This window comes from Eubacterium sp. AF19-12LB, assembly GCF_003479125.1.
GTDB classification, from domain to species: Bacteria; Bacillota; Clostridia; order Lachnospirales; family Lachnospiraceae; genus Eubacterium_U; species Eubacterium_U album.
Window position 1 is genome coordinate 233 of the sequence record NZ_QUGP01000012.1, and the last position, 47,467, is coordinate 47,699.

General features: G+C 31.7%; 39 protein-coding genes and 1 riboswitch. Of the genes, 1 reads left to right on the forward strand and 38 read right to left on the reverse strand.

The genetic code is table 11. The features are described 5' to 3' along the window. Window positions 1-1,050: 1,050 nt before the first annotated feature. The 12 genes from DWX29_RS10950 to manA form a co-directional block, all read right to left on the reverse strand. Window positions 1,051-1,728: a transaldolase family protein gene (locus DWX29_RS10950; RefSeq protein WP_022089167.1), complete on the reverse strand. Its 678-nt coding sequence runs from the start codon at window positions 1,726-1,728 to the stop codon at window positions 1,051-1,053. A gap of 131 nt (window positions 1,729-1,859) precedes the next feature. Next, complete coding sequence (locus DWX29_RS10955) at window positions 1,860-2,771, reverse strand: glycyl-radical enzyme activating protein (RefSeq protein WP_118565849.1); 912 nt, start codon at window positions 2,769-2,771, stop codon at window positions 1,860-1,862. A 149-nt stretch (window positions 2,772-2,920) separates the two neighbouring features. After that, a complete protein-coding gene (locus DWX29_RS10960) occupies window positions 2,921-5,275 on the reverse strand; it encodes a formate C-acetyltransferase/glycerol dehydratase family glycyl radical enzyme (protein WP_118565850.1) in 2,355 nt (784 codons plus the stop codon). Between the two features lie 385 nt (window positions 5,276-5,660). After that, a complete protein-coding gene (locus DWX29_RS10965) occupies window positions 5,661-6,425 on the reverse strand; it encodes a DeoR/GlpR family DNA-binding transcription regulator (RefSeq protein WP_117910703.1) in 765 nt (254 codons plus the stop codon). 58 nt (window positions 6,426-6,483) lie between these two features. Next, window positions 6,484-7,320, reverse strand: coding sequence for a Cof-type HAD-IIB family hydrolase (locus tag DWX29_RS10970; protein WP_118565851.1), 837 nt, complete (start codon window positions 7,318-7,320; stop codon window positions 6,484-6,486). A gap of 272 nt (window positions 7,321-7,592) precedes the next feature. Beyond that, window positions 7,593-9,287, reverse strand: coding sequence for a phosphoenolpyruvate--protein phosphotransferase (ptsP, locus tag DWX29_RS10975; RefSeq protein ID WP_118565852.1), 1,695 nt, complete (start codon window positions 9,285-9,287; stop codon window positions 7,593-7,595). 22 nt (window positions 9,288-9,309) lie between these two features. After that, the gene (locus tag DWX29_RS10980) at window positions 9,310-9,573 is read right to left on the reverse strand and encodes an HPr family phosphocarrier protein (RefSeq protein ID WP_117910700.1); all 264 of its coding nucleotides are present in this window, start codon (window positions 9,571-9,573) and stop codon (window positions 9,310-9,312) included. A gap of 275 nt (window positions 9,574-9,848) precedes the next feature. Beyond that, window positions 9,849-10,157: a PTS fructose-like transporter subunit IIB gene (locus tag DWX29_RS10985; RefSeq protein WP_117910699.1), complete on the reverse strand. Its 309-nt coding sequence runs from the start codon at window positions 10,155-10,157 to the stop codon at window positions 9,849-9,851. Window positions 10,158-10,247: 90 nt separating this feature from the next. After that, a complete protein-coding gene (locus DWX29_RS10990; RefSeq protein WP_118565853.1) occupies window positions 10,248-11,381 on the reverse strand; it encodes a fructose-specific PTS transporter subunit EIIC in 1,134 nt (377 codons plus the stop codon). A 29-nt stretch (window positions 11,382-11,410) separates the two neighbouring features. Continuing rightward, window positions 11,411-11,854 carry a PTS sugar transporter subunit IIA gene (locus tag DWX29_RS10995; RefSeq protein WP_243003082.1) on the reverse strand — a complete coding sequence of 148 codons (444 nt, stop codon included), beginning with the start codon at window positions 11,852-11,854 and terminating at the stop codon, window positions 11,411-11,413. Window positions 11,855-12,068: 214 nt separating this feature from the next. Then, window positions 12,069-14,027: a PTS sugar transporter subunit IIA gene (locus DWX29_RS11000; protein ID WP_118565854.1), complete on the reverse strand. Its 1,959-nt coding sequence runs from the start codon at window positions 14,025-14,027 to the stop codon at window positions 12,069-12,071. Window positions 14,028-14,052: 25 nt separating this feature from the next. Further along, a complete protein-coding gene (manA, locus tag DWX29_RS11005; RefSeq protein WP_118565855.1) occupies window positions 14,053-14,979 on the reverse strand; it encodes a mannose-6-phosphate isomerase, class I in 927 nt (308 codons plus the stop codon). 199 nt (window positions 14,980-15,178) lie between these two features. On the opposite strand from manA, the gene DWX29_RS11010 reads away from it, so the two are divergent. Continuing rightward, window positions 15,179-16,981: a DUF885 domain-containing protein gene (locus tag DWX29_RS11010; RefSeq protein ID WP_118565856.1), complete on the forward strand. Its 1,803-nt coding sequence runs from the start codon at window positions 15,179-15,181 to the stop codon at window positions 16,979-16,981. A 307-nt stretch (window positions 16,982-17,288) separates the two neighbouring features. Here the strand turns inward: DWX29_RS11010 and pfkB are convergent, their stop codons facing one another. The 26 genes from pfkB to DWX29_RS11140 all read right to left on the reverse strand — a co-directional run bounded on the left by pfkB (window position 17,289) and on the right by DWX29_RS11140 (window position 47,130). Next, window positions 17,289-18,197, reverse strand: a complete 909-nt coding sequence (gene pfkB / locus DWX29_RS11015; protein ID WP_118565857.1) for a 1-phosphofructokinase — start codon at window positions 18,195-18,197, stop codon at window positions 17,289-17,291. A gap of 147 nt (window positions 18,198-18,344) precedes the next feature. Next, window positions 18,345-18,866 (reverse strand): nucleoside recognition domain-containing protein, encoded by a 522-nt coding sequence (locus DWX29_RS11020; RefSeq protein ID WP_022089153.1) that lies wholly within the window; start codon window positions 18,864-18,866, stop codon window positions 18,345-18,347. A gap of 117 nt (window positions 18,867-18,983) precedes the next feature. Then, window positions 18,984-20,249 (reverse strand): cation:proton antiporter, encoded by a 1,266-nt coding sequence (locus DWX29_RS11025; RefSeq protein WP_117910694.1) that lies wholly within the window; start codon window positions 20,247-20,249, stop codon window positions 18,984-18,986. 179 nt (window positions 20,250-20,428) lie between these two features. Then, window positions 20,429-21,070, reverse strand: a complete 642-nt coding sequence (locus tag DWX29_RS11030; protein ID WP_022089151.1) for an ECF transporter S component — start codon at window positions 21,068-21,070, stop codon at window positions 20,429-20,431. Then, window positions 21,037-22,662, reverse strand: a complete 1,626-nt coding sequence (locus tag DWX29_RS11035; RefSeq protein ID WP_117910693.1) for an ABC transporter ATP-binding protein — start codon at window positions 22,660-22,662, stop codon at window positions 21,037-21,039. Before DWX29_RS11035 ends, DWX29_RS11030 begins: the two co-directional genes overlap by 34 nt. Then, complete coding sequence (locus tag DWX29_RS11040) at window positions 22,635-23,531, reverse strand: energy-coupling factor transporter transmembrane component T (RefSeq protein ID WP_117910692.1); 897 nt, start codon at window positions 23,529-23,531, stop codon at window positions 22,635-22,637. Before DWX29_RS11040 ends, DWX29_RS11035 begins: the two co-directional genes overlap by 28 nt. Continuing rightward, a complete protein-coding gene (locus DWX29_RS11045) occupies window positions 23,528-24,031 on the reverse strand; it encodes a DUF4430 domain-containing protein (protein WP_117910691.1) in 504 nt (167 codons plus the stop codon). Before DWX29_RS11045 ends, DWX29_RS11040 begins: the two co-directional genes overlap by 4 nt. Continuing rightward, entirely contained in the window at window positions 24,018-25,526 is a 1,509-nt protein-coding gene (locus DWX29_RS11050) for a prenyltransferase/squalene oxidase repeat-containing protein (protein ID WP_117910690.1), read from the reverse strand. Before DWX29_RS11050 ends, DWX29_RS11045 begins: the two co-directional genes overlap by 14 nt. A 30-nt stretch (window positions 25,527-25,556) precedes the next feature. After that, entirely contained in the window at window positions 25,557-26,762 is a 1,206-nt protein-coding gene (locus DWX29_RS11055) for a hypothetical protein (RefSeq protein ID WP_118565858.1), read from the reverse strand. A 71-nt stretch (window positions 26,763-26,833) separates the two neighbouring features. Then, entirely contained in the window at window positions 26,834-27,478 is a 645-nt protein-coding gene (locus tag DWX29_RS11060; RefSeq protein ID WP_118565859.1) for a nucleoside recognition domain-containing protein, read from the reverse strand. A 62-nt stretch (window positions 27,479-27,540) separates the two neighbouring features. After that, window positions 27,541-28,002 carry a 6,7-dimethyl-8-ribityllumazine synthase gene (ribE, locus tag DWX29_RS11065; RefSeq protein WP_022089144.1) on the reverse strand — a complete coding sequence of 154 codons (462 nt, stop codon included), beginning with the start codon at window positions 28,000-28,002 and terminating at the stop codon, window positions 27,541-27,543. Window positions 28,003-28,290: 288 nt separating this feature from the next. After that, complete coding sequence (locus DWX29_RS11070) at window positions 28,291-29,493, reverse strand: bifunctional 3,4-dihydroxy-2-butanone-4-phosphate synthase/GTP cyclohydrolase II (RefSeq protein WP_118565860.1); 1,203 nt, start codon at window positions 29,491-29,493, stop codon at window positions 28,291-28,293. Window positions 29,494-29,511: 18 nt separating this feature from the next. Next, window positions 29,512-30,162 carry a riboflavin synthase gene (ribE, locus tag DWX29_RS11075; protein WP_022089142.1) on the reverse strand — a complete coding sequence of 217 codons (651 nt, stop codon included), beginning with the start codon at window positions 30,160-30,162 and terminating at the stop codon, window positions 29,512-29,514. A 72-nt stretch (window positions 30,163-30,234) separates the two neighbouring features. After that, window positions 30,235-31,302 carry a bifunctional diaminohydroxyphosphoribosylaminopyrimidine deaminase/5-amino-6-(5-phosphoribosylamino)uracil reductase RibD gene (gene ribD / locus DWX29_RS11080; RefSeq protein ID WP_118565866.1) on the reverse strand — a complete coding sequence of 356 codons (1,068 nt, stop codon included), beginning with the start codon at window positions 31,300-31,302 and terminating at the stop codon, window positions 30,235-30,237. Window positions 31,303-31,523: 221 nt separating this feature from the next. Next, window positions 31,524-31,680: riboswitch (FMN riboswitch) on the reverse strand. Window positions 31,681-31,891: 211 nt separating this feature from the next. After that, window positions 31,892-33,589: a DUF4886 domain-containing protein gene (locus DWX29_RS11085; RefSeq protein WP_118565861.1), complete on the reverse strand. Its 1,698-nt coding sequence runs from the start codon at window positions 33,587-33,589 to the stop codon at window positions 31,892-31,894. 120 nt (window positions 33,590-33,709) lie between these two features. Beyond that, window positions 33,710-35,131 carry an SLC13 family permease gene (locus DWX29_RS11090; RefSeq protein ID WP_118565862.1) on the reverse strand — a complete coding sequence of 474 codons (1,422 nt, stop codon included), beginning with the start codon at window positions 35,129-35,131 and terminating at the stop codon, window positions 33,710-33,712. A gap of 55 nt (window positions 35,132-35,186) precedes the next feature. Then, a complete protein-coding gene (locus tag DWX29_RS11095) occupies window positions 35,187-36,671 on the reverse strand; it encodes a class I adenylate-forming enzyme family protein (protein ID WP_118565863.1) in 1,485 nt (494 codons plus the stop codon). A gap of 137 nt (window positions 36,672-36,808) precedes the next feature. Then, window positions 36,809-38,422, reverse strand: coding sequence for an MBOAT family O-acyltransferase (locus DWX29_RS11100; RefSeq protein WP_022089137.1), 1,614 nt, complete (start codon window positions 38,420-38,422; stop codon window positions 36,809-36,811). Between the two features lie 5 nt (window positions 38,423-38,427). Then, window positions 38,428-39,990: a hypothetical protein gene (locus DWX29_RS11105; RefSeq protein WP_022089136.1), complete on the reverse strand. Its 1,563-nt coding sequence runs from the start codon at window positions 39,988-39,990 to the stop codon at window positions 38,428-38,430. A gap of 441 nt (window positions 39,991-40,431) precedes the next feature. After that, the gene (rsmI, locus tag DWX29_RS11110; protein ID WP_022089135.1) at window positions 40,432-41,289 is read right to left on the reverse strand and encodes a 16S rRNA (cytidine(1402)-2'-O)-methyltransferase; all 858 of its coding nucleotides are present in this window, start codon (window positions 41,287-41,289) and stop codon (window positions 40,432-40,434) included. A gap of 44 nt (window positions 41,290-41,333) precedes the next feature. Next, the gene (locus DWX29_RS11115) at window positions 41,334-42,080 is read right to left on the reverse strand and encodes a tRNA1(Val) (adenine(37)-N6)-methyltransferase (protein ID WP_118565864.1); all 747 of its coding nucleotides are present in this window, start codon (window positions 42,078-42,080) and stop codon (window positions 41,334-41,336) included. Next, the gene (locus DWX29_RS11120) at window positions 42,073-42,969 is read right to left on the reverse strand and encodes a stage 0 sporulation family protein (protein WP_022089133.1); all 897 of its coding nucleotides are present in this window, start codon (window positions 42,967-42,969) and stop codon (window positions 42,073-42,075) included. The genes DWX29_RS11115 and DWX29_RS11120 overlap by 8 nt, the downstream gene beginning before the upstream one ends. Beyond that, window positions 42,966-43,979, reverse strand: a complete 1,014-nt coding sequence (locus DWX29_RS11125; RefSeq protein WP_022089132.1) for a DNA polymerase III subunit — start codon at window positions 43,977-43,979, stop codon at window positions 42,966-42,968. The genes DWX29_RS11120 and DWX29_RS11125 overlap by 4 nt, the downstream gene beginning before the upstream one ends. Window positions 43,980-44,022: 43 nt before the next feature. Continuing rightward, window positions 44,023-44,613 carry a hypothetical protein gene (locus DWX29_RS11130; protein ID WP_022089131.1) on the reverse strand — a complete coding sequence of 197 codons (591 nt, stop codon included), beginning with the start codon at window positions 44,611-44,613 and terminating at the stop codon, window positions 44,023-44,025. A 139-nt stretch (window positions 44,614-44,752) separates the two neighbouring features. After that, window positions 44,753-46,177, reverse strand: coding sequence for an aminotransferase class V-fold PLP-dependent enzyme (locus DWX29_RS11135; protein ID WP_118565865.1), 1,425 nt, complete (start codon window positions 46,175-46,177; stop codon window positions 44,753-44,755). 2 nt (window positions 46,178-46,179) lie between these two features. Continuing rightward, window positions 46,180-47,130 (reverse strand): restriction endonuclease, encoded by a 951-nt coding sequence (locus DWX29_RS11140; protein ID WP_022089129.1) that lies wholly within the window; start codon window positions 47,128-47,130, stop codon window positions 46,180-46,182. Window positions 47,131-47,467: the final 337 nt, after the last annotated feature.

Consider the following 47,467-nt stretch of genomic DNA (forward strand, 5'->3'; position numbering starts at 1 on the left):
CAAATAATCGTTACCTATTGTGACAGATGCATTTCCATTTCCGTTCCATGTCCCAAACATTAAATATCCATCTTGATATGTAACCTTTGTAGTATTTCCATATACATTAAGACACATCATTGTCAAAACAGATACCATTAATAATATTAAAGCCTTACCTCTTACCTTCTTTGACATAATTATTGTCTCCTCTCTCTATTATTATTTCACATTATTAATTCCAATTATTATAAGTATTTATTCTACTTCTGATTATTATTTATACTATTACATCACCTCCAGCTACTCTTTCTGTAAAATCCAACAATACACATTTAATATCCATCAAATTTACTTCTTATTATTTGTCATCGTCTATTTAGCATATATACTACACCAATTTACTGTTAATTTTTTCTGTTATCTTATTTATAGTTGGAATTAATAAAATTATTTAGTTACTTAAAAATATCATATAAATCTTTTATAGTTTTATTAGGATTTTTGTTAAGAATTGTGTTAGATATGTCTAATCCCCCATATAAAACTAGCCACAAAGTATCTTTATTGTATATACACTAGTTATATAATCATTATATTGTTTTATAAAGTATGTGTCAACATCTTTTCTATTTTATTACGCATCAATTTATTTTACCATTATTAACCAACACCAATCTATCATTACTTTGAAAAAACAATTATATTTATTTGTTTTTTCACTAGTAAAATTTCTCCCCTATATTATAAACGATATTAGAACACAAAACCGAACACATTTTAATGAAATTTTTAAAATATTTAAAGCTTTTTTTCTTGTAACTTCTATATTACGGATTATAATTCATATTTCTAAAATATCCGTATTCGCATAATTCTAAATAACTAAATATAATATACCCATTCGCATAACTATAAATAGCCTAATATAACATACTGCCATTTATTCTAAAAAAGCCTAATATAACATCCCCATCCGCATGATTTTAATAAATCCAAATAAAAAAAAGCGAAGGCACATATGCTTTCGCATATATGCCTCCTAATAGTGATGTATATTATTATGAAATTCTAGCAATCCATCATTGTTTTTCCTTCGCCAACTAATCCGGCAAAGTCATCTACGAACGCGTCAATTGCTGATGTAATTGCTGCATTCTTAATTAATCCTTCAATAACTGCTGTTCCAACTGTTGCAGCACCGATTCCGTATTTTGTAAGTTCAAGAACCTGCTGTGAATTCTTAAAGCTTGCTGCTAATACTTCTGTGTTTAAACCATTGTTTTCAAAAATGTCATGGATATCCATAGCTGTCTTAATTCCATCATATCCCATGTTATCAATTCTGTTTACATAAGGTGCAGCGTATTTTGCTCCTGCCTTTGCAGCTAAAAATCCCTGCATTGGTGTGTAAATAGCTGTTGCTGTAATATTTACACCCTGTGCACTTAAAATCTTCATTGCCTTAAGTCCCTGTGGAGTTGTAGGAATCTTAACAAATGTATTTTCTCCAAGTCTTTCTCTAATTACTGCTGCTTCTTTAACCATGCCTTCAGCATCCTTAGAAACAACCTGAACATGAAGTTCACCGTCTTTTCCAACGATTTCTCTAAGTTCAGTTAATACTTCGTATGGATTTCTTCCACTCTTAGCTAAAATTGATGGGTTTGTTGTTACACCATCACATGGATATAAATCCCAAATCTCTCTTACTTTTTCAATGTCTGCATCGTCAATAATAAATTTCATCTTAATTTCCTCCTAGAATATTGGATTGTATAATTTAGGGTATTTGCTTTCGCAAATATCATAGTTGCCTTATTTAAATTCACAAATACTTTTTTTGTTTTTTTCCAAATCATTAAATTTATATTTATAATTTAAATCTCCAGAATCAGATTTTTGATTCCATTATCAGTTGCTATCTTTCCAAATGCTCTCATTTCGCTGTCTTTATACATTGGTGGATTATCTTCATAGCAAAACTTCATGTCAACCATATCATATTTTGCTTCCGCTAATGGATTATAATTCAGTAATTCATAATGCACATCCGGATAAATACCACTAATAAACTTTGCTATTCTGGAAATATTTTCTTCATTAGTGGTAATTCCCGGAATTAATGGAGTTCTGATAACTACTTCATCTTTCAAATCGGAGGTAAGCAGAATTTCAAGATTTTTCTTAATCAATTCATTGCTTACTCCTGTATATTTTTTATGTTGCTCTTCATCTATAATTTTGCAATCTGCAAATACATGGTCTAAATACTTTATTGCTTCTCTTACAACTTCCGACTTTACATTTAACGCTGTCTCAATTGATGTTGCAATTTTCTTTTCCTTCAACCCTTTAAGTATTCCTATTGCAAATTCATGTTGGAATAATGGTTCTCCGCCTGACAGCGTAACTCCACCTCCGTATTTGAAAAAAGGTTCATCTTTACTTGCTTCCTCAATTACCTCTTCAACTGTCATCTCTCTCGAGTCCATTGTTAATGCAACTGCCGGGCATGCATCTATGATTTCTTCCCAATTTTCATCTTTAGAAATATCCAATTTAATATTTCCGTCATGTTCGTATACACCACCATTCTTTGCTGTGTGTACACATGTGTTGCAATGAATACATTTATTAGGGAAATACAATGGTCTTTGCTTTATTGAAATTCCCTCAGGATTCTGACACCATACGCATTTTAAAGTACATCCTTTTAAAAATATGGTTGTTCGAATTCCTTTTCCATCGTGTGTCGAGAATCTTTTAAAATCAAATACATATCCTTTCATAGATTCCACCTTTTTTCATTTGTCCTAAGAATACATGATGCATTTTTAGGATATCAAATTATATTCTAACAGGCAGTCTAACCTGTCTGCTTTACGTTTTCCTGATATTTATATTTTACCTTTTTATTGTTTATTTTTAAACATCTATTTTAAATATCATTGTAACTTGTTCTTGCAATTATTTCATTCTGAAGTTCATCAGCTAATTCTACAAAATATGCTGTATAACCTGCTACACGAACTGTTAATCCTCTGTATGCTTCAGGATTTTTCTGAGCTGCCTGTAAGTCTTCTTTTCTAACTACGTTAAACTGAATATGTGGTATTTCCAAATCAACAAATGTACGAAGCATTTTTGCAAATTTGTCTATTCCATTCTCTGTCTTAAAGAATTCAGGAAGGAATTTCATATTTAATAATCCACCATTTGTTGTCCAGCTCTTATCTAATCTTGAAACTGATTTCAATACTGCTGTAGGTCCGTTTGTATCACGTCCGTATACAGGTGACATTCCTCCATCTGCTAAAGGTGTTCCTGCATATCTTCCATCAGGTGATGCACCTACATTTTCTCCCATTGGTACATGAGCTGAAACTGTATACATACCTGTGTGATATAAACCACCACGGTAGTTTTTGTAATTTTTTAATCTTTCTCTAAAGTATCCTGCCCATTTAGCACCTAATTCATCTACCCACTCAACATCGTTTCCGTATTTAGGAACTTTGTTGAGTAACATCGTTCTTAAAATTTCATCTTCTTCAAAGTTAGTTTCAAGCGCTTTAAGTAATCTTTCTTTTGATACTTTCTTTTCATCAAATACTAACTGTTTTACTGCTGCCAAACTGTCAGCTAAGTTAGCAACCTGAATCATCTGAATTCCTGAAAGGTTGTAATGCGCACCACCTCTTGTTACATCCATTCCTTTATCCATACAGTCATTAATTACTGCTGAAAGGAAAGGTGTTGGAAGTAAATCCATATGAGCTTTTTCAACCTGTTCGCATGCAAGAATCATCTTGTCCATATAGTAATCTACATGTGCCTTGAATGCATTTTCCAAATCTTCAAATGTTTCATATTCTGTAAGTTTTCCTCTATCAGGTGCAATCTGTTTTCCTGTAAGTAAATCAACACCACCTGTTAATGTTACTTCAAGAACTTTATTTAAGTTAAACATTGCTGCATCTGACCATCCAAGGTTATCTCCCTGTGTTGTAAGTTCAACACAACCTACGATTGCGTAATTTCTTGCATCTTTAGGTTCAACCTTCAAATCTTCAATCATTGCCGGAACAACTGCTTTATCATTAAAGAACTGTGGCATACCACTTCCAAGTGATACAACTTTGATTGCTGCCTTTAATAATTTATCACTAGTCTTTTCACACAATCTTACTGAAAGATTTGGCTGCGGAAGACCAATGTGTTCCTGCGCTTTTAAATAAATATATGAAAGTTCATTTTCAAATGGTTCTCCATTTTCATCCTGTCCACCAACTGCAATATTAAATCCAATTGGGAAGCCTGCAAAGAACTTAGCACTGTTTGAATTTCTCATATATACTATTTCATTAAATTTTAACCATAAGCATTCTGTTATTTCTAATGCATCCTGTTCTGTCATAACACCGTCGTCGATATCTTTCTTAAAATATGGATACATAAATGTGTCCATTCTTCCCGGTGAAAATGATGATGCATTTGATTCCATCTGAAGAATTACAAATAAGAACCAGATTGCCTGATTTGCTTCATGGAAATTTTGTGCCGGTCTTTCTGCAATATTCTTACAGTTTTCTGCAACCTTTTTCATGTTATCAGCATATTCAGGATATTCCTTCGCTTTCTCAAGGCATAAATCATGATATCTCATTATGAAATTAATAACACCTTCCATAACTGTGCTTACGCTCTTGTAAAATAATTTCTTCTCTTCATCCGTTTCTTTATTGTAATGATTATCAGCTTCTGCCTTTAATCCTGCCGGTCCTTTTTCAAGCCATCCTTTGCAGTCAGGATTGATGTGGCCCTGTGCATGGTCTTTCTGATTTATCTTTACAATCTTAGCAATTTCATCTATTTCTTTTCCATATCTTGCTCTTAAAACATCTTCGAGTGATTTTCCCTGCCAGTATGGATAAATAACTTCTCTAAAATATGAGATGTCTTCTTCATGTACATTAAATTTGTCCTGTGGTCGTGTAGGTAATGTTTCAAATTCCTTGTTTACCCATGTACTTCCGCTTTCCGGGAAAACTACTCCGTAACGAACTCCTGCTGTTCTGTTACCTACAATCATTTCTTCAGGTTCAACACTAATATTGATTTTCTCTAAACAATTCTTTAAAGAATAAGCTCTCTGCATGATTCTTGGTTCATCCTCATGCTGCTTATATGTGTCAGTAATTATCTTAGCCTGCTCAATTGACGCATATCTCTTTTCAGAAAGCATCTTATCTTTTAAAACTGAAATTCTTTCTTTCATAACCAACTCGCTCATAATTACTCCTTTCAAATATATGTTTTTCATTTATTATTTTTTCCCAGTTATTATTGTTTGTTATATTCTGTATTTCTTCCAGGATTATTCGTTATTCACTGTAATTTTATTCTATAATAACCCTTCTCGTATGTCAATGTATTTATTATTGTTTGTTATTGCTTTTTATTGTTTGTTATTGTTTTTTAATCCCTAATTTGCACTATCGATGATGAAATTTCTTCTGTACAAACTGCGATTTTATTATGAAACGTTTTTACATATTTTTTAATATAAAAAAACAGATAAAATCCATTATGATACTAAATTTTAACTAAAACATATTTTTATTAATACGTCTAAAACTTTTTATCAATTATAGATTTTATCTGTTTCAATTTTTTGTTTATGCAAACCACTGTATTCCATATCTCTCTATATTTTCTTTTATTTCTTTTTCAGGTTTGCTGTCTAAAATGAATCCTTCAAATTCACCAACTGTTGAATATCTGTAATTTCCATCTATGGAAAATTTTCTGTTCTCAAGCATCACATAACTTTTGTTACTTGCTTCCATGATTGCTTTTTTTGTCATTGCATCATCAACAGCATATGTATAAACACAATCTTTTTCCAAATCTACTCCTGCTGAACCCATAAACGCTTTATCAAATCTGAATTCCTTAATTTGATTATTTGTCAGTGTTCCAACAAAACCATCTCTACCTCTGCTTAATGTTCCTCCCAAAAATACAAGTTTAGTATCAACCGGAGATGTGAATGTAAGCATTACATCAATCATATTTGTAACTATTGTTATCTTAAGATTTGCCTGAACTATTAACTTAACTAATTCAATATTGGCTGTAGATATATCAAGAAATATTACATCTCCTTCTTCAATCAAACTTAATGCTTTTTCGGCAATTCTATTTTTTTCTTTTGTAAATTTTCCAATACGTTGCGAAACATACAAATCATGAATGTTGGTTCTTACCTTAACAGCACCACCATAAGTCTTTTTGAGAAGTCCTTTTCGCTCTAATATTGTCAAATCTTTTCTTATACTATCTTGTGTTACATCAAACTTTTTACTTAAGTCTTTTACTAACACTGAACCTTCTCTATTTAAAATTTCAACAATCTTTTCATGTCTTTCGGATGCTAACATATGTACCTCCTGTCATATGACCCTAAATCATTTTTCTTTTAATATACAATATTGTTGATTATTTTACATTTTTTGTCAAGTTTTCAAAAATTATCTCTCCAACTCCACCTGCATTATTGTCCGATTTTGTTATATGTTTTGCAGCTGATTTTGCTTTTTCATTTCCGCTTACAAGCGCATATGATTCTCCCGCCCATTTAAGCATTGTCACATCATTTCCTGAGTCTCCAAATGCCATTACTTCCTCTGCTTTTATTCCTAATTTGTCAGAAAGCCATGCAAGTCCGTTTCCTTTATCGGCACCCGTCCCTGTTATTTCGATGTTTCCTACAAATCCTGCAGTATATACAAGATTAGGTATTTTACTTAAGGCATCCATTATTTCCTGAACTACCTTTGTATCAACATAATCTACATTAAACTTTTCAATTGGAACATTATCAACTACTTCCTGTAAATCTTTTGTTAATTTCATTCTTTTTCTATATTCAACCAAAAATACTTCCGGTAATCCTTCAGTATTGAGGAAATTGTCATATGAATATTTATTAACATAAGCTTCCTGTCCTGCATAGATTTGAAATACTGCATTATGTTCAACCAATATTTTTAATATTTTCTTACCTGCTTCTTTACTAATATAGCTAGACTTTATAACTTCATTTGTTGTTTTATCAACTACAATAGCACCATTTGACAATACCATATAATCAACGCATCCAACATCATCTATTTCTTTTTGTGAAATTGATTGTGTTCTACCTGTCGACATAACAACTTTTATTCCCTGTTCATGTGCCATTTTCATAGCTTCGATATTTTTTTCATTAATCGTTAAATGATCATCTCCTACAAAAGTTCCATCAACATCAAATGCAATTAATTTAATACTCATTTCTTTCTCCTCTTGATTGATTTGTCCATTTTAATTAGAGACATACACTCGTCTCCAAATCCTGTATGCATCTTTTCCGACACATACAACCACATAATACTATATAAACTTATTATTTTCTACAATTAAATTTATGGTTATAACCGGCATTTAATTGTATACACTACCAATTTATCTTTTATTCTCTGTTATAAAAAACTCTCGAATGAATAATCAAACGAGAGTTTTTATAATTAATTCCGGCTATTTATTCATAGCCTTTTATTAAAATTTTATTTTAATAATTCTAATACTTCTTCTTCTGTTACACATTTCATTACTTTTTCAGCTAATGCTTTGCATTCATCTATGCTGCAATCTGAGATTGTCTTTCTTGTCTTCAATACGCTTGTAGCACTTACACTGAATTCATCTAAGCCAAATGCAAGTAATAATGGTATAAGTTTTGGATCAGCTGCTGCTTCACCGCACATTCCAACCATAATTCCTTCTGCTTTACCACATTCAATAATTCTCTTGATTGCACGAAGAACTGCCGGATTATATGTTGAGTAAAGGTATGCAACTTTCGCATTTCCTCTGTCAACAGCCATTGTATAACCTGTCAAATCATTTGTTCCAATACTAAAGAAATCTGCTTCCTTAGCAAGTGCATCTGCCATCATGCATGCTGCAGGTGTTTCCATCATTACTCCAACTTTAACATCTTTATTATAAGCAATTCCATCTTTATCTAACTGACGTTTAATGTCCTCAAGAATTACCTTAACTGCACGAAGTTCATCTACTCCTGTTACAAGTGGAACCATTATCTTAATATCTCCAAAAGCACTTGCTCTAAGAAGAGCTCTCAACTGTACTTCGTAGATATCTCTTCTCTTCAAGCAGAAACGAATTGCTCTAAATCCTAAGAATGGGTTTTCTTCTGTTTCTAATCCTAAGTAAGGGATTGCCTTATCTCCACCTATATCAAGCGTTCTAATAATTACAGGTTTTCCTTTCATTGTCTCAGCAACTTTCTTGTATGCTTCAAACTGTTCTTCTTCTGTTGGAACACTATCTCTATCCATAAATAAAAATTCTGTTCTGAAAAGACCAATTCCTTCGCCGTCGCATTCAACAACTTTATCTGCATCTTCAGGCTTACCAATATTTGAAACTAATTCAACCTTAACGCCGTCTTTTGTTTGAGATGGTTTACCCTTGTATGCTTTTAACAATTCTTTTTCTGCTGCATAATCAGCAAATTTCTTTTCAAATTCTTTAACTGTTGCTTCATCAGGATTAACAATTGCTTCTCCCTTGCTTCCATCAAGAACTACTGTATCTCCATTTTTAACAATTCCACAAATTCCTTCAATACTTAATACCGCAGGTATTTCCATTGCTCTTGCAAGAATTGCTGAGTGAGATGTTCTTCCACCTACTTCTGTTAAAATTCCTGCAATGTTAGCCGGATTAATTCCTGCTGTCATAGATGGTGTTAAATCTCTTGCAACTAATACAGTATTTTCAGGTACCTGTGAAATATCAACTTCTTCAATACCCATCAAAATCTTAAGCATACGTGACTTAATATCCATTAAATCTGTTGCTCTCTGCTGAATTAATTCATCAGGAACTGCTGCAAACATTTCTGCTGTCTGGTCAAGTACCTGTTCTAATGCCATTTCTGCTGAAATCTTCTCGCTTATCATCAATGCTGAAATCTGTTCTTCAATCATTGGATCCTGAAGCATAATAATATGACCTCTTAAAATATCAGCATCCTGTTCTCCAACCGTCTTTTCCATCTTGTCTGCCATTTCATTTGTTATTGAAACAAATTTTTCAATAGCATCCTGTAATCTTTTTAATTCAGCATCTGTATCAGTAACGCTTTTCTTTTCAACTGTTAAATCATGTTCTTCAATTAACACTACTTTTCCGATTCCGATTCCTTCAGAACCTGCAATACCTTTATACATAAGCATTCCTCACAATCTAATCTTATTCACCAAAGTTCTGTGATTCTAATTCTTCAATCTTAGCCATAGCTGCTGCTTCGTCTTCTCCATCACATTCAAATGTAACTTCTGAACCACATTTAATACATGCTGAAATAATGTTAATTAAACTCTTAGCATTAATTCTCTTATCTCCAAATACGATTGTCACGTCACATACAAATTTGCCCATTTCCTTTGCTACAACTCCTGCCGGTCTCATGTGTAATCCTTCTGCGTTTTCAATTTTAACTGTTCTACTTACCATTTCTTTTTCCTCCTTAATTTCTAAATAAATCTTAATATATACATCAATACAATCTTTTGTATTATTTCCAAATCCACATTGTTCTATTTAAATTTTATATTTTTCTTTCACAAATACTAATACTACTACTATTTTCAGTTTAAAACGGGCAGGCATTTTGCATGTCTGCCCATTTTGATTCTACGCTTACTGTGTACCCTTCAAATCTTCAATCCCCTATGGTAATAATTTATAAGGTTTTATTTTGACTAAATAATCCGTTCTTTTTCGGGAATTTATTTAAGCATTGATATCATTTTTTCTACAATTGCGTCTGCCTGCTTAATAGCCGGACCAACACCGATTTTAACCTTTTTAAGATTGTCAAAACGTTCTACGTTCTTAATTGGCATATCTGTTGTAAGAATAACTGCGTCTGCTGTTGCAATATCAGCTGCTGTTATTTCATTTTCAATCCCAATTGAGCCCTGTGTTTCAACTTTACATTCAACACCTGCTTTTTCACAAGCCTGCTGAATAGCTTCTGCTGCCATATAAGTATGTGCAACCCCTGAAGGGCATGCTGTAACTGCTAAAAATTTCATATCACTCACTCACTTTCTTAGATTTTATTTTATAGAAGCCACAACCAATTATCTTTGTGGCTTCTTATCATTCACTAATTAATTATTATATTATTCGAATGAAATATCGATATCTTCGACAACTTCTTCTTTTTCTACATAATCTTTCTTGAATATTGCACAAAGTGCTACATAAATCGCTACACCAATTAAGATACAAATAATGTAAAGTGGCCAACCAGCTAAGAAGCTTTCACCCTGAATAACAGGAGCTACGATCAAACCACCCCAGCAAGCTGACATCTTAGCGCCAACGCCAAGGAGTCCTGCGATACCACCGGCAATTGCTGATGAAATCATGTTAATAGGAATCATTCTTGTTGGATCTGCTGCTGTATATGAAATAGCACCTTCTGTGATACCACAGAAGCCCATTGCTATAGCACCGATACCTGCGTTCTGTTCTTCTTTTGAGAATTTCTTCTTTAAAATTAATGAAGCGACACCACAACCAATTGGAGGTACACAAATTGCGATACCAACTGGAGCTGCGAATGTATAGATGCCTGTACCTACGAAAGCTACCATTAAGATTGAGTAAGCAACTTTGTTTACAGGACCACCAAGGTCAAATGCGATCATAAGTGCTGCTAAAGCACTGATACCTGCAAGTGCTAAACTTCCATGATCTCCGTGAGCCATGTTTCTCATAACATCTTCTAACCATGTCATGAATGCTGCAATAGGTGTTCCGCATGCAAACATTATAATACCAACTGCCAATACACCAATTACTGGAATGATGATAATTGACTTAAGTGACTGCATTGACTTAGGAAGTGGAATCTTCTTTAAGTAATGAGCAATAATACCACCAAGTAAACCAGCAATAGCTGCTCCGATAAATCCTGCTGAAGCTGTTGTAACAGCGCCATCAGCAAAACCTGTAGGAATGTTTAAGGCCATGAATCCGCCTGCCATACCAACTGCAATACCAGGTCTGTCAGCGATTGAAAATGCAATGTATGCTGCAAATACAGGACACATTAATCCAAGAGCATCAACTCCGATTGTCCATAACCAGTAAGGAATTCCTGAACCCCATCCTGGGGCTGCTCCTTCACCTGTTAATAAAACGGCAATAGCCATTAAAATACCACCACCAACAACAACTGGAATCATGTAAGATACACCATTCATAAGATGTGTTTTAGTGTGTTTTAAAATATCAACTAATTCTTTCATAATATCGTCCTTTCTTATTATGTTTTCTCTTAAACTGCACCGATTAATTCAATTACTTCATCTGCAGTTTTTGCACTAAATAATTTTTCTCTGAAATCGTCATGCATTACTTTTCTAAATAAGCCTGCAAGAATTTCAAGATGTCTGTCTCCCTGTCCCGGAGACGGAACACCAATCTGGAACACTAACTCAACTTCTTCTGAGTCGTCCCATTTCATCGGATGACTAAGTCTTACAAATGCCAATGAAGGTTCTTTTACATGTACTGATTTAGAATGAGGTGTTGCAACAGAAAATCCAACTGCTGTACTTGAACCTGCTTCTCTTTTCATTACGTCTGCAACATATCCTTCCTTGTCAATAAGTCTTCCGTCCTTGTCCATTGCATCAGCGATTAAATTAATTACTTCGTCTCTGTCTTTCGCGTCTACGTCGAACATTACAATCTCTTTGCTCATTAAGTCTTTAGCCAACTTCTTGTACCTCCTTAAATAAAATTATTACCTTTCTTACAACATTAATTTTACTAATTTCGTTTCTTGTTTTCAACGCCCCACAAAACAGAAAATTGCACTATTCCTAGTGCAATTTTTCTGTATCTCTTATGTGAAACGTTTTTCTTGTAGCCCTTTATTTATAGGCATTACAACAATTTTACTTTTTATGATTCTCTAGTCATTTTTTGCCCTAACTCCAGTGCAAATCTGACATAATGCTCTTCTCAATTTCCATTTCATTATTGCTTTTTCTGATTCTCTGAATTTTACTTTCAGAGTTCAAAAATCTTGACAAATCTGCAAAGAACATTTTTGTTGTATTAATATTGTCAAAATTAAGTGCCAAAAGGAAAATAATATCTACATTATCCTCTCCCCAGTCAATCTCATAATTAACCTTAATAATATATACTATTGGTTTTAATACATTTTTAGATTTTCCATGCGGGATTGCTGTTTTGTTTCCAATGGCAGTAGAACTGATTTCTTCTCTCTGCATTACATCTGAATAAAAGTCCTCAGTAACATATCCATCTTCTACCAACTTGTCGCTTGCAGCTTTCAAAATTTCTGCCTTTGTCATTTTTTTACTTACAACACTTATATATTTTCTATCTATTACTGAATATAATTCATAATTGTCTGCAATTGAATTTGTCATATATTCAAAGCAGGCATCCTTGATTTTCTTTATATCATTATTACTTACAAGAGGTGATATATTTACAACCTTATCTTCATATTCAAATCCCGGAAGCATTGACAAAACAATGTCAAATTCGTATTCATCAATTTCTGCTATCTTTTCTGATGATAAAATCGAAACAATTTTTACTTCTTCTATTTTATCTTCTATTTTACCGGCAACAATGCTTGCAGCTGCCACGCCACTTGTTCCTATTAAGATAGCCTTTACATTTTTTTGATTTCTATGCATTGCTCCACCAAAATACAAAGCTAAGAATGACATTTCATGCTCCGTTGGTGATGCGTGACAATATTTTTCATAAAATTTAGATAATGTAAATGTTGTTGCAAATATTCCTGAATACATTTCTTTTACATCATATAAAAATGGATTTGCTATCTCTATTCCATATTTTGTTCTAATGAATGAAGCTGGAAGAAATGCCCTCAGGCTATTAACAAGCAAATCATTTTCCACAAAATTAATATTTAAAATTTCAGACATATATTCAAGCATTTCATCGCATACTTTATCGCTTAAATCATAAAAACCTTCATTATGAAACTGCTCAAATTCTACTTCTGCTCTTTGCATTGCTGCAGAAGCAAATATAATATCCACATAATGCTTTTCAACATCATTTAATTCGATTTTGCCTATTTTCTCTAATTCTTCAACAGCTTTATTTGTGATTTCTTCATTAATATATTCTTCATATTCATCTATATTTTCCTTTAGCAGATGTCCCATTCTTACTCTTAAAAGCTGAATGCACAAATATTTCACACACGCTTTGAATGAGTAATCCGTATAAACAATATTATATTCTTTTTCTATTGCCTCTACAGTTTGTATCGCTCTTTCAAAATTGTCTCGTCCAAAATTATTTACACAAATACTTTCATCAAGTACTGACAACCTGTAATCAATTGGTTTTATAATTTTATGATTTCCAATAGGAAATACGCAATATTTTTTTAATGCTTTTCTTATTGAAAATTCATCTCCCGTAACAAATACACCATGCCCTGCTACTCTGTTTACAGTTATGTTATGTTTCTGTAAACGTTCCGCAACACAGTCAATATCATCACTTATAACTTTTTTGCTTACGTTTAGCTCATCTGAAAAAAGTGCTAATGTATAAGTATCCCATCCGCTTAAAAGAATAAACATTATATAGCTCATTCTCTGATTCTTCGACAAGACTGTTCTCTTGTCCTTTTTCATATCTTCAATCTGAACTATCTGTTCGTCTGTGAAGTTTGCAACAAATCCTATTCCCGGTTTTCGTTCAAGTTTCATTCCATTTTCATCACAAAAATCTGAAACTTCTTTTATATAAGTTTTTACACTTCTCTCAGACACACCTAGGCCTAACGCTAAAACTTTTGATGTTACCGGCTTTGCATTGTTTTCAACTAGTTTTTCAACTATTTGCATTCCTCTTTCTGATAACATAATTACCCTCTCCTACATGGCAACATTACAAATATGAAGCCATTACTGTTAAGTCTCCTGATATTTTGCATTCGCCTATTCCTGAAGGAATAATAAAATGGTCACCTTTTGTAATTTTGCTTCCGTTTATTTCACCTTCACCGTTAATAACGCTGACATTCATAAACGGTTTGTCCATCGTAAATTTATATTTACCTGCAACATCCCACTTTTCAAGAGTATAAAAATCACATTTAACAAGAGTTGTCTTTGTCAAATCTCCTTCATTTTCAACTATAATCTTCCCATCATAATCATGATGTGGTGCCTCAATACAGTCAATACTCTGCTGTACGTGTAATTCTCTAGGCTTTCCATTACTTAATCTGTCATAATCGTAAACTCTGTAAGTAATATCACTGCTTTGCTGTGTTTCAATTAAAAGTGTTCCACCTTTAATAGCATGAAGGCATCCCGGATTTATCTGGAAAAAATCCCCTTTCTTAATAGGTATTGTTCTAATTAATTCATTCCATCTGCCCTCGTGAATCATGTCTGCAAGTTCTTTTTTGTCTTTTGCATGATGTCCGATAACGATATTTGCATCTTCTTTACAGTCTAAAATATACCAGCACTCTGTTTTTCCAAGTGAGCCATTTTCATGAACCGCTGCATATTCATCATTTGGATGAACCTGAATGCTTAAATCGTCTTCGGCACCTATTATTTTTACTAATAATGGAAATATGTTATCCTGAATGTTTCCAAATAATTCTCTGTGATTTTCATAAACCCATGATAAAGTTTTGCCTTCAAACTCACCATTTGCAATAGTACAATCACCTGACTTGTGTGCGCTAATTCCCCAACACTCACCCGTCTTATCTGTCGCCTGTTCGTAACCAAATTCTTTTAATAATTTGCCACCCCATATAGCTTCTTTGAATACCGGATTTAAAAATAATATTTCCATATTATGCTCCTTTCAATTTCCTATTTTTGTATACATACACTAATTAAGTGTTTATTTTATTAAGCCAGACATATAATTTTAACTAAATTTATTAAAAAATTTTGTCCCACTATTGAATTATTTTATCATATTTGCTTTTTTAATCATACCTATAAAATAAAAAATATATTCTATAATAATAACCACATAAGGATTTTTTATGTTTTTTAAAAATTTTTCAGGTAAAAAATGGCTTTTTATAATCGCTTTACCAATAATTTTATTTTTTTCTCTATTTGCAAAATTTAGATTTTTTACTTCCCCACAAACTCCGGATAATATGTCTGTTCAATCAGAATTTGACAATTATACAACCTCTCTTGTTACATCTTCCCTATCTTCCGACACTCTTAGTATGCACTTTTATATTGCCAACACAAATGAATTTTTTCAAACAGATTTTCCACAGTCATTGGGAACATTTTCTTTAAAAGATATGAAAAACAGTCAATCGGACTATATTGAACAAATAAATACATTACAAAAATTTGACTATAGATTACTTTCTAAATCACAACAGATTACATATGACATTTTACTTTCTCACTTTCGTACTGAATTAGATTTTGGAGATTTATGCAAATATTATGATTGCCTTAGTCCTACAACAGGAATTCAGGCACAACTTCCTATTTTATTATCTGAATACGAATTTTATTCCGAAAAAGACATAAAAAACTATTTTTTACTATTAAAAAGTGTTCCCGATTTTTTTGATAGCATTATAAATTTTGAATCTGAAAAAATTGATAACAAAACATTTATGTCTAAATCAAATTGCGAGTCCATCATTGCTCAATGCCTGTCATTAATTAACGACAGCTCCAATAAAAATAATTTATTAATAGAAACATTTAATTCCAGATTAAAAAAATGCAAATTCCTATCAGACAAAACAGTTACTGATTACTTAAATTTAAACGAAAATTATGTAAATAATTATGTTTTATATTCGTATAAAAAACTTGCTGACAAATTATCCGATTTTAATTCTTCTTATTATATAAACAAAGACTTAGAATACTATACTCTTGCAGATTCTAAACAAGGTAAAGCTTATTATGAATATCTTGTTTCCTCTAAAACCGGAAGTACCAAAACGGTTTCTGAATTAAAAGCACGTATTCAAAGTCAGATTGCCGCCGATATGACTCAGGTTTCTTCTTTATTTACTTCTAATCCTGAACTTGAATCACAATTTTATAATTCAACTTCAACTACTATTACAGAACCTACAAATATACTTAAGGATTTAAAAGACAAAATAAATAATCCTGACAGTTCATTTTATGAAATCTGCAAATTAGATTCCATTAAATATGATTTAAAATATGTTGAGCCTTCTCTTCAGAACTATTTAAGTCCGGCATTTTATCTTTCTCCACCGATTGATATGCCTGAGAAAAACACTATTTATGTCAACAAAAGTGACAAATTTAAAAATCAGGATTTATATACAACTTTAGCCCATGAAGGATTTCCCGGACATTTGTACCAAAACCATGTTTTCTCCACTACTAATCCTTCTGCAATTCGCTATATTTTAAGTTTTGGTGGATATACCGAAGGTTGGGCAACTTATGCCGAATTTTTGTCTTACAGTTATGAAGTAGCTGATCCATCTCTTGCAAAAGCATTAAGTTGTAGTGCTTCATTTTCTCTTGGACTGTATTCTCTTGTAGATATTGGGGTTAACTATGAAGGTTGGACACCGGAAGACACCGGAGCATTTTTAAAACATTATGGATTTTCCCAGCCTGATATACAGACTGAAATATATAATTCCGTTACTGAATCCCCGGCAAATTATCTGCAGTATTATGTTGGTTATTTGGAAATAACAGAACTCAAAAATTTGTACCTGCAAAACCATTCCCAAAAAAATGCTTTGCGCGACTTCCATAGCTTTCTTTTGAAGTTTGGTCCTGCACCATTTGACGTAATTCAAAAATGGATGTTATAAAATAATTGTTGATGCTACCAGCGACAAAATAACAATTCATATATTCTTAATTGTAGTGTATATTTTCATTTGCTTTAGTTTTTATTGATAAGAAATAAATATACGCCAAAAAATTCCGGCAGATTTTATGTTGCAAACGATAGGCAGATTTTTGAAATTTTGCGAGCATAGCTTAAATTAAAAAGTTATGTATGAGCCAAAAAGCGAGTTTAACTTTTTAATTTATAATAAGCGGCGTAGCAAAATAAAAAAATCAACGTGTTTGCGGCATAAAATCTGCCGGACTGTTTTGTAGGTTTATTTTAATTTAAAGTTGGAATGTCTTTCCTAATTTTTCTACTTCTTCTTTTGTTGCAAGATTATCAGAAAATGCACTTGCGCTTCCTGTTAACAATCCCTTTCTAAGAGCCTCTTTGTATTCGCCACTTTCCAAATAACCTGCGATAAATCCCGCTACCATTGAATCACCGGCTCCTACAGAATTCTTAACTTTTCCCTTTGGGCATTCACTCTTGTAAACCTGTCCATCTTCTGAAACTAATACTGCACCTTCGCCTGCCATTGAAATTAAAACATTTCTTGCTCCGGCTTCCTGCATTTTCTTTGCATAAGGCACAACTTCATCTCTTGTATTTAATGTAACTCCATATATTTCACCTAATTCATGATTGTTTGGCTTAATAAGAAATGGTTTGTATTTTAAAACATTAACAAGTAAATCTTTTGTTGCATCAACAACTATCTTAATATCTTTTCCCTGTAAGTGTTCCATAATATCACTGTACATTGTTTCAGGCATTACTGATGGTATACTTCCTGCTAAAACTAAAATATCCCCATCCTGAATTTTGTCTAATTTCTCATATAACGCATCAATATCGTCCTGTTTTATTCCAGGGCCCATACCATTTATTTCACTTTCTTTCTGAGCTCTGATTTTAACATTTATTCTTGTTATACCTTCATTAACTTTTATGAAGTCAGCATTTACACCATTTGCTGTAAGCATTCCCTGAACACTGTCGCCTGTAAATCCTGCCAAAAATCCTAAAGCTGTATTTTCAAATCCAAGATTACTAAGTACCATTGAAACATTAATTCCTTTTCCACCAGGGAACATTAACTCCTCAGATGTTCTGTTTACAAATCCCTCTTTGAAATCTTCTACTGTTACTATGTAATCAATAGAAGGATTAAATGTAACCGTATAAATCATAGATGCACCTCCGAATTTATTACTATATTTCACATACACAGACTATTCGTCCTAACACTATTTATTACATTATAATTTTATATTTTTTTCATTTCAACTTGTCTCTAATATTAATTTTGCACTAAGTTTAGTTAAATTATTTATCAGCTACATTAATTTAGCTACCATTACACTTGCAATTGTTCCGGCAAGAGTGGCAAATAATGCTCCTGGAAGAGTCCATCTTGTCTTTGTTACCTTTGCAGTCATAAAATAAACCGACATCGTGTAAAAAACCGTTTCTGTACTACTCAATATGATTGAAGCTACATTTGCAATATATGAATCTACTCCATATTTTTTATAAACATCAAGAAGCATTCCTGTTGCTGCCGAAGACGAAAATATTTTTACTATATTTAACGGCACTAACTCTCCCGGAAATCCAATATATTTTGTTACTTTTCCAATCTGTTTGCCACAAAAGTCCATTGCTCCTGACTCTCTAAGCATTCCTACCGCCACCATTAACCCTATTAAAGTCGGCATAACTTTTATTACTGTCGCAAATCCATCTTTTGCCCCATCTACAAAATCAATGTACACTTTCGTTTTTTTCTTTAATCCATATAAAACTATTATTAATATTAAAATGGGAATTATGTAATTAGACAATGTTGCAATATTCACTTAGCACCTGCCATTTTATTTTTATAAATAATATGAATTTTACATAAAAAAAATGCCATAGCCTAACCATTTGATTAAGCTATGACATTTCATGTATTAAAATCCATTATGTCAATTTTAATTATCCTGTTTTTCACCTGTTCTGTATTCATCAATCTTCTTGTAATTATCTGCAAGTGATACTTCTCCTTCAATAGGGATAATTTCCTTATTGAATACAGGTTTTAATAAAATAGGTGTAATGATTGTTGTAATAACAACGACTATAATAATTGGTCCCATAATATTGTTACTCATAAGACCTACTGCTGCACCTTTGCTGGCTACGATTAAGGCAACTTCACCTCTTGAAATCATACCAACACCAATTCTAAGTGCCTGATAATTCTTGTATCCACAAACCTTTGCGCCAAGACCACAACCGATAATCTTTGTTAACAATGCAACTATTGTTATTACTGCTGCAAATGCAATGATTGCAGGTCCCATCTTTGGAAGTTCAACCTTAAGACCAATACTTGCAAAGAAAATTGGGCTTAAAAGCAAATATGATAATACATCAAATTTTGATGCGATGAACTGATCTTTCTGAGTCATTGATATAATTAAGCCTGCGAAGAATGCACCTGTAATATCTGCAACTCCAAAGAAATGTTCTGCACAAAATGCCATTACAAGACAGATAACGAATGCAATAATTGCATGTCTGTGCATTCCTTTACCACTAATTTCACACCATTTCTTAAATGCATAATAAACAATAACTCCGACAACTCCGCAAAATACGAAGAATAATACTATCTTAAATAAAACAACTGCAATATTTACTGATGTGTCAGCTAAGCTTGTTACAATTGTAAGAGCTATGATACCTAAAATATCATCAATAATGGCAGCTCCAAGAATTGCATTTCCTGATTTAGTTTTTAATTTACCTAATTCTTTTAAAGTTTCAACTGTAATACTTACAGAAGTTGCTGTTAAAATTACACCAATAAATACTGACTGTAAAAATACTGAACTTGTAACATCTGATGTGTCAATATATCCATTATTAATGAATAAATATGCAACACCACCACCAACAACTAAAGGAACTATAACACCTAAAAGTGCTATTACAAATGAAGCTTTTCCACTTCGTTTAAGTTCTTCAATGTCAGTTTCCATACCTGCACAGAACATAAGAACAATTACACCTAATTCTGCCATATTCTGTATCATGTCTGTTTCTGTTAACACTCCTACACATGCAGGTCCTAAAATAACACCAGCCAAAAGAGCACCAACAACCTGTGGCATATTAACTTTCTTTGTGAAGAGACCAAGAATCTTTGTACTAGCTAGAATAATAGCTATGTCTAAAAGAAATTTGTAATCCATTTTTCCTACCTCTTTTCTCATTAGTTTCTTATATACGAAACAAAAATATAGTGCGAAGTATCACTATGTACATCTTCGCACCACGTTTATTTTAACACTTTGTTTACAAATGTCAATCATATTTATTTTACTTGTTTTTGTGTTATTTTTACTCGTTTTTTGTAAATACTTTTTGCTACTTATTTTACATACATTCCGTATTTAATGTTAACTCTATCAATCTTTTTTAGCATCGGAATTAACATAAACCATAAAAATATAAAAGTTGATATACCATGTATTACATTCATAATAAATCCTGCAGTATAAGCTGTTATAAAAGCCTGAACACTTGGACTGTCTGTAGACATAAGAACTGTTGCCGTATCCATAATAACACCATAAACAACTATTGTTGCAAGCATCCCCATAAAACAAATAAAATTTTTTTGCTTCTTAGGAATATAACTTCCCACATTCCTTTTACTGTATGCAATCCCAAAAATATATCCTAAAAGTCCAAAGGCTACCATTTGCCATGGTGTCCAGGGACCCTGACCCATAAAAAAATTTGACACAAATGCCGTCATGGCTCCTGTTAAAAATCCTGCCTTCTTACCTAATGCAATTCCTGTAATAATTATAATTGCAGCGCAAGGTTTTACCTGTGGAGTCATGTAAAAAATAACTCTTCCGATAACTGCAAAACTAATCATGCACACAAGCATTACTATTTCTCTTGCCCTCGGTTTTCTTTTTTCAAATCCTAACGCAAATACAACAAATGAAATAAGTATAATTAATAAACCTACTCCGTAATAGAACCGGCTGTCATTGACCATACCACTTCCTCCTTTGTAATTGCTTTTTCAATTAATTCTCCTGCCATTTTATGAGAAACTGTTGTGTAAAATCTGTTTGTGCAAATCATTTCTCTTATACTGCTTTCTGAAATAATTTTTCCTTGGAAAAACATAGCACATCTGTCTCCATATTCTGCACAAAATTCCACGTCATGACTTACTATTACAATCGTCTTTCCCTGTTTTTTTAAATCAAGAATTATTTTTCCCATTTCTTTTTTATAAATTACATCAATTCCTTTTGTTGGTTCATCTAAAAGTAAAATATCAGGATTACACAACAACACCTTTGCCATTGCAAGCTTTTGCTGCTCGCCTCCACTCAAATCATATGGATGTGTTTTTTCATATTTATCCAGATTTAGTTTTGTTAAAATATCTTTATTTCCATCAACCTCATCTATAACCGTGTCATGAAGGAACATTGTCTGGACATTCTGTGGCATGTACACAATTTTGCCATTTATTTTTACTTTTCCTCTATATTGCTTCAATATTCCACACAATATTTTGATTAATGTTGATTTTCCTGCACCGTTTCCTCCTAATATGCAGTAAATCTGCTCATTTTCTATATTAACACTAATCCCCTTAATTATATCTGCTCTATCACGTTCATATCTGAACCATATGTTTTTTCCACTGATTGCAATGTCTTTCGCAGATTTATTTTTATCTTTATTCTCATACTCTAAGTTGATTAATCTATTTTGTTTTGCTATATTTTCTTTTATTATCTGATTTTGGTTTACATAATTCTCAATCCATTTTCTTCCCTGACCTACTGTAAGTGGAATATTTTCAGATAATTCTCCAATCTCTTTATAAATTTGAGCCGGTATGGGCATAAATTGAAATTCTTCTGTATTATAAAGTTTATCTGCGACTTTATAACTATTGTCATCAGCTAAAATTTCTCCATTTTTCATAACTACGGCTTTACTGCAAACAGGTAACAACTGGTCTAATCTATGTTCAGAAATAATAACCGTAGTTCCAAGTTCATCATTTATTTTATGTAACATCTGAATAAATTTTTCTGCCGCTATAGGGTCTAACTGAGCTGTAGGTTCGTCTAAAATTATTACTTTAGGCTGCATTGTCATAACTGCCGCCAGATTAAGTAACTGTTTTTGTCCGCCTGAAAGGCTGTTTGTCGTCCTTTCATATAATTTTGCTATTCCAAAATATTCTGCTGTCTCGCCAATTCTTGCCCCTATTTCTTCTCTTGCCATTCCCATGTTTTCCAAACCAAATGCAAGCTCATGCCATACTTTGTCCGTTACAATCTGCTGTTGAGGATTCTGCATTACAAATCCAATTTTCATTGCCTGAGTTCTTTCATCAACTTCTTCAATTTTTTTATTTTCAAATAAGACTTCCCCAGCTTTGTCTCCATTTGGAGTAAGTACACTTTTTAAACATCTGAGCAATGTCGTCTTTCCACAGCCTGATTTTCCACATACAACAACAAAATCACCATTTTCTATATTTAATGAAACATTTTTTAAACATGAAGAATCTGCCATAGCATATTTAAATGTTAAATTTTTGATTTCAATCTGAGCCATCTTATCTCCTCCATAATATTTATTAAAATTGGTGTTGCGCAAAGTGCTGAATATGTTATGTAAACCAACGTTGCGTACTTATTTTCTTCTATATAGAACATCGGATAGTAGTGTGTTTTGACACATCCAAATATACACCCTAAAACTACAATTCCGCCCAAAAATATAATCCATATCAAGGCGATTATGTCCCTTAATGTTAATTTATAATTATTAAAATTTGTCCTTCTCTTTACTCCGTAGCCTCTTGATGCCATCGAATCAGCCGTATCCACTGAATTTTCCAATGCCCATGTTGCTGTAATTGAGAAATTTTTCACCTGCATTTTTACTTTTCGAATAAAATTCATTTTGTTAATATCACTTCCATTTGCAATTGCCATAACTCTATTTACATCCGAAGTTTCTTTTGCATGAGCCACAAATGCCGGTACAAATTTTAATACCATTGAAAAAATTAAAGCAAGCGTAGGTACTATCTTCCCAAATACAGCTATAATTTTATCTTCCGTTACTATTTTTTGAAATGTAAAAATCCAAATCATTACCGTAACTAAAATTCCTGCTGCAAACATTCCATATATAATAGATTCCAAAGTGACTGCATTTCCTGTTGGCAAAAAGAATAGCACCGTCATTCCTCTATGAGAAAAAAGAGGGTTTATCAGCCCTGCAAAAATAAACAAGCCTAATAACCCTGTTAACTTTTTTATTTTTTTGTTTTTGTATACAATTACAAAATAAACCGTGGCAAATAAAAAAGAAATGAATATCATAATCGGATGATTCACAAACATAGTAATTCCCAATATAAATGCGTAAAATAATATATTTACTACCGGGTGAAATCTTCCGAATTCTTCTCTCATTTCTTTTCTATATCCTCTCCTAAATTACATGTATATTGAAATTTTATTTCATCATTTTCTTTAATCTTGTACTCACTGCAACTTACATTTGGTACATCTCCATTTACAGTATACATCCAACCTGACTGTTTTCCACAGTCAAATTCGTATAAATTATTAATTCCTTCTATATATACGCTTTTTGTTGCCGGCGTTATGCTACTTTCAATCAGTATTCCTTCATTTTTCAATTCTCTCTCTAAAATATCAAAGCAGGATTCCCCTTCTGTAAATTTAACTTCCTTTGTCTCATATATCACGCCATCTTTTGGTTGTGCTTTTCGTATATTATCCTGTAATTTGTTACTATTTATTGCATTTATACAAGTCACATACAAAGTACATTTTTGTGTTGCCTTTTCAGATTTTACACTTTTACTATTTCCACAGCCCCACAAGGAAAATGTCATAAGTATTGTAATTATACATATGCTTAATTTTCTCAAATTAGTTTTGTTCATCTTTATTTGTCACTCTTTTCTTCTTATATTTATAAACATCAAATCCAAATTTCCCGGCTATACCACAACATATTCCAAAAATAAGTATAATATAAGGTCTTCTATTTTTGTGTTTTGTTTCTTTAGTAACATTTTCTTTATTATTAACTGAATTTTTATTTTCTGTTTCTTCTTTATTATTGTCTGTAGCTATCTTATTTTCTTCATCATTATTTTCTAAAACATCTGTAGCATTTTCTAAGTTATCTGTAGTATTAGTATTTTCTTCCGTTTCTACATTGTTATCTTTTCTATTCTTAGATTCATTATTTTCTCTATTGTCGGTATCATCGCTATTATTTAACGTATTTCCATTTGATTTACTATTATTTTTTGAATTTGATAATGCATTCTTTTTTGTGTTCTTACTTGTAGAATTGTTTTTATCGTTGTTATTTGCATCATTCTTATTTTTATCAGACGCACTACTTTTTATTTCTTCTTTATTATCTGCCTTAGTTGTTTCTACCTTTGTATTTTCTATTTTAATAATTCCATCACTCATATCATAGAGTCTGTTCATTCCTGATATACTTCTGTAATAAGCTGTTATTGCATACATTGCCTGGTCTGTAGACATTTGATTTGCGCCTTTTCCCTTCGTATGGCAAAAAGCACCATTATCTTTATAAAATGTCATTAAACCGTCATATACGGTTTTGCCGTTTTTCACAAATCTGCTATCATCAATTTTTATTCTCATTTCAGATAATGCAGTTAAAACCTGTGCTGTACTTTCACAGTTTGAGTCACTTGTATTTCCATATGCACCATCAGATTTCTGTAAAGTGCTAAGAATTGCAAGTCCTTTATCAATGCTTTCTTTTACATTTTGTTTTTCATTATAGTATGGAGCAAGTGCCTGAATAACCATGGCAGTCACATCAACATCTGCTTCTGTTCCCATATAATTCCATCCGCCATTGTTCAGTTGTTGTTTTACTAAGAAATCAATTAACTTATTTCTTGTTGTCTGTTTTCCTGTCGTTGCGTCCGGAATTTCATAATTGCCACAATCAAAAGCCATAAGTGTGTAAGCAGCTCCATTTACACCTTGTATCATTATATTTTCAAATGTTGCGAGAGGTTGCAATAAATTATATCCTGAAAAATTCTGAGGATTTTTTTGAATTGCAGTTAATGCAATAATTGTTCTTGCATATTCAGTATATTTTCTTGTTGATAAAATTCCTTTGTTCTCTGTAACTGCTTTTGATACATTGCTTACATATTTTTCTATATATTCATCATTAATATTTCCACATCTGGCAAGTCCAAACACCGTCCATTCTCCGCCTACGCTTCCATACGTCGGATTCTTTACCGTATTCATCTGATAATATGAAATTTTATTTATTGTGTTTTCTATATCATCCTTTGACGGTGTCTGACTTCCCATAACTGAAGTTGAGACACACATAAAGAATATTGCAATTGTTGCTAATAATTTTTTCATGTGTTTCCTCTTGTTTAATATAAATATTTATTACTTAATTTTTACTGATTTAACTTTGCTCCATTTTCCATAAACCCTTACTTTATTTACTGTTTTGTAAGCTCTTACTTTAACGTAGCATTTCTGATTTTTCTTAAATTTCTTTGTTATTAAAACATTCTTTTTAGTAGTCTTTACAATTACTGTTCCTTTTTTGAAATTCTTTGTTGAAGAGTATTTGTACTGATATCCTTCTGCACCTGCAATTTTCTTAATTGAAATTTTTGCTTTTCCTGCTTTTACTTTCTTTACTGAGTTTACAGTTGCTTTTCCTAATGTCTGTATTTCTGTTGTTATAGGCTGAATTGTTGTTGTAGGTTGCACTGCTGTTGTAGGCTGAATTGTTGTTGTAGGTTGCACTGTTGTCGCATCCTGCACTGTAGTTGTTTCGTTTTCAGCTTTCTTCAATTCTGCAACCACCTCATCAACTTCATCCTGAGTTGCCATCAATTTTGTTGCAACTTTAATTGCATTTTCATACGCAGTTTTAACATTTTCATTATTCATCCATACTGCTTTATTTTTATTAATTTTTGCTAATTCTTTTGTCAGAGTTGTTTTATCGGCAACCTTTAATGGTTCCATTCCTGCATAATTGCTTAATCCAACATCTGCTCCCCATCCATATACTGAAAACTGATATCTGATTACATCACCATCTTTTACAATATCTGCCGGTGTAAGATTTCCATTATCATTATCTCCGTTTACAGAAATCATCCATCCAGCCATACTATTATATGAATATTCTCCTAAACCATTGTTTGGCTGTGTATTACCATCATTTTTTTCATTTGACGGAGCTGAATATGATGTTGTATAAGTTTCTCCTTCATACTCATATGAACTTTCATAAGAAGGCATTTTTGCTATTTCTTCCGGTATGTCAATAATTCCTGTATCAGCATTCTCTATGCTTTGCAAATATAAATATCCATAGTTTTTTGAACCTGTATATTTAATCTCTTTTTCATTCATTACTTTCTCAAATACATCAGATATTGTCATATCGTCACTAACTTCAACGCTTACAGGCTCAACTACATAACCCTGTCCAATTGTAAACTTTTCTACTGAAAAAGTTACTGTTTTATTTGTTTCCTGTGCCTGAATCTTGTTATAACCTACTGTTGCAATACTTGTTGTCATTGAGACTGCAATTGCTATCGCCATTGCTTTTTTTACTGTATTTCTCATTGTCATTTCCTCCATGTATAATTAATCAACTAATTTTATAATAATCAATTAGTTATGTCAAACGATTGACATTACTCTCTACTCATTATTTTACACCACAATATCCCTGCTCCTGTGCTGAAACTTGTTGCAATAATTGCCGGAAGCACAACTGCTGACGGATTTACTGCACCATATTGGCTTCTATACGCAATAATGTTTACAGGAATAATTTGAAGTGAAGAAATATTTAATACTAAAAAAGTGCACATTTCATCAGTTGCAATATGCTTTGGAAATGTACACTTTCTTTTTCTTTGCCTCTTTATCTCTGATTTATTTTCACTTAATACGTATCCACTCTGTTCTAATGGATTTTCTGCTAATGCCTCCATTGCTTTTAGTCCTGCCGGTGTTGCCGCCCATCCCAAGCCTAATATATTTGCAATTATATTAGTTACTATCGGTTCTCTTGCATTATGGTTATGAGGCAGACCCGGAAACAGCCACATAATAATCGGTTCAAGTATTTTTTCCAGTTTTTTTATCATTCCACTTTTAGAAGCCACGTTCATAAATCCCATCCACATGCTCATAATTCCAAGCATTGTAATGCACATACTCACAGCCTCTTTTGTGGATTCTATTGCTCCATTTCCTACCTGTTCCATCCTGCCTGTTGCCATTCCATAAAGCACTGATATTATAATCATGCCTGCCCAAATATAATTTAACACTTAATTTTTCCTTATATTTTATTATTATATTTTACGCAAGTCAGACATAATAATTACATAATTTATAGCATGCGATTTAAATTTGCCATTTCAATTGCTGAGCATGCAACATCAAATCCTTTATTTCCTGCTTTTGTTCCTGCTCTTTCTATTGCCTGTTCAATGTTGTCTGTTGTTAATACTCCAAACATTGTAGGCACTCCTGTTTCCATTCCTACCATTGCAATTCCTTTGCTTACCTCTGCACATACATAATCATAATGATCTGTCGAGCCTTTAATTACTGCTCCTAAGCATAAAATGGCATCATATTTTCCTGACTGAGCCATTTTCTTTGCTACTATAGGAATTTCAAATGCACCCGGAACCCACGCTAATGTAATATCGTCATCATTAACTCCATGTCGAACACACGCATCCTCTGCTCCACTTACAAGTTTATTTACAATAAACTCATTAAATCTTGCTGCTACAATACCAATTTTTAATCCTTCTGCTACTAATTTTCCTTCTAAAGTTCTCATTTTAAATCTCCTCTTGTATAATATATTTTGATGTCAGTTTTTTAAAGTATGGTTTAAATTATAAGTTCTGACATTATTACACTTAACACTAAATTGCTTATACCAGATTTCTTAAATTTAAAAGAAATAGCATTTGTCGCCGTCGGTTCAAAGCTTTGGTGCATAGCCTGACTTGAAACTGTAAGTTACAAAGTCAGGCTGTGTGCTAAAACTTTAGAACCGCTACGAGCGACAAGCAGCGCGAGCGTTATTTCGTTAAATTTAAGAAATCGGGTTCAGCAAATAATCTTAGTAAGTTGTCATATGTGCCATTCTTAACTGCTTTGTTCTCAAATAATATTCATCATATTTTTGTGGCTCTATCTGTATTGGAACTCTCTCTACTATTTCGATTCCATATCCTGACAAGCCTGTAATTTTTGCCGGATTATTTGTCATAATTCTTAATTTTTTTGCTCCAAGGTCTGCCAAAATCTGTGCTCCCATTCCATAGCTTCTCATATCTGCCGGAAATCCTAGTTTTAGATTTGCATCTACTGTATCTAGTCCCTGTTCCTGAAGCTCATATGCCTTAAGTTTATTTATTAATCCTATTCCTCTTCCTTCCTGTCTTAAGTAAAGTATTATTCCTCTTCCCTCTTTTGCAACCATCTCCATTGCTTTCTCAAGCTGTTGTCCACAATCGCATCTTTTAGAACCAAATACATCTCCTGTAAGACATTCCGAATGTACTCTGCAAAGAACAGGCTCTCCATTTCCTACATCTCCCATAGTTAATGCAACATGATGTTCCCCTGTTGTTTTATTTTGATAACCCACGATATTAAAGTTCCCATATTTCGTTGGCATCTTTGCAACTGCTTCTCTTTTTACTGAACTGTCTCTTTCCATTCTGTATTTAACCAAATCAGCAATTGTAATTACCGTAAGATTATGTTCCTGTGCAAATTCAAGAAGTTCTGTTGTTCTCATCATTGTTCCATCTTCTCTCATTATTTCACAGCATAATCCACAAGGTTTAAGTCCTGCTAATTTTACAATATCAACTGTAGCTTCTGTATGACCTGTTCTTTCTAATACTCCTGCTTTTTTTGCTTTAAGTGGAAACATATGGCCCGGTCTTCTAAAATCTTCAGGTTTTGCATTATCATCTACAATTGCTCTCGCCGTAATTCCTCTTTCGACCGCTGATATTCCTGTTGTGGTTGATACATGGTCAATCGAAACGGTAAACGCTGTACAATGATTATCAGTATTTACTTTTACCATTTGTTCCAAATCAAGTTTTTCACAAAGTTCTTCTTCCATAGGCATGCAAATTAGTCCTTTTGCATAACTTGCCATAAAATTTACATTTTCAGTTGTTGCAAATTCTGCTGCACATACCAAATCCCCCTCATTTTCTCTATCAGGGTCATCTATTACTAAAATAACTTTTCCTTCTTTTATATCCTTAATTGCTTCTTCTATTGTTCCTATTGTTTTGCTCATTTTATATTCCTTCTTTCTTTAAAATCCATTTTCTATTAAATAGCTTTCTGTAATTTTTGATTCTTTCTTTTCATTACATTCTGAATAGCCTAATAGCTTTTCTACATATTTTCCTATAATGTCACACTCAAGATTTACTGTATCTCCAACATTTCTGTATTTTAAATTTGTGCTTATCCTTGTGTGTGGTATTGTGGATACTTTAAATCCTTTTTTATCAACATAAGCGACTGTAAGACTTATTCCATCAATTGATATTGACCCTTTTTCAACCACATATTTTATAATTTCATCATCTGCCAAAATTTCATACCATACTGCATTTTTATCTTCACGTATACTTCCTATTATCCCGGTTCCATCTATATGACCACTAACGATGTGTCCTCCAAATCGTCCATCTGCTGCCATAGCTCTTTCAAGATTTACACATGTACCTTTTTTGCTTCCATTTAAACCGGTTCTTTTTAACGTTTCTGACATCACATCCGCTTCAAATCCATTTTTCCACATTTTTGTGACTGTAAGGCAAATGCCGTTAACTGCTATGCTGTCTCCAACTACTGTTTTTTCTAAAACCTTTTCACATTTAATTCCAATCTGATATTTCTCACTATTGCTGTTAACATATTCTATCTGACCTGTTTCCTCTATAATTCCTGTAAACATTTACTATTTTTATGTATTTTATAAAATACGTATATCTCCTTTCCTCTGATATTTCTTTTAGACTTCTTTCCTTTATTTTAAATATCCGGTTAACATAATATCATTTCCTATTTTTTGTATTTCTAAATTTCTTAAGTTATATGCTTCCATCATTTTTTCGACACCTTTTCCTTCAATTGGAGATTTTGCATTTGCACCTCCTACAATCTTTGGTGCTATAAAGCAACAGATTTTATTTACAATGTTTTCTTTTAGTGCCTGTGCATTAAGTGTTCCGCCACCTTCAAGCAATATACTGTCTATCCCTTTCTCACCTAATGTTTTCATAAGTTCTGATAAATTAACTCTTCCTTTCCTTTTCTGCCTTACGACTTCAACCCCACATTCTTCTAAATATTTTTGTTTATCTGTATCAGCCTCATTTGTACAAACAACTATTGTTTGTATCTTATTAGCAGTATTAACAATATTACTTTCAAATGGTATTCTTAAATTTGAATCACATATAATTCTTATTGGATTAACATTTTCTTCTATTCTGCAATTTAACATTGGATTATCTTCTAATACAGTATTAATTCCAACCATTATTCCCATATACTTTTTTCGCATATTTTGAACGGTTTCTCTTGCCTTTTCACCTGTAACCCATTTTGAATCACCATTTTCACACGCTATTTTTCCATCCATCGTCATCGCATATTTCATTACAACATAAGGTGTTTTATTTGTAATATAATGAAAAAATACTTCGTTTAATTTGTCACATTCATCTTTTAATACTCCGCACTCAACTTCAATTCCGTTTTCTTCTAAAATTTTTACTCCCTTTCCTGCTACAAGTTTATTAGTATCCATACTCCCCACATAAACTTTTTTTATGTTTTTTTCTATGATAATTTCAGTACATGGTGGCGTCTTTCCATAATGACAACACGGTTCAAGCGTTACATAAAGCTCTGCTCCTGTTGTATCCTCCTTACAATTTGTTAATGCATTTCTCTCAGCATGAAATCCGCCTATCTTTTCATGATAGCCTTCCGAAATAATTTCATCATTTTTTACCACAACACATCCTACAATAGGATTTGGATTTGTATAACCTATGCCTTTTTTTGCTAATTCAATAGCTCTTTTCATGTATTTTGGGTTCAAAAAAAAGCCTCCTTTCATTCAAAGGGGCTTTCGCACAAATACAAATGTATATTATTCTGTTCATTACATATTCCTAATTGCGTATGGTTATTAGTAATTTATTATCAAAATCTTAATCCGATTAATTGTTATGTAAACTACATATCATTTAAATACATTTCTAAAAATCAGATTAATTTTATTCCTGATAAAGAACAATTACATTATCTATTCTTCTCCCATCCAGACTATACTGTCGGTTTTGGATTCTCACCAAATCAGCTGCTTTCGCAGGTCACGGACTCGTGCATCTTTACGCTCTGTACACTTACCATCGGTTGGGAATTTATGCTTTATGCATATCACCCTGCCCCGAAGAATTTTTATTTAATTTCTGCTTAAAGTATAGTCACCTTGTTTTTGTTTGTCAACAAAATTTCCAATAAACTATTTTTGTTAAACATTTTTTAATATATATATGTTAATTTTTTTAACGTAAAAAACCTCTAAAATAACAGATTTTTGTATATAATCTACACATTTTAGAGGTCTTTATAATTAATTTTTATAATTTGCTAATATTCTTAAAACTTTATTATTTAACTTTTATGTTATACTCTGCTGTTTTATCACTGTTAAGTTTGCTATTTGAATATATCGCCTGTATTTTGTAAGAATAAGTTTTATTTTTCTTAATATTTTTATCTATGTATTTTGCCTGAGTAGTTGTTGCGACTCTTTTAAATACCTTTTTGCCTTCCTTTTTGCGGAATACATAATATTTAGTGGCATTTTTATTTTTACTCCATTTTACATTTACACGATATACTTTCTTTTTCTTAACTTTTCTTACCTTTTTTGTCAACTTTACATTACTTGGTGTCTTTAACTTTACACGCACATAACGTTCTGACTTAATTCCGCTTGTAGTTACAGCAGTTATTTTTGCTATGCCTACTTTTTTGGCCTGTATATTTCCCTGTGCATCAACAGAAACTATATCCGGATAATTACTCTTCCATGTAATTGTATCTGTTGTATCATCAGGTGCTATCGTAGTAGTATATTTTCCTACATATCCCTTTACAACTTTTAAAATCTTGCTTTCATTAATGTTAAAAGCTGTTGATGGCTGTTTTACATCAATTGTTGAATAGCATATTAAACCGCTGTCTGTTGTTGACATTACCTGATATTTTCCAGCCTTTAATGCAGTAAATTCACCTGTAATTCTGTTAATTGAAATACTGTTTGCATCAACAGCATCCCACATTATTTTATTTGTATATGTTGATATAGTATCTTTATTATCAGTAACTGTTGTCTCTTTTTCATCTGAAGTTTTTGTTTCATCTTTTGTTTTTTTCGTAGTATCTTCAGTAGTCTCTGATTCATCTGTCTGAGTTGATGTAAATGTTGCTGTTAATTTAGAATTCTGTCCCTTACTTACAGTTGTATAATAACTATCTACTTTCAATCTGCTATCTGCAATTTTCTGCATTATAAGGGCATTTTTCATTGAAACTTTTGATATCAGATTATCCTTATCGTATTCACTATTTGGTAAATACTTGTTTCCATATGGACTTCTGTCGAATATTGTATTGTAAATAGTACATGCTGCCAAATAACTTCCTGTTACTGATGGATGAAGATTGTCCGTTTTATACATTGTAATTTTAGGATAATCCTGCATTACTCTCATAAAGTTAGTTCCTGATGCTGCAACAAGTCCATCATATTCATCAGCTATTTTAAAGTTATTTCTTGTTAAAATCTGTTCAATCTGAAAATCTGATAAAAACAATGATAATGAATCTACTTTAAATGTGCTTCCAATATTATTTGGCTGTGTTGCATATATAACCATTTTTGCTCCGGCATTATGTATTAAAGTGTATAGAGTATTAACTGCTGCTTCTGCCTCTTCTTCTTTTTCTACTAAAACTGCCCTGTTTTCCTGTAATACTACATAATCCCATGTATTATTTGTTAATGCCTGATAAACCTGACTTCCATACATGTTAGTCTTATCTGCAAACTGGCTAAGTTTGTATCCTGGTGATGTAATCGATGTAACTTCACAATTTATTTTATCTGCATCACAAAGTCCTTTAAACATTTTTGGCATATCATTGTAATATGTATGACTGTTTCCTACAAACAATATTTTATATGTTTTCTGTGTAAATTGAACATCATCGGCGTATACGTTATTACTTACTGCCACAAAATATAACATCATAATTACACCGAACAATATTTTACTATATTTTCTAAATCTGGTTTTCATTTCGTTGCTCCTCGTCTAACATGTATTGCCTCTCTATCTAGTCGGCGACTAGTTATTGGAAACATTATTAAATATAAACTTCATTAATTTAGTTTCCATCTTAAGTTAATCTGTAAATATTTACGTTGTACTAAATGCCGGCCAATATTTTAACAATAATGAGCATACTATTGTCATTGCTATTATAATGATTACTGTCATTTTCCAACCCTCTTTAAGCATATACTTTGGCTGTAAACCATATCCAACAGGTATTGCTCTGATTGATGTTGGTAACATATAAGATAAATTTACTCCTACTGATGCAATGTAAACGTAAGGTATTGGATTTAAATTCATTCCCTTTATTATAGATATAACTATAGGTATTGCAACTGCTGCAGTTGCTGTATTTGATGTTACATCAGACATAAGTAAAGTTACTGTTATAATTACAAATACTGTTGTAACTCCACCTGTAAGTCCCATTCCTGAAACCAATTCACCAATTCTTTCTGCTGCACCTGATTCATTTATTAATGTTCCTACTGCAAGACCACCTGCAAAAATGTAAATCATTTCCCAAATAATTTTTGTCTGAACTGATTTCCAGAGCATAAGTCTTTCTCCATCAGAACGTGTTATTAAGAATGATAAAATTGCACAAATAATAAATACATATGCCGGTTTTAATCCTGGTAATAATGTCTGATAGAACTGTCTTGTGAATGCAAGTATTGTTGCTACTGCAAATAATCCAAGAGAAATCTTCTCTTCTATGCTCATTGGTGGGAATTTTTTATATTCATTTCTAAAATATTCTTTTGATCCACCAAGGCTTTCTGATTTTTTAACATCCCTAATCATGAAAACAATGTTAATAACAAGTAATGTAATCATAATTGGTAAGAAACGGATTACCCATGAAATATACATGTATTCTTTTCCTGTAAGCTGCTGTAAATAATCAACAGTTACAAGATTCATTGCTCCACCAAGTGGTGATGTCAATCCTCCAAGTCCTGCACCGTAAGCTATGTATAATAATAATTTTGAACCAATTCTACTATGTTCAATATCACCCTCACCTATGTACTTTAACATCGAAACTGCAATAGGTGTAATTGTTGCACATACTACTGCATTTGGTAAAATTGCAGATAATACTGTAGATAACATAAACCAGAAAATTAACTGAATTCTTAAGTTATCACCAATTAATCCAAGTAATGATGCTGCAATTCTTTTATCAAGTCCTGTTTCTTCCCAAGATACAGTCAATATTGATGCTCCAAGTAATAATAAAATTGTCTCAGATGCATAATTTGATATTACTGCAGACATATCGCACATAGTGACAATAGCGTTAATTGCTATTGGTAAAAATGCTGTTACTGCATAATCGATAGGCGCTGTTACCCACCAAAATGCCATCCATGCAACCGTTCCTATTGCTGCTCTTTCAGCTAAAGCCGGAAATGCACTCTCCGGTATTGCTAAACAACATAAAACAAATAATAACGGTCCTATTAATAAATAAATACGCTGTTTTGTCTTTGTCATTTTAATTCCTCATCTCAAAATACTCTTAAAATCACTCTGATTTTCTATTTATAAGTTACATTTCTTTTAATTTACGTTTAATTACTTTTCCATTAAAAGTTCTTGGGAGTTCATCTATTACCTGAACAACTTTTGGAACTCTTATCGCTTCTAATTTATCAGTCATAAATTTATGTAATGCTTTTTCATCATATTCATATCCTTCATTTATAACTATAAATAATTTAGGTGCTTCTCCTGTAATTTCATCAGGTATAGGAATACATGCACATTCTTTTATCATTTCGTTCTGTGCAACAACTTCTTCTATTTCTGAAGGTGCAATCTTAATTCCACCCATATTTATTACATCGCCTTTTCTTCCAAGTAAATATACAAATCCGTCTTCTCCCATATAGCCTAAGTCGTTTGTATATAAAGTGCCTTCATCGTCTAAAACCTCTTTAGTAATTTCAGGTTCTTTTAAATAACCAGGCATGTTCATTGCACCCTTAAATGCAAGATTTCCCGGATTTTCTGCTGATGCATCAACTATATTTCTATTGTCATCTACAAAAATTATATTTGCATTTACGTTTGGAATTCCAATACTTCCTTTTTTATCTCCGTATTTGCTAAATTCAAGACTAACAGTACAACCAGATTCTGTTGCGCCGTAAATATTAAATAATTTTGTATTTGGGAACATTTCTTTTAATGTTTCTTTTGCTTTTTCAGATAAAGGTGCTGAACCTAACTGTATATAATGAATCTGTTCGCTATATGTTCCAAATCTATCCTTTGCAAATTTCAATAACTGTTCAAGAATTGCAGGAGCAAATGTGAGTCCTGTTACATGGTATAAGTCCAATAATTTGAAGAAATCCTCAACAAATTTTACTCCGTCAGTCATTATAACTGTTCCACCTTTATAAAAAACGGAATATGTTCTTCTAAGTCCCATAGAATGATTTAACGGTGCTGTAACCATTTCAACATCATCTGAAGTTATTCCTATAGCTTCACTTACATTCTGCGCTATTGCTATATTGTTTTTGCAGATTATCTTAATTCCTTTTGACTTACCTGTAGTACCTGTAGTAAACAAAATTTCTGATAAATCATCTGATTTAGGCAATTCATACTTGTTTACATCACATTCAGTTTCATCATTCATTGCCTCTTTAAACATTTCCTTTAAACTAATGCATTCTGCAGAAGTATCCTTTAATTTCTTAGTATCAAGAAAATACTTTGTTTCTACAAAATTCATAATTTCAAGAATTCTGTCCTCTTTTACAGCTTTTTCTAATGGACATGCAATCGCTCCAAGAAGCTGAATTGAAAATATCGAAAATAAATATTCAACCTTTTGTGCGCCTCTTAAAACTACAACGTCACCTTTTTTTACACCATTCTTTTCCAAATAAGCAGCTCCCTTATTTATCATTTTCCAAAACTGCCCGTATGTTGCCTTATTCTTTTTGTCTCCCACACATAATTTGCCGGGATTAATTTCTGAATTAGTTTTTATCGCTTCCAAAATTGAATTGTAACTCATGAAATCCTCCTAAAACTATCTCTTCAACATATGTTACTAAATTTATAGATGCCGGAGTTATAAGACTAAAATTATTCTGTATTTATACAAAATAATTATCATACCGTCTTTACTCCGGACATCATTGTATTTTCAGATTAGAATTTACCATAGAAGAATGCGCCGGCATCATATCCTGAACCGTACATTCCAAAAATAAGAATTCCCGCAATAAGTCCTAAATATAAAACCCATCTGAAAACAATATTCTGTTCTGCAATTACATCTCTGACTGTCTTATTATCTTTATCGAATTTTTCCTGTAACATACTTACACACCATACTAATACAACTAAAAGCATAGCTAATGTAAATCCATGTCTGTCTAATCCGTATGAGAATAAACTTTCATCCCAAAGAGTGTGAAGTCCAAACTGTCTAAAGTCAAACATTCTCTTTGTAAATTCAATCATTGTTGTAAATCCTGCTGAAACTGCAAAGAAAATTCTACCTATTGTCGAAAGCATAAATGTTCTAATCATTCTAAATAAATTAAAACTAAAGCATTCTGTATCAATATGAAGGAATTTACACAGTTTCTGTATTGGAATTTCAAATAACGAACTTGTTATAATTAAAATTCCATGGTATACGCCCCAAAGCACAAAGCAACTTGCGGCACCATGCCAAACACCTGTAACAATCCATACAACTGCTGCCGGTATAACTGCTGAAAATGCTCTTGAAGCCTGGTTTCCCCATTTTCTTCTTGTGAATTTATTAATTTTCTTACATAATCCTGACATTGAAACCTGATACAATAAATAATCTTTGAACCATGCACCAAGTGAAATATGCCATCTTCTCCAGAACTCAGGCATATTCTTTGAGAAGAACGGATGCCAGAAGTTTCTATCAAGATTAATTCCAAATATTTCAGAAACACCATGGGCAATATCCATACATCCCATCCAGTCTAAATATAACTGAATTGAGAATAATGATATTCCAAGTAAAAGTGGAAAACCTGTAAGCTGCTGCCAATTTGCTAATATTCCATTTGTAAATGCCTGTATTCTGTCAGATATTACCATTTTTTCAAAGTAACCCCATAAGATTAATTGAAATCCTTTAGTTACTCTGTTGTAATCAAATGGATGATCTGCAAAAAACTGTGGTGCTAACCTGTTATATCTTCCAATTGGTCCCTGCACAATATGAGGGAAATACATTGAGAATAAGGCAAGTTTAAAATAATTTGTTTCTGCTCTATATCTCTTCCAATAAACATCAAGTATATATCCAACAAGCATAAATGTATAAAAAGATATTCCAAGTGGAAGTATGAAATTAAACTCTTTACTCCAATCCATTCCAAATTTTGAAAGAATTGTGGATACACCTGATAAAATAAAATCTGTATATTTAATTACACATAACAATCCTAAATTAATAATAAAATCAACTACGAGGACTCTTCTTCTTTGTTTTGTACGTCTTTTCTTAAAAGCCTTCTTTGCATCTTTTGAAGAGAATTCACGTTCCTTTAAAATTTTATCCTCAGCATCATGCATTTTCTGAATTTTTCTTGCGAAAAAATATGTGCTTAGCGATGAAATAATTATAAAAACAATATATTTAGGTCCTGCAAATAAATAAAATGCAATACTTGCAATTAATAAAAATATCCACTGACATTTTCTAAAAACTGTAAAATACAATAAAATTACTATTAATAGAAATGGGATAAAAGATAGTGTATTAAAGCCCATTTTAGCTACTCTCCTCTGTTCAATGTAGTTTCACCATTATTTGAATACAAATAAACTGTGCTTACAACTCTTTTTAGTTGCTTATCGTATACTATAATATTAAAACCATAAGATGTTAAACTTGTACATTCATTGTCATTTAACTTTAGTGTGCTTCCTGTTGCATCAGCTTTCACAAGATAGTCTGTTCCATCACTAAATGTTCCACCTAATGAAACACTTACTGCACTGTCTTCACTCTGCTTAGCCACTTCATTGTATGTCTTACCATCATTTGTAACACTTACTATATTTGTACCAAATTCGCTATCTTCAAATATCTTTTTACTAACACCCATATTTATAAGAGTGTTCTTCTGTTCATCAGTAAATTTAATATTATTAACATTTGAACCTGCTGCTAAAATGACTTCATAATTTCCATTACTCTTATCCTGTACTTCTTTTAAATATTCATCTAAAGTTGTCGGGAAACTTAATTCACCTTCTTTTATAGATGCTTCATAATATTTTTTATATTTTTCAAAACTCTTCTTAACGCTATTATTTCCTTCTCTGTAATCAGTAAGATCATAATTTTCAGTTAAATATTTTCCCAAAAATTCTGAAGTCTTTTTTGCTCCCTTTATATTTAAATGAATTGCATCAGCTAAATCTGTTTTATAATTAAAATCAAGTTCTTTTCTAACGCTCTTAAGATTCATATCTATAAACGGAATATCATTTTCATCCGCAATTTTTTGAATATAATTATGCTGTTTTTCTTTCCAGCCTGTGTCAGGACTCTTTACGAATAATAACTTAACATTTCTTTCTTTAGCTAATTCAATTATTCTTCTCACATACTTAGCATTAACTTCATTTGGACTTTCAATTTTATCTGACTCTACTTCAAATCCATCATATAAGCCTTTTTGTGCATCCTCTTCAATATAAGTATTCATATCCTTAAATTGTGTTGATAATACTGAAAAGCCTCTAGTATAACTTTTGTTATTTCCTAAGAAGAAATCATAATCATCATAATTTAATTCTGACCATCTTGAATGATATAAAGATAATGGGAATAAATATGAAAATAAATCCGGTTTTACTTCATCTTCGTCTCTTTGAACACTATTGTATTCAATTGCATATTGAAGTTTGTTTTTTCCAATTCTCATATAATCATATGATTTTCTTGCTTTTTCCTCTGCCTTTTCAGATGATTTTCCGGCAGATTTAATTTCGACAACTGCTACTTTAATATCCTGTGTGTCTAATGCCTCTTTGAACCAAAAAAATGTTCCTATCATCGGCTGTGACATAACACCTAAATTATATGAAGAAATACCGTAATCTTCATATAACTGATACGGATCTGCTGTTGCAGCAATAACGCTTGCTCCAAAGAATAAAACTTCTGTACTGTTTTTTTCCAATTCATAAAAGCTCTTATTTGTTTTTGATGATGCCCAACGATTTTCTAACCACTTTGGTTTAAATAATCCTTCTAAAGCATTTACCATTAATACTGCCACTAGACAAAAACAAATAATTTTTACTATTCTTCCTATTTTCTGTTTCATTTTTTTCTCCATTAGTAAATAATTTTTGTATTTTAAAATAAACTTATATAACATTTAATAAAATTATAAGAATTTTAAGTCTCAAAAAAATAATAGTTTCCAAACTTGATATGCTCTTGTCCAAAAACTACTACCTATTTCTGCATAAACTTCTGTCTAACTGTATGTCATCATAAAGCACATTTTCACTAAATTAACATGTTTACTTTTTCATTAAACTCTCTAAGAATTGACACTATAATTCATTAAACCATAAAATTATAACAAAATCATTTAATCATTACAACATAATTGTTATAATTTTTTGATTACAATTATTTCTAAATTCTTTTACCTTTATTTTTATTACTATTAAATATCTCTTTTTAATTAATTCAAATAGTTTTATTAATTAGCATATTTTTATTTATTTCGTAATAATTTTTTATAAAAACAGACATCTTATTCTTTTATTAATGTATTATAAATGTCTCTTTTTGAAACTCCTCTGTCTTTTGCTACCAATTTCATAGCAGCTTTTTTATCATTGCCTTGGTTTACATAATATTCCATATGTTCTTCAATACTCATATCTTCCCACTGTTTTCTTTTTTCTTCCTTAATCTCCTCCTGAGATTTTCCTTCTATTACAAGAACAAATTCTCCTTTTGGTTCTTTTTCATTATATTTTTCTATTGCACCATCAATTGTTGTTTTATCAGCTTCTTCATATTTCTTAGTAAGTTCGCGGCATAATGTAATACTTCTATTTCCTAACGCATCTCTTAATTCCTTTAGTGTTCTTACCAAGCGGTGTGGTGCTTCATAAATTACTATTGTCCTTGTTTCATTTTTCAACTCTTCTAACACAGTTGATTTTTCTTTTTTATCACTAGGTAAAAATGCCTCAAAACAAAATCTTCTTGTTTTTTGTCCCGACATTGTAAGTGCCGTCACGCAAGCTGCTGCTCCCGGAAGAGATGAAACTTCTATTCCTGCTTCATAGCACTGTCTCACCACCTCTTCTCCGGGGTCTGATATTCCAGGCGTTCCGGCATCCGTAATAATTGCTACGTTTTTCCCGTTTAGCATCATTTGAACCAACTGTTTTGCCTTATCATATTTATTAAATTCATGATAACTTGTCATTGGAGTCTTTATTTCAAAATGATTTAATAATTTTACACTATTTCTTGTATCTTCGGCACCAATTATATCAACTTCTTTCAAAATTCTTACAACTCTGTACGTTATATCCTCCAAATTTCCAATTGGTGTTGCACATAAATACAATTTTCCCTGCTTAATTTCTTCACTCATAGACTTTCTCCATGTTTATTTTCTATTCACAACTTAAACATTAATCATTTTTCTTCATTATAACCATATATATCATATATCTCATCTGTATATACGCCCTGTTCTTTATATACAATCAATGGTTTTTCCACCTTAACCATGGACTTACCTCCACGGCATCCTTCAATAAGAACCATATTTGCTTCCTTATCTGCAAATGGATGAACCATTCTTATTCTTTTAGGCTCAATTCTATACTGTCGCATTAGTGATATTATGTCAACTAGCCTGTGTGGTCTATGTACCATATAAAATCTTCCTTTCGGCTTTAACATCTTTGCCGATTCTCTTATTACATCTTCCAAATTACACAAAACTTCATGTCTTGCAATCGCCTTAGGCATTTCAGGATTTTTCAATCCATGATTTTCATTCATATATGGCGGATTTGTAGTAATAACGTGAAAAGTGGCTCCGCCGAAAATTCCCGAAGCCTCTTTTATATCACCTGTCACAATATTAATTTTATCCTGCAATTTATTCATTTCTACACTTCTTGTAGCCATCTCAGCACTTTCATGCTGAATCTCAAGTCCTGTAAAATGCTCTCCGTTGGTCTTTGCTTCCATTAAAATAGGAATTATTCCTGTACCTGTTCCTAAGTCTAGTACTTTTTCCCCTGATTTAGCTTCTGCAAATCCTGACAATAATACTGCATCCATTCCAAAGCAAAACTTGTCCTTACTCTGAATTATTTTATATCCATTCCGATTAAGGTCATCAATTCGTTCTCCCTGTTTTAAATTAATCATCTAATTTTGATTCCTCTTTATCTTCAAGCCCTTTTAGCGCCTTTATTTCATCTGCTGCCAAATTGATTTTCTTTTTCTTAGGCTTGAATTTTAATTCTTTAATATTATATTCTCTGATTTCCTTTTCGTCATTTACTTCTACAATTACTTTTACTTTCTGTCTAAGAACATTTACACTGTATACTTCTCCTCGTAATCCGTCAAATGTTTTTACATTTTCACCTACACTTGGAAGATTCGCATTTAAGTATTCATATGTTTCCTGCTCATTTTTTAAGCAACACATTAAACGTCCACATACACCTGATATTTTCGTTGGATTTAATGAAAGACTTTGTTCTTTTGCCATTTTAATTGAAACCGGTGCAAATTCCGGTAAAAATGTATGACAACATAAAGGTCTTCCACACACTCCTATTCCTCCAAGCATTTTAGTTTCATCTCTAACTCCAACCTGTCTTAATTCAATTCTTGTTTTAAAAACAGATGCCAAATCTTTAACTAACTCTCTAAAATCAATTCTTCCATCTGCTGTAAAATAGAATAAAACTTTATTATTATCAAATGTATATTCTGTATTAATAAGTTTCATTTCTAATCCATGTTTCTTTATTTTTTCGAGACAGATTTTATATGCCTTTTTTTCTTTCTTTTTATTTTCTAACTCTTTCTCATCATCTTCTGGAGTAGCCACTCTTATAATTGGCTTAAGTGGTGCTGAAAGTTCTTCTTCATTAATTTCCTTTATCTTTCCAACAACTTCACCATATTCTATTCCTCTTGCAGTCTCTACTATTACATGCTGGCCATTTTCAACTTCTATATCACCTACTGCAAAATTATAGATTCTTCCTGCCTGTCTAAATCTTACTCCGATTACTTTTGTCATTTTTGAATCCTTTCTCTAATAATCAAAAACAATACTTCTAAAGTTGCATCAAAATTTACATTTGACCCAATCCTTTTCTCCGCATTATCTATTTCTTCTAAAATAATATTTATATCTCTAAAGCTTAGTTTTTCACTTTGATTAACTATAGCCATATAATCATCCTGAAATATCAGCTTTTCTGAATCTTTACATGCCTTATACACAAGCATATCTCTATACCACACATACATAAGATCAAAAAATTCATCTATATTCTTTTTTAGTTCTCCCGCTGTCTTTACTGCCTGAGTTATTACATTTATTCCCCCATGTTCCATTGCAATCAATGTCTGAACCAGAGAATTTTTTAGTTCTTTAAACTCTTCTGATGTTGCAAGTTTAACAGCTTTTCCCGGATTTCCTTCAGCAAATGCCGCAGCAACACTTGCATCATAAGAACCTATGCCAAACTCACTCATTAAATAATTCTTTATTGTGCTTTCTTTTACACTTCTTATATTTAATACAACACATCTTGATAAAATTGTCTGCAAAAATTTATCTGCATTTGTAGTAAGTAAAATAATTATTCCATATTCCGGCGGTTCTTCTATAGTTTTTAATAGTGCATTTTGAGCTGCCTCTGTCATTTTTTCACAATCCGGAACTATATAAATTTTATGTTTACTGCTATACGGTTTAATCACAATATCATTGTTAATCTGTTCTCTTATCTCATCAACACCAATACCACTTTTCTCGTATGTCACAATTCTTATATCCGGTTGGTTTCCGGTATCTGTCTGATGACATGATTTACATTTTCCGCAAGCAACTCCTGTCGGAGTTTTTCCTACAGTGTTATTATCCTCACACTGTAAAGCTTTCGCAAATTGAAGCGCTAACTCCATTTTACCTGACTCAGCTTCTCCATTGATTATATATGCATGAGAAATCTTTCCCATCTTTATTGCATTTTCAAAATGTTGAGTTATGTGATTTTGACCTAAAACTTTTCCATTTGCCATACAACAAACCTCATAATCTATTTACACTAACTAATTAAATATATCATAAATACTTCTTTATGTCATTTTCAATATTATTTACACATTCAAATAATTTGTCATTTTCATATATTTTATCAATTCCAACTTCTAATATTTTTTCTCTTGAAAAATCTTCTTCATCGGCAATAAATCTACGACACAACTCTGTATATTTTGGATTTTCCTGACGTCTTTCCCTTTCTACCGCCCTAGAAAGTCTTTCACCTGGTTCAACATATATGTAAAACGGAATAACATTTTCTTCTCCATAATACTTTCTCATTCCTTTATAAGCCTCTAAAGTTCCAATATAAAGGTAATTATTGTCACTATCCAAATCTATTTGTCCATCATCTGCTGTAAAATAATTCCATAATCCGTGTACAGTATTATAGCCTCTGCACTCAATTATTTTTCCCTTATCTTTCATTTCTTCTAATTTTTGAGGAGAAACAAAATAATATTCTACTCCATTTTTTTCGCCCACTCTCATAGGTCTTGTTGTATATCCGACAACTGTCTTTAAATTCAATTGCCTATTATTTTTAATTTGCTGAAAAATTGTATCCTTACCGGAGCTACTTTTTCCTAATATATAAAATATTTTTCCCATTTTCTTTCCTTTTCTTTAATCAACTTAAATAGTTCATACCTATTTTTTATTATATTATTAGTCATTATTAAATTAATTTAAATGTTATGAATTTAAATATTAATAATTTAATTGTTTTTATATTAATTACATAATTAGATTAATCAACAATTTTAAATTTATCATATCTAACTATTTCATAATTTCTATTTTTGTATTCCTTTATTTGTTCAACAAGCTTTACATTAACAACTTCGCCTGGAACAATTAATGGAATTCCCGGCGGATACAAATAAAGATACTCCGCAGATACTTTATTTATTGCATTTTCAATATTTACCAACTTTGTATTACTATTAACTGCATTAGAAATACTCATCTCCTGAATATTTCTTACTAATTCAAAATTTGTATTCTTAATTTTCTTTATTTCTGATTTGTTTGTAATTTTTTTGAGTTCTGCATCAATATAATCTAATGCTTTATATAATCTATCAAATCCCTCTTTATTATCACAAAAGGTAGTTATAGCCAACACATATTTTGCAGCTTCCATTTCCATTTCCAAATGAAATTTTTTACGTAAAATATCATTCATAGGTTTTCCACCTATACTTGAGTTAATTATTAATTTACTTAAATCAACATCAAAAACTTCATTCGTTCCAATAAGTTCTTTTCCCGGAATATGTATGTAATGTAATTTATCACATTTTTTTCTAAATTCTTCTATGTCATTGCTAAATTTTTCATATATTTCATTTCCATTTTTATCTAAAAATGATATGCATTTATCCATATTTGCCATAAAAACATATGAAGGACTGCTTGTCTGAAAAATTGACCAAAAATGTTTTATTTTTTTCTCATCAACTCTTTTTTTTCCTTCTTTAGATAAATGTAACAATGCAGTCTGCGTAAAAGTCGGCAAAGTTTTATGCATACTCTCAATTACTAAGTCTGCTCCCATATCATATGCTGGTTTTGGGAATTTATCTGATATTCCAAAATGCGCTCCATGAGCTTCATCAACAATAAGCACTGCTCCATTTTTATGCGTAATATCTGCCAAAGTTTTTATATCTGACACAATTCCATCATATGTAGGCGACGTTATGACAACTGCTTTTATATTACTATTTTTTTCAAATAAATTTTCTAATTCTTTTGCACTATATCCCCCATTTATCCCATATTTAGGTATATACTTTGGATACAAATATGTATTATTTAACTTAAGCAATTCACTTGCATTATATACTGCTTTGTGACAGTTTCTTCCTATTATTATTCTATCCCCCTGTGTAAGACACGAATGCATTGCTGTTAAAATGCCAACTGTGCTTCCATTTACTAAAAAATATGTTTTTTCCGTCCCCCAAAATTTTTTTGCCCGTTCCATCGCATCCTTAAGCACGTCATCTGCTTCGTAGAGCATATCAAATCCATCTATTTCTGTTATATCAATATCAATTCCATACTGCTCTTTTATTAAATTTACATTTCTCTTATGTCCCGGCATATGAAATGGGTAAAAATCAGACTTACTATATTCTTTTAATTTATCATATAAATCCTTTGACATTACTATTCTTCTTCTAACTCCTCATTATCAAACATATTTTCAAATGAAATCTGCTTGTAATTGTATTGATTTTTCTCAAATCCCTCTAAAAATACTTCCATAGACGCATACTCTTTTCTGCCTTTTTTAATCAAATAAGGTACATCTATATTAAATATTACATTTTCTTTTGTCGGATTATCTTCTCGCTTCATCAATTTTTCTACAATAGCCAATGGTATAGAAAATTCAGCTACACTTTCCATAAATGTTAATTCAAATTTGGCTTCAAACAAATTTTCCGTTCTATAAACTTGTTCTATATAAACTCTTCCTACTTCTGATTTTTCAGCCTCTTCAATAACTGGAATAGACCATCCTTCATTTCCACAAATTATAATCGGATATACGTTATTGACTATTCCAACCATTGCATCAGGCAATACATGTGTTTCATCTACTGCATTTTCGTATCCAACTAATAATTCTTCTTTGGAAATCGTATTTATTACATTTTCATTTAATCCATTAACAAATTCATTTATGTTTTCTAATATAGGTTTAAAAACATCTATTTTTTCAAATGAAATAAGAAATATATTATGTGCCCATGCATATTCCTGAGCAGCACGACTAAATCCTGTCGCACTAAAATAACATCCTACATTATTGTATATATTTTCATTTTTATCCACGCCTAAATATCTATTTTCATTAATATCTGTAATAATTCCATAAAAATCTCTTATATGAGACAATTCAACTCTATTTTTTGCATAAAATTTATATTGGCAAATCATTCTTATTGGAGTTGTAAATGCTGAAGGCATATTTAAAATACCATAACTATATATTCCATGTTGTGAACTATTTCCATTTATTTCTTTTTCTTTTATAGTTACATATCCACTATCTTCTAATAATTTATTTACTTTTTTCTCAAATATATACTCTCTTGCCTGATGTTCTTTCATATATACCACCTACTCATTTGTTTATTTGCGTGCATCCTTTTATATTTTACTATTTTTTCAAGACTATATCAAATCTTATTATTTCCTATAATTATTATTTTTTTAATTTAATTTCTATATTTATTCAAACCAACTTAACTCTAAATATGTATAAAAATTATATACTTATATAATAAAAAAAGAAGCATTCCTGCTTCCCATCACTTCATTACTTATTAACGTTCCCTTATCCGACCCGTTTTTCTTGTTCTTCCCTGTTCTTCTCTTACCAAATGACATTCGGACATGGTTAATGCCCAGTTCCGGAATCGAACCAGAGACACGAGGATTTTCAGTC

Excerpts from the sequence above, each read along its gene's own strand:
- DWX29_RS10950 (WP_022089167.1), bottom strand. The coding sequence starts at position 1,728 with ATGAAATTTATTATTGACGATGCAGACATTGAAAAAGTAAGAGAGATT.
- DWX29_RS10955 (WP_118565849.1), bottom strand. The coding sequence starts at position 2,771 with ATGAAAGGATATGTATTTGATTTTAAAAGATTCTCGACACACGATGGA.
- DWX29_RS10960 (WP_118565850.1), bottom strand. The coding sequence starts at position 5,275 with ATGAGCGAGTTGGTTATGAAAGAAAGAATTTCAGTTTTAAAAGATAAG.
- DWX29_RS10965 (WP_117910703.1), bottom strand. The coding sequence starts at position 6,425 with ATGTTAGCATCCGAAAGACATGAAAAGATTGTTGAAATTTTAAATAGA.
- DWX29_RS10970 (WP_118565851.1), bottom strand. The coding sequence starts at position 7,320 with ATGAGTATTAAATTAATTGCATTTGATGTTGATGGAACTTTTGTAGGA.
- ptsP (WP_118565852.1), bottom strand. The coding sequence starts at position 9,287 with ATGTATAAAGGTATTGCAGGTTCTGAAGGAATCGGAATCGGAAAAGTA.
- DWX29_RS10980 (WP_117910700.1), bottom strand. The coding sequence starts at position 9,573 with ATGGTAAGTAGAACAGTTAAAATTGAAAACGCAGAAGGATTACACATG.
- DWX29_RS10985 (WP_117910699.1), bottom strand. The coding sequence starts at position 10,157 with ATGAAATTTTTAGCAGTTACAGCATGCCCTTCAGGGGTTGCACATACT.
- DWX29_RS10990 (WP_118565853.1), bottom strand. The coding sequence starts at position 11,381 with ATGAAAGAATTAGTTGATATTTTAAAACACACTAAAACACATCTTATG.
- DWX29_RS11000 (WP_118565854.1), bottom strand. The coding sequence starts at position 14,027 with ATGTTATCAGAAAGAGGAATGCAAATAGTTGAAAAACTAGTTGAAAAC.
- manA (WP_118565855.1), bottom strand. The coding sequence starts at position 14,979 with ATGGAAATATTATTTTTAAATCCGGTATTCAAAGAAGCTATATGGGGT.
- DWX29_RS11010 (WP_118565856.1), top strand. The coding sequence starts at position 15,179 with ATGTTTTTTAAAAATTTTTCAGGTAAAAAATGGCTTTTTATAATCGCT.
- pfkB (WP_118565857.1), bottom strand. The coding sequence starts at position 18,197 with ATGATTTATACGGTTACATTTAATCCTTCTATTGATTACATAGTAACA.
- DWX29_RS11025 (WP_117910694.1), bottom strand. The coding sequence starts at position 20,249 with ATGGATTACAAATTTCTTTTAGACATAGCTATTATTCTAGCTAGTACA.
- DWX29_RS11030 (WP_022089151.1), bottom strand. The coding sequence starts at position 21,070 with ATGGTCAATGACAGCCGGTTCTATTACGGAGTAGGTTTATTAATTATA.
- DWX29_RS11035 (WP_117910693.1), bottom strand. The coding sequence starts at position 22,662 with ATGGCTCAGATTGAAATCAAAAATTTAACATTTAAATATGCTATGGCA.
- DWX29_RS11040 (WP_117910692.1), bottom strand. The coding sequence starts at position 23,531 with ATGAGAGAAGAATTCGGAAGATTTCACCCGGTAGTAAATATATTATTT.
- DWX29_RS11045 (WP_117910691.1), bottom strand. The coding sequence starts at position 24,031 with ATGAACAAAACTAATTTGAGAAAATTAAGCATATGTATAATTACAATA.
- DWX29_RS11050 (WP_117910690.1), bottom strand. The coding sequence starts at position 25,526 with ATGAAAAAATTATTAGCAACAATTGCAATATTCTTTATGTGTGTCTCA.
- DWX29_RS11055 (WP_118565858.1), bottom strand. The coding sequence starts at position 26,762 with ATGAGAAATACAGTAAAAAAAGCAATGGCGATAGCAATTGCAGTCTCA.
- ribE (WP_022089144.1), bottom strand. The coding sequence starts at position 28,002 with ATGAGAACTTTAGAAGGAAAATTAGTAGCAGAAGGATTAAAAATTGGT.
- DWX29_RS11070 (WP_118565860.1), bottom strand. The coding sequence starts at position 29,493 with ATGAGCAAAACAATAGGAACAATAGAAGAAGCAATTAAGGATATAAAA.
- ribE (WP_022089142.1), bottom strand. The coding sequence starts at position 30,162 with ATGTTTACAGGAATTATAGAGGAAACAGGTCAGATAGAATATGTTAAC.
- ribD (WP_118565866.1), bottom strand. The coding sequence starts at position 31,302 with ATGAAAAGAGCTATTGAATTAGCAAAAAAAGGCATAGGTTATACAAAT.
- DWX29_RS11085 (WP_118565861.1), bottom strand. The coding sequence starts at position 33,589 with ATGAAAACCAGATTTAGAAAATATAGTAAAATATTGTTCGGTGTAATT.
- DWX29_RS11090 (WP_118565862.1), bottom strand. The coding sequence starts at position 35,131 with ATGACAAAGACAAAACAGCGTATTTATTTATTAATAGGACCGTTATTA.
- DWX29_RS11095 (WP_118565863.1), bottom strand. The coding sequence starts at position 36,671 with ATGAGTTACAATTCAATTTTGGAAGCGATAAAAACTAATTCAGAAATT.
- DWX29_RS11100 (WP_022089137.1), bottom strand. The coding sequence starts at position 38,422 with ATGGGCTTTAATACACTATCTTTTATCCCATTTCTATTAATAGTAATT.
- DWX29_RS11105 (WP_022089136.1), bottom strand. The coding sequence starts at position 39,990 with ATGAAACAGAAAATAGGAAGAATAGTAAAAATTATTTGTTTTTGTCTA.
- rsmI (WP_022089135.1), bottom strand. The coding sequence starts at position 41,289 with ATGAGTGAAGAAATTAAGCAGGGAAAATTGTATTTATGTGCAACACCA.
- DWX29_RS11115 (WP_118565864.1), bottom strand. The coding sequence starts at position 42,080 with ATGATTAATTTAAAACAGGGAGAACGAATTGATGACCTTAATCGGAAT.
- DWX29_RS11120 (WP_022089133.1), bottom strand. The coding sequence starts at position 42,969 with ATGACAAAAGTAATCGGAGTAAGATTTAGACAGGCAGGAAGAATCTAT.
- DWX29_RS11125 (WP_022089132.1), bottom strand. The coding sequence starts at position 43,979 with ATGGCAAATGGAAAAGTTTTAGGTCAAAATCACATAACTCAACATTTT.
- DWX29_RS11130 (WP_022089131.1), bottom strand. The coding sequence starts at position 44,613 with ATGGGAAAAATATTTTATATATTAGGAAAAAGTAGCTCCGGTAAGGAT.
- DWX29_RS11135 (WP_118565865.1), bottom strand. The coding sequence starts at position 46,177 with ATGTCAAAGGATTTATATGATAAATTAAAAGAATATAGTAAGTCTGAT.
- DWX29_RS11140 (WP_022089129.1), bottom strand. The coding sequence starts at position 47,130 with ATGAAAGAACATCAGGCAAGAGAGTATATATTTGAGAAAAAAGTAAAT.